The organism is Proteus mirabilis ATCC 29906 (assembly GCF_000160755.1).
Taxonomy (GTDB): Bacteria; Pseudomonadota; Gammaproteobacteria; order Enterobacterales; family Enterobacteriaceae; genus Proteus; species Proteus mirabilis.
Genome location: NZ_GG668576.1, coordinates 370,800 through 428,470 on the forward strand (window position 1 = coordinate 370,800; position 57,671 = coordinate 428,470).

General features: G+C 37.9%; 53 protein-coding genes and 2 pseudogenes (1 of these 55 only partly in view). 28 read left to right on the forward strand and 27 right to left on the reverse strand.

Annotated features, from left to right (window positions below):
- The first annotated feature begins 47 nt into the window (after nucleotides 1–47).
- The 5 genes from rsxD to HMPREF0693_RS01705 all read left to right on the forward strand — a co-directional run bounded on the left by rsxD (nucleotide 48) and on the right by HMPREF0693_RS01705 (nucleotide 5,175).
- Nucleotides 48–1,124, forward strand: coding sequence for an electron transport complex subunit RsxD (gene rsxD / locus HMPREF0693_RS01685; protein ID WP_004243022.1), 1,077 nt, complete (start codon nucleotides 48–50; stop codon nucleotides 1,122–1,124).
- An 11-nt stretch (nucleotides 1,125–1,135) separates the two neighbouring features.
- On the forward strand, nucleotides 1,136–1,762 hold the full coding sequence (gene rsxG / locus HMPREF0693_RS01690; protein WP_036932131.1) for an electron transport complex subunit RsxG: 627 nt from the start codon (nucleotides 1,136–1,138) through the stop codon (nucleotides 1,760–1,762).
- 1 nt (nucleotide 1,763) lies between these two features.
- Nucleotides 1,764–2,468 (forward strand): electron transport complex subunit E, encoded by a 705-nt coding sequence (locus HMPREF0693_RS01695; RefSeq protein WP_004243024.1) that lies wholly within the window; start codon nucleotides 1,764–1,766, stop codon nucleotides 2,466–2,468.
- Nucleotides 2,469–2,480: 12 nt separating this feature from the next.
- On the forward strand, nucleotides 2,481–3,119 hold the full coding sequence (nth, locus tag HMPREF0693_RS01700; protein ID WP_004243025.1) for an endonuclease III: 639 nt from the start codon (nucleotides 2,481–2,483) through the stop codon (nucleotides 3,117–3,119).
- A 112-nt stretch (nucleotides 3,120–3,231) separates the two neighbouring features.
- Nucleotides 3,232–5,175 carry an exoribonuclease II gene (locus HMPREF0693_RS01705; RefSeq protein WP_004243027.1) on the forward strand — a complete coding sequence of 648 codons (1,944 nt, stop codon included), beginning with the start codon at nucleotides 3,232–3,234 and terminating at the stop codon, nucleotides 5,173–5,175.
- Nucleotides 5,176–5,397: 222 nt separating this feature from the next.
- Here the strand turns inward: HMPREF0693_RS01705 and yciH are convergent, their stop codons facing one another.
- The 5 genes from yciH to pgpB form a co-directional block, all read right to left on the reverse strand.
- Entirely contained in the window at nucleotides 5,398–5,721 is a 324-nt protein-coding gene (gene yciH, locus HMPREF0693_RS01710; protein WP_004243028.1) for a stress response translation initiation inhibitor YciH, read from the reverse strand.
- Nucleotides 5,714–6,460, reverse strand: a complete 747-nt coding sequence (gene pyrF, locus HMPREF0693_RS01715; RefSeq protein WP_004251116.1) for an orotidine-5'-phosphate decarboxylase — start codon at nucleotides 6,458–6,460, stop codon at nucleotides 5,714–5,716. The genes yciH and pyrF overlap by 8 nt, the downstream gene beginning before the upstream one ends.
- A 43-nt stretch (nucleotides 6,461–6,503) precedes the next feature.
- Nucleotides 6,504–7,673, reverse strand: coding sequence for a lipopolysaccharide assembly protein LapB (gene lapB / locus HMPREF0693_RS01720; protein ID WP_004243030.1), 1,170 nt, complete (start codon nucleotides 7,671–7,673; stop codon nucleotides 6,504–6,506).
- 12 nt (nucleotides 7,674–7,685) lie between these two features.
- Nucleotides 7,686–8,003 (reverse strand): LapA family protein, encoded by a 318-nt coding sequence (locus HMPREF0693_RS01725; protein ID WP_004243031.1) that lies wholly within the window; start codon nucleotides 8,001–8,003, stop codon nucleotides 7,686–7,688.
- Nucleotides 8,004–8,161: 158 nt separating this feature from the next.
- The gene (pgpB, locus tag HMPREF0693_RS01730; protein ID WP_004248109.1) at nucleotides 8,162–8,881 is read right to left on the reverse strand and encodes a phosphatidylglycerophosphatase B; all 720 of its coding nucleotides are present in this window, start codon (nucleotides 8,879–8,881) and stop codon (nucleotides 8,162–8,164) included.
- Between the two features lie 278 nt (nucleotides 8,882–9,159).
- Between pgpB and ribA the strand changes: the two genes are divergently transcribed.
- Both ribA and HMPREF0693_RS01740 read left to right on the forward strand, forming a co-directional pair.
- The gene (ribA, locus tag HMPREF0693_RS01735; protein ID WP_004243033.1) at nucleotides 9,160–9,759 is read left to right on the forward strand and encodes a GTP cyclohydrolase II; all 600 of its coding nucleotides are present in this window, start codon (nucleotides 9,160–9,162) and stop codon (nucleotides 9,757–9,759) included.
- 228 nt (nucleotides 9,760–9,987) lie between these two features.
- Entirely contained in the window at nucleotides 9,988–10,803 is an 816-nt protein-coding gene (locus tag HMPREF0693_RS01740; protein WP_004243034.1) for a MetQ/NlpA family lipoprotein, read from the forward strand.
- A 54-nt stretch (nucleotides 10,804–10,857) separates the two neighbouring features.
- Here HMPREF0693_RS01740 and HMPREF0693_RS01745 read toward each other — a convergent pair whose 3' ends face one another.
- From HMPREF0693_RS01745 to acnA, 3 genes are all read right to left on the reverse strand, one after another.
- Nucleotides 10,858–11,856 (reverse strand): hypothetical protein, encoded by a 999-nt coding sequence (locus HMPREF0693_RS01745; protein WP_004243035.1) that lies wholly within the window; start codon nucleotides 11,854–11,856, stop codon nucleotides 10,858–10,860.
- A 9-nt stretch (nucleotides 11,857–11,865) separates the two neighbouring features.
- Nucleotides 11,866–12,318, reverse strand: coding sequence for an LbetaH domain-containing protein (locus HMPREF0693_RS19390; RefSeq protein WP_237612757.1), 453 nt, complete (start codon nucleotides 12,316–12,318; stop codon nucleotides 11,866–11,868).
- Nucleotides 12,319–12,524: 206 nt separating this feature from the next.
- Complete coding sequence (acnA, locus tag HMPREF0693_RS01750) at nucleotides 12,525–15,197, reverse strand: aconitate hydratase AcnA (protein WP_017827691.1); 2,673 nt, start codon at nucleotides 15,195–15,197, stop codon at nucleotides 12,525–12,527.
- A gap of 221 nt (nucleotides 15,198–15,418) precedes the next feature.
- On the opposite strand from acnA, the gene HMPREF0693_RS01755 reads away from it, so the two are divergent.
- Nucleotides 15,419–16,252 carry a hypothetical protein gene (locus HMPREF0693_RS01755; RefSeq protein WP_004248113.1) on the forward strand — a complete coding sequence of 278 codons (834 nt, stop codon included), beginning with the start codon at nucleotides 15,419–15,421 and terminating at the stop codon, nucleotides 16,250–16,252.
- Between the two features lie 59 nt (nucleotides 16,253–16,311).
- Here HMPREF0693_RS01755 and cysB read toward each other — a convergent pair whose 3' ends face one another.
- The 5 genes and pseudogenes from cysB to topA all read right to left on the reverse strand — a co-directional run bounded on the left by cysB (nucleotide 16,312) and on the right by topA (nucleotide 22,778).
- Nucleotides 16,312–17,286 (reverse strand): HTH-type transcriptional regulator CysB, encoded by a 975-nt coding sequence (cysB, locus tag HMPREF0693_RS01760; RefSeq protein ID WP_004243041.1) that lies wholly within the window; start codon nucleotides 17,284–17,286, stop codon nucleotides 16,312–16,314.
- 441 nt (nucleotides 17,287–17,727) lie between these two features.
- A complete protein-coding gene (locus tag HMPREF0693_RS01765; protein ID WP_036932135.1) occupies nucleotides 17,728–18,477 on the reverse strand; it encodes a hypothetical protein in 750 nt (249 codons plus the stop codon).
- Nucleotides 18,478–18,529: 52 nt separating this feature from the next.
- Nucleotides 18,530–18,604, reverse strand: a pseudogene (locus tag HMPREF0693_RS19780) (hypothetical protein); the annotation flags it as partial.
- 878 nt (nucleotides 18,605–19,482) lie between these two features.
- Nucleotides 19,483–20,007, reverse strand: coding sequence for a superoxide dismutase family protein (gene sodC / locus HMPREF0693_RS01770; protein ID WP_004243045.1), 525 nt, complete (start codon nucleotides 20,005–20,007; stop codon nucleotides 19,483–19,485).
- 173 nt (nucleotides 20,008–20,180) lie between these two features.
- A complete protein-coding gene (gene topA / locus HMPREF0693_RS01775; RefSeq protein ID WP_004243046.1) occupies nucleotides 20,181–22,778 on the reverse strand; it encodes a type I DNA topoisomerase in 2,598 nt (865 codons plus the stop codon).
- Nucleotides 22,779–23,083: 305 nt separating this feature from the next.
- Here topA and HMPREF0693_RS01780 point away from each other — a divergent pair, with 305 nt between their 5' ends.
- Complete coding sequence (locus HMPREF0693_RS01780) at nucleotides 23,084–23,332, forward strand: YciN family protein (RefSeq protein ID WP_036896103.1); 249 nt, start codon at nucleotides 23,084–23,086, stop codon at nucleotides 23,330–23,332.
- Between the two features lie 332 nt (nucleotides 23,333–23,664).
- On the opposite strand, the gene sohB is transcribed toward HMPREF0693_RS01780, so the two are convergent.
- Nucleotides 23,665–24,711, reverse strand: coding sequence for a protease SohB (sohB, locus tag HMPREF0693_RS01785; RefSeq protein ID WP_004243049.1), 1,047 nt, complete (start codon nucleotides 24,709–24,711; stop codon nucleotides 23,665–23,667).
- A gap of 213 nt (nucleotides 24,712–24,924) precedes the next feature.
- On the opposite strand from sohB, the gene HMPREF0693_RS01790 reads away from it, so the two are divergent.
- Nucleotides 24,925–25,686: a YciK family oxidoreductase gene (locus HMPREF0693_RS01790; RefSeq protein WP_026090429.1), complete on the forward strand. Its 762-nt coding sequence runs from the start codon at nucleotides 24,925–24,927 to the stop codon at nucleotides 25,684–25,686.
- Between the two features lie 23 nt (nucleotides 25,687–25,709).
- A complete protein-coding gene (gene cobO / locus HMPREF0693_RS01795; protein ID WP_004243052.1) occupies nucleotides 25,710–26,300 on the forward strand; it encodes a cob(I)yrinic acid a,c-diamide adenosyltransferase in 591 nt (196 codons plus the stop codon).
- A 52-nt stretch (nucleotides 26,301–26,352) separates the two neighbouring features.
- Here the strand turns inward: cobO and HMPREF0693_RS01800 are convergent, their stop codons facing one another.
- The 4 genes from HMPREF0693_RS01800 to rnm form a co-directional block, all read right to left on the reverse strand.
- A complete protein-coding gene (locus tag HMPREF0693_RS01800; protein ID WP_248694445.1) occupies nucleotides 26,353–27,264 on the reverse strand; it encodes a hypothetical protein in 912 nt (303 codons plus the stop codon).
- Between the two features lie 233 nt (nucleotides 27,265–27,497).
- A complete protein-coding gene (rluB, locus tag HMPREF0693_RS01805) occupies nucleotides 27,498–28,424 on the reverse strand; it encodes a 23S rRNA pseudouridine(2605) synthase RluB (RefSeq protein ID WP_004243055.1) in 927 nt (308 codons plus the stop codon).
- A 366-nt stretch (nucleotides 28,425–28,790) separates the two neighbouring features.
- Complete coding sequence (locus HMPREF0693_RS01810; protein ID WP_004243057.1) at nucleotides 28,791–29,411, reverse strand: L-threonylcarbamoyladenylate synthase; 621 nt, start codon at nucleotides 29,409–29,411, stop codon at nucleotides 28,791–28,793.
- 24 nt (nucleotides 29,412–29,435) lie between these two features.
- Nucleotides 29,436–30,296: an RNase RNM gene (gene rnm / locus HMPREF0693_RS01815; protein WP_004243058.1), complete on the reverse strand. Its 861-nt coding sequence runs from the start codon at nucleotides 30,294–30,296 to the stop codon at nucleotides 29,436–29,438.
- 318 nt (nucleotides 30,297–30,614) lie between these two features.
- On the opposite strand from rnm, the gene HMPREF0693_RS01820 reads away from it, so the two are divergent.
- From HMPREF0693_RS01820 to HMPREF0693_RS01850, 6 genes and pseudogenes are all read left to right on the forward strand, one after another.
- Nucleotides 30,615–32,192, forward strand: coding sequence for an anthranilate synthase component 1 (locus HMPREF0693_RS01820; protein WP_004243059.1), 1,578 nt, complete (start codon nucleotides 30,615–30,617; stop codon nucleotides 32,190–32,192).
- Nucleotides 32,192–33,785: pseudogene (gene trpD / locus HMPREF0693_RS19395) on the forward strand (bifunctional anthranilate synthase glutamate amidotransferase component TrpG/anthranilate phosphoribosyltransferase TrpD). The gene HMPREF0693_RS01820 and the pseudogene trpD overlap by 1 nt, the downstream one beginning before the upstream one ends.
- 5 nt (nucleotides 33,786–33,790) lie before the next feature.
- Entirely contained in the window at nucleotides 33,791–35,164 is a 1,374-nt protein-coding gene (gene trpCF / locus HMPREF0693_RS01835; RefSeq protein ID WP_004243064.1) for a bifunctional indole-3-glycerol-phosphate synthase TrpC/phosphoribosylanthranilate isomerase TrpF, read from the forward strand.
- 16 nt (nucleotides 35,165–35,180) lie between these two features.
- On the forward strand, nucleotides 35,181–36,371 hold the full coding sequence (gene trpB, locus HMPREF0693_RS01840) for a tryptophan synthase subunit beta (protein ID WP_004243066.1): 1,191 nt from the start codon (nucleotides 35,181–35,183) through the stop codon (nucleotides 36,369–36,371).
- Nucleotides 36,371–37,180 carry a tryptophan synthase subunit alpha gene (gene trpA / locus HMPREF0693_RS01845; protein WP_004243068.1) on the forward strand — a complete coding sequence of 270 codons (810 nt, stop codon included), beginning with the start codon at nucleotides 36,371–36,373 and terminating at the stop codon, nucleotides 37,178–37,180. The genes trpB and trpA overlap by 1 nt, the downstream gene beginning before the upstream one ends.
- Nucleotides 37,181–37,450: 270 nt before the next feature.
- On the forward strand, nucleotides 37,451–37,765 hold the full coding sequence (locus tag HMPREF0693_RS01850; RefSeq protein ID WP_004243069.1) for a BON domain-containing protein: 315 nt from the start codon (nucleotides 37,451–37,453) through the stop codon (nucleotides 37,763–37,765).
- A 653-nt stretch (nucleotides 37,766–38,418) separates the two neighbouring features.
- On the opposite strand, the gene ompW is transcribed toward HMPREF0693_RS01850, so the two are convergent.
- Entirely contained in the window at nucleotides 38,419–39,060 is a 642-nt protein-coding gene (ompW, locus tag HMPREF0693_RS01860; RefSeq protein ID WP_004243071.1) for an outer membrane protein OmpW, read from the reverse strand.
- A gap of 443 nt (nucleotides 39,061–39,503) precedes the next feature.
- Between ompW and HMPREF0693_RS01865 the strand changes: the two genes are divergently transcribed.
- Nucleotides 39,504–40,265 carry a YciC family protein gene (locus tag HMPREF0693_RS01865; protein ID WP_004243072.1) on the forward strand — a complete coding sequence of 254 codons (762 nt, stop codon included), beginning with the start codon at nucleotides 39,504–39,506 and terminating at the stop codon, nucleotides 40,263–40,265.
- A 132-nt stretch (nucleotides 40,266–40,397) separates the two neighbouring features.
- On the opposite strand, the gene HMPREF0693_RS01870 is transcribed toward HMPREF0693_RS01865, so the two are convergent.
- Nucleotides 40,398–42,182 (reverse strand): SulP family inorganic anion transporter, encoded by a 1,785-nt coding sequence (locus HMPREF0693_RS01870; protein ID WP_036932139.1) that lies wholly within the window; start codon nucleotides 42,180–42,182, stop codon nucleotides 40,398–40,400.
- 305 nt (nucleotides 42,183–42,487) lie between these two features.
- On the opposite strand from HMPREF0693_RS01870, the gene HMPREF0693_RS01875 reads away from it, so the two are divergent.
- A complete protein-coding gene (locus tag HMPREF0693_RS01875) occupies nucleotides 42,488–43,141 on the forward strand; it encodes a septation protein A (protein WP_004243074.1) in 654 nt (217 codons plus the stop codon).
- Between the two features lie 73 nt (nucleotides 43,142–43,214).
- On the forward strand, nucleotides 43,215–43,646 hold the full coding sequence (yciA, locus tag HMPREF0693_RS01880) for an acyl-CoA thioester hydrolase YciA (RefSeq protein ID WP_004243075.1): 432 nt from the start codon (nucleotides 43,215–43,217) through the stop codon (nucleotides 43,644–43,646).
- A gap of 97 nt (nucleotides 43,647–43,743) precedes the next feature.
- Here the strand turns inward: yciA and tonB are convergent, their stop codons facing one another.
- Complete coding sequence (tonB, locus tag HMPREF0693_RS01885) at nucleotides 43,744–44,463, reverse strand: TonB system transport protein TonB (RefSeq protein ID WP_004243076.1); 720 nt, start codon at nucleotides 44,461–44,463, stop codon at nucleotides 43,744–43,746.
- Nucleotides 44,464–44,578: 115 nt separating this feature from the next.
- Nucleotides 44,579–44,758 carry a YciY family protein gene (locus HMPREF0693_RS01890; protein ID WP_004248137.1) on the reverse strand — a complete coding sequence of 60 codons (180 nt, stop codon included), beginning with the start codon at nucleotides 44,756–44,758 and terminating at the stop codon, nucleotides 44,579–44,581.
- 307 nt (nucleotides 44,759–45,065) lie between these two features.
- Here HMPREF0693_RS01890 and cls point away from each other — a divergent pair, with 307 nt between their 5' ends.
- Entirely contained in the window at nucleotides 45,066–46,526 is a 1,461-nt protein-coding gene (gene cls, locus HMPREF0693_RS01895) for a cardiolipin synthase (protein ID WP_004248139.1), read from the forward strand.
- Between the two features lie 107 nt (nucleotides 46,527–46,633).
- Nucleotides 46,634–46,963 (forward strand): HI1450 family dsDNA-mimic protein, encoded by a 330-nt coding sequence (locus tag HMPREF0693_RS01900; protein ID WP_012367973.1) that lies wholly within the window; start codon nucleotides 46,634–46,636, stop codon nucleotides 46,961–46,963.
- A gap of 147 nt (nucleotides 46,964–47,110) precedes the next feature.
- Here HMPREF0693_RS01900 and HMPREF0693_RS01905 read toward each other — a convergent pair whose 3' ends face one another.
- Nucleotides 47,111–47,647, reverse strand: a complete 537-nt coding sequence (locus tag HMPREF0693_RS01905) for an Ail/Lom family outer membrane beta-barrel protein (RefSeq protein ID WP_004243080.1) — start codon at nucleotides 47,645–47,647, stop codon at nucleotides 47,111–47,113.
- A gap of 351 nt (nucleotides 47,648–47,998) precedes the next feature.
- On the opposite strand from HMPREF0693_RS01905, the gene gloA2 reads away from it, so the two are divergent.
- A complete protein-coding gene (gene gloA2 / locus HMPREF0693_RS01910; protein WP_004243081.1) occupies nucleotides 47,999–48,388 on the forward strand; it encodes an SMU1112c/YaeR family gloxylase I-like metalloprotein in 390 nt (129 codons plus the stop codon).
- An 88-nt stretch (nucleotides 48,389–48,476) separates the two neighbouring features.
- Here the strand turns inward: gloA2 and HMPREF0693_RS01915 are convergent, their stop codons facing one another.
- Complete coding sequence (locus tag HMPREF0693_RS01915) at nucleotides 48,477–48,779, reverse strand: putative quinol monooxygenase (RefSeq protein ID WP_004243082.1); 303 nt, start codon at nucleotides 48,777–48,779, stop codon at nucleotides 48,477–48,479.
- Nucleotides 48,780–49,219: 440 nt separating this feature from the next.
- On the opposite strand from HMPREF0693_RS01915, the gene leuE reads away from it, so the two are divergent.
- Both leuE and ttcA read left to right on the forward strand, forming a co-directional pair.
- On the forward strand, nucleotides 49,220–49,888 hold the full coding sequence (gene leuE / locus HMPREF0693_RS01920; RefSeq protein WP_004243084.1) for a leucine efflux protein LeuE: 669 nt from the start codon (nucleotides 49,220–49,222) through the stop codon (nucleotides 49,886–49,888).
- Between the two features lie 350 nt (nucleotides 49,889–50,238).
- A complete protein-coding gene (gene ttcA, locus HMPREF0693_RS01925; protein WP_004243086.1) occupies nucleotides 50,239–51,159 on the forward strand; it encodes a tRNA 2-thiocytidine(32) synthetase TtcA in 921 nt (306 codons plus the stop codon).
- A 315-nt stretch (nucleotides 51,160–51,474) separates the two neighbouring features.
- Here ttcA and zntB read toward each other — a convergent pair whose 3' ends face one another.
- On the reverse strand, nucleotides 51,475–52,458 hold the full coding sequence (gene zntB, locus HMPREF0693_RS01930; protein WP_004243087.1) for a zinc transporter ZntB: 984 nt from the start codon (nucleotides 52,456–52,458) through the stop codon (nucleotides 51,475–51,477).
- A gap of 364 nt (nucleotides 52,459–52,822) precedes the next feature.
- Between zntB and HMPREF0693_RS01935 the strand changes: the two genes are divergently transcribed.
- Complete coding sequence (locus HMPREF0693_RS01935) at nucleotides 52,823–53,149, forward strand: DUF4377 domain-containing protein (protein ID WP_004243088.1); 327 nt, start codon at nucleotides 52,823–52,825, stop codon at nucleotides 53,147–53,149.
- 292 nt (nucleotides 53,150–53,441) lie between these two features.
- Entirely contained in the window at nucleotides 53,442–54,002 is a 561-nt protein-coding gene (locus HMPREF0693_RS01940; RefSeq protein WP_004243090.1) for an outer membrane beta-barrel protein, read from the forward strand.
- Nucleotides 54,003–54,357: 355 nt separating this feature from the next.
- Here the strand turns inward: HMPREF0693_RS01940 and HMPREF0693_RS01945 are convergent, their stop codons facing one another.
- Nucleotides 54,358–55,977, reverse strand: coding sequence for a peptide ABC transporter substrate-binding protein (locus HMPREF0693_RS01945; protein WP_004243091.1), 1,620 nt, complete (start codon nucleotides 55,975–55,977; stop codon nucleotides 54,358–54,360).
- Between the two features lie 225 nt (nucleotides 55,978–56,202).
- Here HMPREF0693_RS01945 and tpx point away from each other — a divergent pair, with 225 nt between their 5' ends.
- Nucleotides 56,203–56,706: a thiol peroxidase gene (gene tpx, locus HMPREF0693_RS01950; protein WP_004243092.1), complete on the forward strand. Its 504-nt coding sequence runs from the start codon at nucleotides 56,203–56,205 to the stop codon at nucleotides 56,704–56,706.
- A gap of 99 nt (nucleotides 56,707–56,805) precedes the next feature.
- On the opposite strand, the gene tyrR is transcribed toward tpx, so the two are convergent.
- Nucleotides 56,806–57,671 carry the 3' portion of a transcriptional regulator TyrR gene (gene tyrR / locus HMPREF0693_RS01955; protein ID WP_004243093.1) on the reverse strand. 700 nt of this gene lie beyond the right edge of the window, so only the last 866 of its 1,566 coding nucleotides appear in the window; its start codon lies beyond the right edge, outside the window; it ends in the stop codon at nucleotides 56,806–56,808.

The following is a 57,671-nucleotide window of genomic DNA, read 5'->3' on the forward strand; positions in this document are numbered from 1 at the left end:
GCACAGCAACGCCATGCTAAAGAAGAAGTGACATTGGATTAATACAAATGAAATTTAGACCAATACAAAATAACAATAGCAAATTGAAAATCGCCAGCTCTCCATTTACTCATAATCAACAATCCACCAGTCAAGTGATGTTGTGGGTAATATTGGCCGCTATTCCAGGTATTCTATGCCAACTCTACTTCTTTGGTTTAGGGACGCTATATCAAATTATCTTGGCAATCATTGTCGCGCTATTGGCGGAGACTATTTGTGTCAAACTCAGAAAAGAAGATCCACTTCTATACCTAAAAGATAATTCCGCCTTACTAACAGGTATCTTACTAGCAATTAGTATTCCTCCTTTAGCGCCTTGGTGGATAATTGTTTTAGGGACATTTTTTGCGGTTGTTATTGCCAAACATATTTATGGTGGATTAGGTCAAAACCCATTTAATCCCGCGATGGTCGGTTATGTGGTGCTATTGATCTCCTTTCCTGTACAAATGACATCATGGATGCCCCCCATTGAATTACAAGCAGTGTCTTATAACTTTATAGATAGCTTAAGTATTTTCTTTACCGGACATACACCCTCAGGACTCACCCTTGAAGATTTAAGACGCTCTGTAGATGGCATTACCCAAGCCACACCACTTGATAGTTTTAAAACTGGATTATTAACCCACTCTATTGATGAAGTATTAGCAACGCCAATCTTACAAGGTGGATTTGCGGGAATGGGTTGGCAATGGGTGAATGTTGCCTATCTGGTTGGGGGCGTTATCTTGTTATATAAACGAATTATTAGCTGGCAAATTCCTGTTGCCATGTTAACGCTACTTGGTGTTTGTTCACTGATCAGTTGGGGGATCGATGCTACTCGTTACTCTCAGCCACTATTACAGCTTTTCTCAGGTGCGACGATGTTAGGGGCTTTCTTTATTGCCACCGATCCTGTTAGCGCCTCCACCACACCAAAAGGGCGATTAATCTATGGTGCAATCATTGGCCTATTAGTGTGGATTATTCGTGTCTATGGTGGTTATCCTGATGCCGTGGCCTTCTCAGTCCTATTAGCTAATATTGCTGTACCGCTTATTGATAGTTATACCCGTCCTCGGGTTTATGGACATTAATGGAGATAATGATGATCGAGATACTAAAACGTCATGGGTTAACATTAGCTATCTTTGCGGCCTGTACCACAGGGTTAACGGCTGTCGTCTATCACTTGACGGCGAATACTATCGCAGAGCAAGCGGCTTTAGAAAAACAGAAATTATTAGACCAAGTGATCCCAACCTCTCTCTACAATAACCATCTCGCGCAAGATTGTTATATTTTGACAGATAAAACATTAGGTAATGAAAAACCACATAAACTTTATGTTGCTCGTTTTAATGGTAAACCTGTCGCCGCCGCATTAGAATCAACGGCACCTGACGGTTATTCAGGGGCGATTGAATTATTGGTTGGTGCTGATTTTAGTGGCAAAGTACTCGGTGTTCGCGTGACAACACATAATGAAACACCGGGGCTAGGTGATAAAATAGAAACGCGTATTTCAGATTGGATTTACTCATTAAGTAACAAGTTTATTACCAGTGCTCATGACTCACATTGGGCGGTAAAAAAAGATGGTGGTGATTTTGACCAATTCACTGGAGCAACTATCACACCAAGAGCCGTCGTTAATGCATCAAAACGCACTGCATGGTTAATACAATCTTTACCTGAAAAATTAGATACCCTTTCAGCTTGTGAGGCGAATTAAAATGAGTATGATCAAAGAACTGTTTTCACAAGGATTATGGAAGAATAACTCTGCTTTAGTTCAATTATTAGGGCTGTGCCCATTACTGGCAGTGTCTTCTACCGCGACCAATGCTTTAGGCTTAGGTCTAGCCACAACATTAGTATTAGTTTGTACCAATGTGGCAGTGTCTAGTTTACGTCGTTGGGTTCCCTCTGAAATTCGTATTCCAATTTATGTTATGATTATCGCATCCGTTGTTAGTGCGGTACAATTGCTTATCAATGCCTATGCTTATGGTTTATACCAATCGTTAGGAATATTTATTCCTCTTATTGTCACTAACTGTATTGTGATTGGTCGTGCAGAGGCGTTTGCAGCTAAAAATGAAGTTTTCCCTTCAGCAATTGATGGCTTTGCTATGGGATTAGGTGCAACAGCGGCACTTTTTGTTTTAGGGGCAATGCGTGAAATATTAGGTAATGGCACTTTATTTGATGGTGCTGATTTATTATTAGGTGAATGGGCGCAAGTATTAAGGGTTGAGATAGTACATTTAGACTCACCTTTCTTACTGGCTATTTTACCACCCGGTGCCTTTATTGGTTTAGGTTTTATGCTGGCCATAAAATACCTGATTGATGAAAAACAGAAAAAACGCGTTCCATCCACGACCAAAACCTATGAAAAAGAACAAGGTTGTGGCAGTCATATTGTTAAAAACTAATTTGTGAGCATAATGAATCAAGCTAAACGTATAGAAATTTTAACTAGGTTGCGGGATAACAATCCGCATCCTACTACTGAGTTAAGATTTAACTCCCCGTTTGAATTATTGATCTCCGTGTTACTCTCTGCACAAGCCACCGATGTTAGTGTTAATAAGGCAACAGCAAAACTTTACCCTGTTGCCAATACACCTCAAGCAATGCTGGAATTAGGTGTTGAGGGGATCAAATCCTATATTAAGACCATTGGCCTATTTAATACAAAAGCTGAGAATGTGATTAAAACCTGCCAAATATTGGTAGATAAACATCATGGCCAAGTTCCTGAAAATAGAGAAGCTTTAGAGGCATTACCCGGTGTCGGTCGTAAAACAGCGAATGTCGTACTTAACACCGCTTTTGGTTGGCCGACCATTGCTGTTGATACACATATCTTTCGCGTGTGTAATCGCACTAAATTTGCACCGGGAAAAAATGTTAATGAAGTGGAACAAAAACTGCTAAAAGTGGTACCGGCAGAATTTAAAGTCGATTGCCACCATTGGCTTATCCTGCATGGTCGTTATACCTGTATTGCCAGAAAACCACGGTGTGGCTCTTGTATTATTGAAGATCTCTGTGAGTATACCGAAAAAACAGATCCACAATAACATTGTGCAAATTTCTCTGTTTTTCTGATGCATATTACTTGCGTCATTACACACAATCGAATAAAACTATTGCCCACTTTTATTATTAAAATTGCCGACTTTCCGGAAAAATATGTTTCAAGACAATCCGCTGCTTGCTCAGCTAAAACAGCAACTCCATGCCCAAACACCGCGCGTGGAAGGCCTTGTAAAAGGGACAGATAAAGGCTTTGGCTTCCTTGAAGTTGATGGTCAGAAAAGCTATTTTATCCCTCCTCCTCAAATGAAAAAAGTGATGCACGGTGATCGCATTATTGCTGCCGTACATACTAATAATGATAAAGAGTCCGCTGAGCCTGAAGAGCTGGTAGAACCCTTTTTGACTCGCTTTGTCGGCCGTGTTCAGAAAAAAGAAGGTGATAATCGTCTATGGATTATTCCTGATCACCCTCTACTCAAAGATGCCATTCCTTGTCGTCCTATAAAAAGCTTAACGCATCCATTTGCCGATCAAGATTGGGCAGTGGCGGAAATGCGCCGACATCCTCTTAAAGGTGATAAACATTTTCAAGCTGAATTAACTGATTTTATTACCGATAAAGATGACCATTTTGCACCTTGGTGGGTGACATTAATGCGTCATCAATTAGAGCGAAATGCACCTGAAGTAGACAGTGAAACATTAACCTTACATGATGATCTACCGCGTGAAGATTTAACCGCGCTCTCCTTTGTGACCATCGATAGTGCTTCAACCGAAGATATGGACGATGCGTTATATATTCGTAAAGAAGAAAATGGTCAACTTTCACTGTATATCGCTATTGCCGATCCAACGGCTTATATTCAGCCTAATAGTGAATTAGATACCATTGCAGCACAACGAGCGCTAACAAACTATCTACCGGGCTTTAATATCCCGATGTTACCTCGTGAGCTATCAGATAATCTCTGCTCATTGCGCCCTAATGAAAAACGCCCTGCGTTAGTCTGCCAAGTGGGTATCATGGAGGATGGTGCATTAACCGATGAGATCCACTTCTACTCAGCATGGGTAGAATCAAAAGCAAAACTGGTTTATGACAATATTTCTGATTGGCTAGAAGGTGAAGAAACACAGTGGGCACCTGAAAATGAGATTGTTCATGAACAAGTCATGCTATTAAAAGAGATGAGCGAGAAACGTCATGTATGGCGTGAACAACATGCTCTCGTCTTTAAAGAGCGTCCTGACTATCGCTTTATTCTTGATGACAGTGGCAACGTATTAGATATCGTGGCGGAAAAACGTCGTACTGCCAACCGTATCGTGGAAGAAGCGATGATCACCGCCAATATTTGTGCGGCAAAGGTACTTAGTCGCAATCTCGGTTTTGGTATTTATAACGTTCATACTGGTTTTGATCCGCTCTATATTGATCAAGTCTCACAAACCTTAAAAGAGCACGGTATTGAAACCAACGCAGATGAGTTATTAACCCTTGAAGGTTTCTGTCGCTTACGTCGTGAACTAGATAATCAGCCAAACCAATTCCTTGATAGTCGTATTCGTCGTTTCCAAAACTTCGCTGAAATAAAAACAGAGCCAGGCCCTCATTTTGGTTTAGGCCTTGAAGCTTATGCGACATGGACATCACCGATCCGTAAATACAGTGATATCTTAAATCACCGTTTATTAAAAGCGATTATCAGCAAAAGTGCGGCAGAAAAACCGCAAGATGAAGATTGTGTTCGTATTGCCGAACGTCGTCGTGCTAACCGTATGGCCGAGCGCGATGTCGGTGATTGGTTATATGCGCGCTTCTTAAAACCTTTTGCTGGCACTGAGAGTACCTTTAATGCCGAAATTATTGATATTACTCGTGGTGGTATTCGGGTACGTTTAGTTGAAAATGGGGCTATTGCCTTTATTCCTGCACCATTTTTACATGCGGTACGTGACGAAATTCAATGTAGTCAAGAAACTGGCTCTGTCATTATTAAAGGTGAAACAGCCTATAAGCTCAACGACATTATTCCGGTACGTATTGAAGATGTGAAACTAGAAACGCGTAATATTGTTGCTCGTCCGATTTAACAGCTATTTAGCGTAATAGATATTATCAAGCTGATAACCTACTCAGGTTATCAGCTTTTTTATTTATTGCATTTTGCGACTCTACAGATATATAAAGTGACACTGTCACTATTGATGCTAGTTTGCTAATAATAAAAATGCGCCGACCTTCAACAAGATAAGCGCACTATATGTAGAATACTAGGCTTCAATCGATGATTGGGGTTGTGATAAAGAACTACCTTAGCCTCCGGCCAATTTCACTTTCATCCCTTTCGCTTCTAAAAAAGATTTAATTAAATCCCGTTTATCACCTTGGATTTCAATTAATCCCTCTTTAACACTGCCACCACAACCACATTTCTTTTTTAATTCAGCCGCTAATTTAGCCAGAGCTGCATCATCCAAATCAATACCGGAGATAACACAAACACCCTTACCTTTACGGCCACTGGTTTGACGTTGGATACGCACAATACCATCACCGGCGGGGCGTGTAGGTTTCTGCTCTTCTTCTTTAATCCGACCAATATCAGTAGAATAAACCAGCCGAGAATTATTATCCATGTTGCACAACACCTTGTATAGAACGATTAATTTGCTGTAAAGTTTCCAGTGGATTTTCACTGCGTGTAATAGGTCTGCCGATCACCATATAATCCACCCCAGCCACTATCGCTTGCTCTGGCGTCATAACTCGACGCTGATCACCCACTTCGCTCCCCGCGGGTCGAATTCCGGGAGTGACCAATAAAAAGTCATCACCACACACTTGTTTAAAACGAGTGGCTTCATGGGCCGAACATACCACACCATCAAGACCACAGGCTTTAGCCAGTAATGCTAAGCGTTCGGCTTGTTCTGCTGGAGTTAGGTTAATGCCCAATTCAGTGAGATCGGATTGATCCATACTGGTCAACACAGTGACAGCGGTTAATAGCGGTGCCTCTTTGCCAAATGAGCTTAAGCTCTCCTTTGCCGCACGCATCATACGACTACCACCACTCGCATGCACATTTACCATCCATACCCCTAAATCGGCAGCTGCGGCAACTGCTCTCGCCACCGTATTGGGTATATCATGAAATTTTAAATCTAAGAAAATATCAAACCCTTGCTGTTGCAATTGCGTTACAAATTGCGGTCCAAAGCGAGTAAACATCTCTTTACCAATTTTAAGGCGACAAGATGAAGGGTCGATACGTTGTGCAAAATCGAGTGCACTTTTTTGGTCTTCATAGTCTAGTGCCACAATAACGGGCGCGCAGGTAGAGCTGGGCGATTTTTTATCACAATCAAATGACATTTTAAGGCCTTTATTTATCAAGAGACTATTAAAAGTGACATCGTCACTGACCATCTAAGCCACGTATCGGCTTAACGGTATCCCAAGAGCGACAGGATGGACAATGCCAATATAATGCATGGGAGGTAAAACCACATTTATGGCAACGGTAATCAGGTTTTGTGCGGATCTGCTCACCGACCATATAACGTAATAAGATCAGACTCTCTTTTGCGCGTCCTTCTTCTGCTTCAGCTAAATGATAGCGCATTAAACGATAGAAAAGTCGCATGGTAGGATGACGTTCTAGTTGGCGATTAATATATAACTGTGCGGCTTCAATGCCCTCTTTCTCTTCAATAATATCGGCAAGATAAAGCTCTGCAATGGCACCGCAATTACTCTCGACACATTGACGTAGATAGGCTTCCCAACGTGCAGGATCACCTTGAGATTGGAAGCATTCAAAAAGCATTGGCAAGGTTTCACTGACCATCTCTTTATCTTGCTCAATTACTTTCATTAATACATCAATGGCTTTATTTTTTTCATCGCGCGCGATATAGATACGACCATACATAATGGAAACACGGGCACAAAGTGGATCCATTTGCCCGGCTTTTTGTAGAAAACTTAGCGCATTATCAAGATTATCACTGCTCATTTCTTGCAATGCGAGTTCACAATAGAAATGAGCAATTTGCTCTTTAAGTTCATGTTGACCAAGTTTTACCAATTTCTCTGCGGTTTCTATCGCCTTACCCCAGTCACTGGTAAGTTGATAAATGGCTAGGAGGGATTGTAATGCACTTTGACGAAAATCCTGCTCATCAATCAGCTGTAAAAACATATGTTCAGCGCGATCATAAACCCCTGCTGCGACATAATCACGGCCAAGTTGCTGAATAGCGAGAAGACGTTGTTCAAAAGAGAGTGCCGCGCTCTCCATTAACGATTGGTGAATACGAATCGCACGTTCAACTTCACCACGAGAGCGAAATAGATTACCTAAAGTAAGATGTGCTTCAAAGGCTGAGCTATCCTCTTTAAGCATTTCAAGGAACAGATCAACCGCTTTGTCTTGTTGATCAGAAAGTAAAAAGTTAACCCCTGCCACATATTCACGTGACAGGCGATCGGCATTTTGCTGTTTATCCTGTTGCGCACCACGACGCCCCATATACCAGCCATAAGCCGCAGCGACCGGTAATAACAGAAACAGCAACTCAAGCATCTATTCTCGTCCTTATTTTACAGTAGAAACGGCTGTAGAACGATTTTCTTGGCTTTCTTGTTTGGTTTGCTCACTTTCAAGGCGCTTAATTTTACGCTTTGCTCTTACTAATGATAAACGTACTCGCAAGTAAAAAACGCCACTGACGATCCAGCCCAGTACAAAACCAACACCAAACAGCGTGGCTAATAAAGTAGAGATACGATATTCACCTTGAGCAATAAGATAATTGAAGGTGATCACCTGATCATTATTTGAACCTAACGTCATGGCTATTACGACAATAGCTAGCACCAGAACAACCAAAATAAAAAGTAGAACTTTCTTCACATTATTTCCTTTTTATTCTCTTTTCTTTGGATAAGGGATAAAGGTAGCATTTTCACCACTCACAAAGAAAGTCATTTCTTAGAATCATCTGATTTTCGTATATTTTTTCACATAAATAGTGAAAAATAAATTCGCTATCTCAAAAAGAAAAACGATTATCAAGGTTTTAACAACAATCGTCGTTCAATCATCCAAAATGCACACCACACCAACACAGCACTAATCAGAATACCGACAATCACATCAGATGCCCAGTGCATACCTAATATTATTCGTCCGACAGTCACATCAATACCCCATAATATCCCTAAGCTGGCTAAAAAATAATGACGTCGTAACATACACAGCACAAACACAAATAAAGCCAGTGTTGCAGAGAATAAGCTGTGTCCAGAAGGAAAGGCATAACCGGTTTCTGCTCGCCAATGGCTTAATTGCCATTGAGGGATCAGAGACGAATGAGATAATCCATTATGCAACAGTTGCTCACGCTCAGGACGAGACACTTGGTAAAAATGTTCTGGTGATATTGATAGTTGGTTACTGACCCAAACCACATAAGGTCGTGGCTCTTTAACGCTATTTTTTACAACCACTTTGATCAACTGCCCCAACATCAAAGTCGCGACCATAATAATTGCCAACTGAATAAATGCTTTTTTAGGTAGTTTAAGAATAAAAAAGAGCAAAACAAGGCAAAGTAATATAGTTAAAGCTCCCCAAGGTTTAGCCGCACTATTGGCTATCCATAAAGTGCTTTCGCCTCCCAGAGGATGTGCTGATGGTTGCCATTGCCATCCCAGAATAAGCACCACAATAGGTACAATCAAAAGCAATCCACTTCCTAAAAGCATCAATACTGATATTTGCTTATTCAATCTATTTGTCCTTATCTATTCTGTATGCACTGTTTTTATTTACTGATGATTAACTGATATAAATGATTAGTATAAACAATACCAGTTTAGCAATAAATAATTATGCAAGTAGGCTTAAAATCTGATAATTTGTTTAGGTGTGATTTATTAAGTGTGTGTGATCAAATTCCCTGCCGATTTAGACAAGGAACCATTTCAGTGTTTTATTTCTCTTTGTCCTCGTTATAAAGTGTATAATCTTGAACGAGAGTATCACCTGAAATTATGAGTCAAAAATAATGAAATTAAGACGTATCGCAGAAGCAAAACTCCCTACTCCTTTTGGTGAGTTTTTAATGGTGGGTTTTGAAGAAATTGCCACAGGAAAAGATCATGTTGCCCTCGTTTTTGGTGACATTTCTGGCACAAAACCCGTTTTATCCCGTATTCATTCTGAATGTTTAACTGGCGATGCACTATTTAGCCTGCGTTGTGATTGTGGTTTTCAGCTAGAAGCTGCCCTTTCACAAATTAGCAAAGAAGGCCGTGGTGTATTACTTTATCATCGCCAAGAAGGTCGCAATATTGGTTTACTTAATAAAATCCGCGCTTATGCATTACAAGACCAAGGATTAGATACTGTCGAAGCTAATCTAAAGTTAGGATTTAAAGCCGATGAGCGCGACTTCACCCTTTGCGCTGATATGTATAATCTATTAGGCATACATGAAGTACGATTATTAACCAATAATCCAAAGAAAATCGAAATAATGAAAGAAGCTGGGATCAACGTGGTGGAGCGTGTTCCATTAATCGTAGGACGTAATCCAAGTAATGCTCATTATCTTGATACTAAAGCGGATAAAATGGGACATATGTTATTTAAAAAAGCGCAATAACATAAATATTGGATAGATTATAAAATTATTATTCAATCCGGGTGATTTAGCCCGGATTTTATTTTCCTGCACTTATCCCATCAAGCTACTGACTATTTTTCACGATGATTTTTTTATCCTTTAATTATTAAATTATATCATGTGAAATTTTATCATATGGCAAGCTGTTGACTCTTCAACTGGCTTTAAGCTATTTATAACTAAATAATTTTTAATAGGAATAGCATAATGCCATTACATTTTTCTGGTAGGATTTTTGCGTCTCTTTTATTAGCTGGGACACTATTAACAGGTTGCGATAACAATGATAACAACCGTTATGCAATTAAAGTGGGGGTGATTAATGGTGCAGAGCAAGATGTGGCAGAAGTCGCTAAAAAAGTGGCTAAAGAAAAATATGGTTTAGAGGTTGAGCTGGTGGGTTTTAGTGGCTCATTGTTACCTAACGATCCCACTGCAAACAAAGAATTAGATGCCAATGTGTTCCAACATCGCCCTTTCCTTGAGCAAGATAATCGTTCTCGTGGTTATAACCTCGTCGCGGTAGGCAATACCTTTGTTTTTCCTATGGCGGGTTATTCAACCAAAATTAAACATCCTCAAGAATTAAAACCCGGTGATACAATAGCACTGCCCAATGATCCAACCAACTTGGGGCGCGCATTATTATTGCTACAAAAAGAGAAACTGATCACCTTAAACCCTGACAGTGGCCTATTACCCACAACACTCGATATTATTGATAATCCACTTAAATTAAATATTATGCAATTAGAAGGTGCGCAACTACCTCGAGTATTAAACGATCCCCAAGTAACAGTTGCGATAATTAGCACAACTTATATCCAACAAATTAATTTATCACCAACCAAAGACAGTATTTTTATTGAAGATAAAAGTTCACCTTATACTAATATTATTGTTACAAGAGAAGATAATAAAGAAGCAGAGAATGTACGCGATTTTATTAAAGCCTACCAGTCACCCGAAGTGGCAACAGCCGCTGAGACTATTTTTAAAGGTGGTGCTATTCAAGGGTGGTAAACACGACTTATAATTTATCAGGTCACTTATAATAAGTGACCTATTTATTAATAGTTATGACCCAAAATAAAACTTTAATTTATTATTTTCATCTGCTTTAATTGATACTTGAAGATCATTACCATATTGATCATATATAATACAATTCATTTCTTCATCTTTCCTACTGGATGTAAACGCTTTTCCATATTCTATACTATAGCTCCAGAAACATACCCCATCCTCATCATTTGCTGATGTGACCGGAATTAAAGTATCTGGTTTAAAATGGAATTCCTTAGTGTAATAATGAGGCTTTAATGGAATTTTTTTAATATATTTATCAGTCGATGTGCTAATAATCTGATAATGACCTTTTTGAAAATAATGAAAAGATTTATTTTCTTCATACTCTACACTCTTAGTTATCGTTCTATTATTACCGTTAAACCTTAGATAATATTTCGTCAAGACATCACCTGATGTTTCTACATCTTTTTCTATTCTAGGATTTACCAGCGGTTCTATGTCTACATCTGCTTCTGTAAATATTTTTTTTGGTGCAACGTCCAGAATGATAAAATTTAAATAATCACTGTAATTATTTTTAAAGGCTGTAGTATACTCTTTTCCTTTAATGTGAGTCTGTGCACAAATTCTAAAGGTATCTATCACTTTATTAACAGAAAGATAAATAACACAAGTAGATGCATCAGGGGAGTTCAATGTTGCTTCTTCACTGCTTGGAAATACAAATCCATTTTCTTTATCAGATAAAGAAATATCATTGCGGTCAATAGTAAGATTTTTTTCATTTACAATATGTGTATTTCTATAAATATCTTCTTTGGCTATTTTTATGATACGACCATTTTTATCTAAAGCCTCTATATAAATAGTAATAGGTACCTGATGTCTACCATTAACATATGCAGTCGCTGTACTGTTATATCTATTAATATAAATATAAAATGCTCTTAGTTCATCAATATCATCCCAAGAGCCAAATTGGCTCTTAATAACCTCACCTTTCGATACAATTGTATTTCCCTCAACAGTCGCATAACCAGTCACCCAACCATTTTATTCAACTATTGCATCACCACGAACAATAGCATATTCTGATACTTTAGCATTATCTTTAATAACAGCATTATCATATATTACAGCATCGTCAGATATTCTCGCATTATCTTTAATAACTGCATTATCATATATTACAACATCATCAGATATTGTCACATTATCTTCCACTAGCACATTACCATAAATCTCTGCATTGTCTTTTACTTTACTATTTCCCTTAACTATTGCATTACCGTAGATCTTCACATTATTTCTTATAATTGCATTATCTGTGACTTTAGCATTACCAAATACCATTACATTATCAAAAATAAAACAATTATCATCTCTACTTAAATTACTTTCATTTTCTATCCATCCTCCTGGACTATCTGTATACACTCTTCTAATTCTATATAAAGTAACACCATTATATTCTTTTGTTTCACTCGTTATTTTATATTTCTTCATAAACACCTCCATAATAACACCCTGTTAATATTGTTATATTAACTTGATACTCATTAAAAATACGTTTAGCATTTAATGGTTAGTTTATAGTATTAGATGAAATCATTTGTCGATATTATGAAATATAAAAATATTCTATTATAAAAAAGAAAGCGAAGAATTAATTCATCATTCTTCGCCAACTAATTAATACTTACTAAATTATTTTACAACATATTACGAATAACATAATGCAAGATCCCGCCATGTTCAAAATAAGCCAGCTCAGTTTGCGTATCAATACGACAACGAGCCATAATAGTTTCTTGGCGACCATCTGCAAAAGTAATATTGACAGCGACATCTTGACCCGGTGTTAGCGAATTAAGCCCCGTTATCTCAATTTTTTCATCACCTTTGAGCCCTAAAGTCTGGCGTGATACACCGTTAGGAAATTCTAAAGGTAATACTCCCATACCAATCAAATTAGAACGGTGAATACGTTCAAACGATCCGGCTATCACCACTCGCACACCTAATAATCGTGTACCTTTGGCGGCCCAGTCACGGCTAGAGCCTGATCCATATTCATTACCGGCAATAATGGCTAAAGGCGTATTTTCTTGCTGATAACGCATCGCCGCATCATAAATGGCTAACGTTTCTCCCGTTGGAATATGTTTTGTAAAGCCCCCTTCGATCCCCGGCACCATTTCATTACGAATACGGATATTTGCAAAAGTTCCTCGCATCATAACTTCGTGATTACCACGTCTTGAACCGTAAGAGTTAAAGTCTTTTGGTTCAACACCATGCTCTCGAAGATAACGCCCAGCAGGGCTATCGGCTTTAATATTCCCAGCAGGTGAAATATGATCGGTGGTCACCGAGTCACCTAATATGGCTAAAATACTGGCTTGGTGAATATCTTTAATCGCCTCAGGTGTTTTTGTCATACCTTCAAAAAAAGGAGGATGGCGAATATAGGTAGAATCAGGTTGCCAAGCATACACCGGGGTATCTTGTATTTTTAGTGATTGCCAAGTTTCATCACCATCAAATACCGCAGAATACTCTTTATGGAACATCTGCGTTTTTACTTTTTCCACCGCATCGGCAATGGCTTTACTGTCAGGCCAAATATCTTTCAAATAGACTGGATTGCCCTGCTTATTTTCACCTAATGGCTCTTTGGTCAAATCAATATTCATATTACCAGATAGCGCATAAGCCACGACTAAAGGAGGAGAAGCAAGCCAGTTGGTTTTCACTAAAGGATGGATACGACCTTCAAAGTTACGATTACCCGATAATACAGCGGCTATAGTTAAATCATTATCTTTAATCGCCTCTTCAATCGGGGCTAATAAAGGCCCTGAATTACCAATACATGTGGTACAACCATAACCAACCAAATTAAAACCAAGTTTATCTAAATAAGGTGTTAATCCTGCCAGTGCTAAGTAGTCTGTCACCACTTTAGAGCCGGGGGCTAGTGACGATTTGACCCATGGCTTACGCTGTAGGCCTTTTTCTACCGCATTTTTAGCCAGTAGACCTGCAGCCATTAAGACATTAGGGTTAGAGGTATTGGTACATGAGGTGATCGCTGCAATTACTACCGCACCATCCGTTAAGGTAAAAGGAGGCTGATTATCAATGGTGACCTGAGGATATTGAGCAAGAGGTTTTTTATTTGTTTCAAGCTCTACAGCAGCTTTAAATGCTTTTGGTACATTCAGCAAATTAACTCTATCTTGTGGACGTTTAGGGCCAGCAAGACTTGCTTCCACAGTACCCATATCTAACGATAAGGTTGAGGTGAAAATGGGTTCATCACCGGCATGACGCCATAAGCCTTGCTCTTTACTATAGGCTTCAACTAATGCAATTTCTTGCTCTTCACGCCCGGTAAGGCGTAAATAATCTAGTGTAATTTCGTCAATAGGAAAGAAGCCACAGGTTGCACCATATTCAGGTGACATATTGGCAATCGTCGCTCGGTCAGCAAGAGGTAAAGATGCTAGTCCATCACCATAAAACTCAACAAATTTCCCTACCACACCATGTTGACGTAACATTTGCGTTACGGTTAATACTAGGTCAGTCGCTGTGATCCCCTCACGTAGTTTACCCGTTAATTTAAAACCTACCACATCAGGGATCAGCATTGAAATCGGTTGGCCTAACATCGCAGCTTCCGCCTCAATGCCACCAACGCCCCAACCCAACACGCCCAGACCATTGATCATAGTAGTATGTGAATCGGTTCCAACCAAAGTATCAGGGTAAGCAATATGTCGGCCATTTTGTTGTTCAGACCATATCGCTTTACCTAAATATTCTAAGTTAACCTGATGGCAAATGCCCGTTCCAGGAGGTACTACACGAAAACGTTCAAACGACTGTTGCCCCCAACGTAAAAAGAGATAACGCTCATAGTTACGCTGCATTTCAATTTCAACGTTTTTCTCAAAAGCATCATCACTGGCATATTTATCAACCATCACCGAATGGTCGATAACCAAGTCAACAGGAGAAAGTGGATTAACTTTTTCTACATTTCCCCCCAAAGATTTTACGGCTTCACGCATAGCGGCTAAATCAACAACGGCAGGTACACCCGTAAAATCTTGCATTAATACTCTTGCTGGGCGATAGGCAATTTCACGGGAGGCGTGGGCATTTTTTTGCCAATCCACCAATGCCTTAATATCATCTTCAACAACCGTATCATCATCAAGATAGCGGACTAAATTTTCTAGCAGAACCTTTAACGATTTAGGGAGACGAGTGATATCCCCTAATTGACGAGCAACTTCAGAAAGACGGTAATACTCATATTGATGAGTACCTACAGAGAGCGTAGAAAGACTCTCCTTTTTCAGACGTAACGACATAGCTCCTCTCCTTCTTATTTTTATGCTGACAGCAATCACAAACTATCAAAATAGGTAAGGTTATCTATTAACCATATCATAGAAAGAGAAATTTCGCTTACGGACCACACGATTTGTTAATATGATGTTATTGAGATTATATTACTAATAAAACTTAATCTCTTTCTTTTAACTTAATTAGGATTTAATGGGGGTATTATTGCAAATAAAGGATAATGTATATGAACAATCAACAAGCCGAACAACTAAAAAAGATTATGATGGCTGATAGTTATTTTGCACAACCTATTACGCCCCCTTTTCCACAGCCTTTAGCAATAAAATCATTACAACAGACACTTAATATCAAAGATACAGAAGGACTTGTTCAATTTATTATCGCTTCACCTAAACGTTTTAACGAATCAGAAAAAATGATCATGACACAACTGAAAGATATACAAATTGCCTTAATCTCTATTATGTCGAATCATCTTTCAGTATTGAAAAAAGAAGATAGTGAAGCTTATTATCAACCAGAGCATTGGCTAGAAACCCTTAATCATTTGCCTTTGCTTAGCCGTAATAAAGTTGAAAGCAAACGACTTGATAAGCAAACATTTGATTTTTCAATTGCTCAAGCCTTTGTGCAACTGTTATTAGGTGCAGCCATTAATGCAGCTTCACCGTCATTAGCCGAGTTTATCGATTTTTTACGCAATCAGGGACAACAAATTGAACTAGGAATACGCCAATCCTTTGATAGCTATAAAACGATAACTATTGCAGGTGTGACGGAAATCCTTAATCATAATAATCAGCTTATTTTTGTACCTAAATTAAAAATAATGAGTCTACGTTTCTCACATCGAACAGCCAAAATGTTATTAGCCAGTTGTTCGGGGCGAAAATTTACGATTTCAGTAGAATACACAACAATCACCTCAATTTTTGATATTGGTGCACTTAATGATCCGCTGATTAATCGACAATTTTATGCTTTTTTAAATAAGTTTCGTCAGTTGAGTATTACTCAATCTGATTCATTTTTTAGTGGGGACTTTTTATTGCAATAGCATTAATGTTATAAGTTACATAATGGTAAAAGGCGGGATAATATACCCGCCTTTGCGTATTAAACTAAAGGTAACTCGATATCTTTAAATAACTCTTCAATTTCTTCATTGGTGCGTAAAGCTGTCGCTTGTTCCACCAAATTACGTGTTAGATGTGGGGCAAAACGCCACATAAAGTCATACATATAACCGCGTAAAAAACCACTACGTCGAAATGCAATTTTTGTGGTGCTATAACTAAATTTATCACGCATATCAATAGCGACTAAATCGCTATCAAGCATCGGATCAAATGCCATACTCGCAATCACACCAATACCTAAGTGTAGCCTGACATAAGTTTTTATTACATCCGCATCCGTTGCAGTAAAAACAATTTTAGGCTTTAAACCCACTTTACCAAAGGCTTCGTCAAGATCAGAGCGCCCAGTAAAACCATGGGTATAAGTAACGATATCGTAAGTTGCAAGCTCTTGTAAGGTAACTTCACGCTTTTGCGCCAATGGGTGATCTTTAGTTACCACCACAATACGATTCCAACGATAACAAGGTAACATCACTAAATCGTTATACAGATGTAGTGATTCTGTCGCTATAGCAAAATCACTTTTACCACGGCAAACATCTTCTGCAATTTGTGTCGGTGAACCCTGATTCATATGTAATGACACTTCGGGATAACGTTCTATAAAACCTTTAATCACTGGGGGTAAAACATAACGCGCTTGTGTATGAGTGGTGGCAATAGAAAGCGAACCGCGATCAGGATAAGTGTGTTCCCCTGCAGCCGAACGGATAGCTTCTGTTTTGGATAATATCTCACGAGATAATCTGACAATTTCTTCCCCCGCTGGCGTCACATGTGTTAAGTGCTTACCACTGCGAGAGAATATTTGTATACCCAACTCATCTTCTAGCATACGAATTTGTTTACTGATCCCCGGCTGAGAGGTATATAAACGCTCTGCTGTCGTTGAGACGTTTAAATCGTTATTCACCACTTCAACGATATAACGCAACTGTTGTAATTTCATAGAAGCACGATCCCTTTACAAAAGACTTATTATTCTGTTATTCCGCTCATATTCATATAACTAAAAAGAATAATAAATAAGCAATATATAACCACTATATCACTTATTTCATTTCGGTCTAACGTAATTAATAAGGTTATTTAGGTTTTATTATATCGAATAGTTATAAGCTATAAAAATCGGTAGAAATCTTGCTATCTCTGGATGGTCTTGATTGTATTGTGATAATAACAATTTACTGATTCGATTTGCTGTTAAAACCACTGTACTATTGCCTAGTAAGCGTTGGAAAGTACAGTAAACGGTCAGGAGCAACAGAATCATATTTAACGTAATGTACATACATAGAAGATGATCACCATCGAAGGTTAGCTCATATCAAATAAATCTATAAGATTGCATAGTTAAATTAAATAGTTGAACTAGATAGTAACCTATTGATTAATCAATATATCGAACAAAAGAAGTAAACGCTTTTTCATCACTATTCTCGATTATTTCATTAAAACTAATCATTCCAGTATAAATAGAAAAGGTTGGATCTTTAATGCTCCCATTAGGAAAAATAACTTTTTCATCTTTTGAGATAGTCGTGGTTAGTTTAGGTTCAACTTTATAATTAAAATAGATTTCTCCATCTGATTTATTGGATAACTTTCGTTCACCTTCCGTGCTTGATGGTGAATAATAGATGGATTGCTCATTCTTGCCTTCTACTATAATAGGGGCTAATGTGGTAAATAGTTCTATTTTTGAATGCTTATCATCGGTGATTGGAATAACTTCACTAATTCGCATATATCTTTTGTGAATGGTAGAAACTGGTGATAATTCTATTTTTACTAACTTCCAATTACACCATCCCCCTCCATCAATAGGCACGATATAGGTCGCGGTTTTATTATCCTCTGCTATTTTACGCTCTACCTCTACTTTTTGTGTTAAAGAGGAGTAAGAGACTTCGGTATAATCAGAATTAAAATGAGAACGTTCACACTTATTAGATGTATAAGTACCAATAACTTCCACTGCTGTTTCAGGTGAAATAGTTGAATAAACCGTGATTTTTTTGCCATCATTATTCATATTGACGGGAAATTTATTATCAAGATATATATTGATAAGCCCACTACAACCACCTAACAATAGATAAGGGATAAGAACAAATAATTTAATCATTGTCATTAGCATATTTGAACCTTTTCATCGCCGTTATGCCTTCTGGCATCAATAATGTGGGTAATATATTACTGACAGGATCTGCCGTGATGTTACCTTGTGTTTTCCCTTCAATGGAAATATAGCAAGGTGTTGGCATAACAATATCCTTTTATCAAAAATAACAAATTAAACTAAACGATTACACTAAAAACACTTCGTCCGTTATATCCGCTATCTTAGCCAGTGCGTACAATAAGACTTGAATAAAGGATAATAAAAGCTTATTAATAAACTGTAAACAGCTCCCATATTTAGTATCTCTCTAGCATAAGTCACTTTGCGTAAAATAATTGAAATATCACTATATCATGCTACATAAATAATCATAAAAAGTGTTTGTCAATATAAAATATGAGCAATAAACAAACAAATTACTCATAACCCAATAAATACTGGGTACAGTAAAATATATTTTGTTTCCAATATGGAAAGCTCAAAAAATAGTTCATAATATATTGATTTTTAAAAGTTAAAAATTAATCACATTCAATTTCATTACCTTGCCACTTTAAATAACTCAATTTTATCAATATATTTATCTACTAAGATTTGTTTGATTAAAATATAATTCTGAATAAGCCATTTATTTTATTTAGCCTATATAATATGTCTATTTTTTAATCTTCTTTTGGGCTTTTTATATTCATTTTATGAATAATGATAAAATTCGGATTGCATAAATAAGGAGAAACGAAATAAATAAAGATTCATATTATGTTAGATATATTATTTTTTATAAATAATTAATCAAATAAGTAATAGTAGAAAATGACGGGGAAAATAGAAAAAGAAAAAATGATATGGTTAACACCCAAAAAATACATAAGAAAAACCGCTTAAAGCAGTCGTTTTTTAATCAATATTAAATGTGATTTCATCACATTGCGATGGGATAAAACTATGCACTATTTTAGTGAGTATAACCATTAACCCAAAAGCCATCATCAGATAGCTTTTGGATTATAAATAAATGAATTATTTAATCACACCACATGCCATTCTAGCACCACCACCGCCAAGCGCTTCTGGGTTATCTGAGTAGTTATCTCCCCCAACGTGAACCATTAAGGCTTTATCTTTAATTTGATCAAGCTTAGTCAGTCTAGGAGCAAGAACGGCATAATCAGCGTCACCTTTACTATTGGCAACCAAACCAGGTAGATCACCTAAATGCCCTTCTTTGTTATAAGGCCCTAAGTGAACACCTTTATTTTCAGGATCAAGATGACCACCCGCTTTTAATGCTGGAACAGGTTTTCCATCTTTCATATCTGGCTCACAAGAGCCATTAGCATGGATATGAAAACCATGAACACCCGGTGTTAACCCAGTAAGTTTTGGCGTAAATAACAGCCCATAATCGGTTTCGGTAATAGTGACAACACCAATATCATCACCCGCCCCTGTAGGTAAGGCTTCTTTTAACGTAACATCTAAGCTCGCCGCACTGGCAACCGATGTAAAGAGTAGTCCAGAGAGTAACAAAGGTATCAGTTTCATAGTATCTTCCTCTTATTATTTATGCTCAGCATAAAGTCGTCGATATCAACAAATAGAGACTCACCATTAATACTGTTTCAATGTACGTTAATTAGCATATCGTCTTAATGCAAAAAAAGCGACTTATGTCAGTAAGTCGCTTTTTTATCTTAAAATATCAATAACTATCGATATTATTTACTTTTTTCAACCCATTTGCCATCAATATAAAAGGCTGACCAACCTGTTGCTTTCCCCTCTTTTTCAGAAGAGACATATTGCTGTTTAGTTTTACGACTAAAACGTACTATGGTTGGATTCCCTTCAGGATCGGTCACCGGTGCTTGTGCTAAGTAGCGCATTTTTTCCGATAATCTATCTTTAAAACGTACTAACTCAGCGACTTTCGGTGCACGGGTTTCCCTTGATTTAGGGAACGTATTGGCCGCAAGGAAAATACCCGCCGCGCCATCACGTAACACAAAGTAAGCATCCGATTTTTCACAAGGCAACTCAGGTAGTGGAACCGGATCTTCTTTTGGTGGTGCAATTTCACCACTCTTTAAGATCTTACGTGTATTTTTACACTCTTCATTGGTGCAACCCATGTACTTGCCAAAACGCCCCATTTTTAGATGCATTTCAGCGCCACATTTATCACACTCAATCACTGGGCCTTCATAACCTTTTAAGCGGAATTCACCTTCTTCAACTTCATAACCATCACATGCAGGATTATTACCACAAACATGTAATTTACGATGAGTATCAATAAGATAACTGTCCATTGCCGTACCGCATTTCGGACAACGACGACGGGCACGTAATGCATTAGTTTCCGCATCATCTCCTTCCAAGATATTAAGTAATTCATCTTCAGGAATAAGATTTATCGTTTGTTTACAACGCTCTTTTGGTGGTAAAGCATAGCCCGAGCACCCTAAGAATACCCCTGTCGTCGCTGTTCTAATTCCCATATGACGAGAACAAGTAGGACATTCAATAGAAGTAATAACCATAGGGTTAGGTCGCATTCCTCCTTCTTCTGGATCTTTTTCAGCGACTTCTAGTTGCTGACTAAAATCTGTGAAGAATGCATCTAATACCGCTTTCCAGTTTTCTTGGTTGTTGGCAACATGGTCGAGATGATCTTCCATTTGAGCCGTGAAATCGTAGTTCATCAAATCACTAAAGTTTTCTTCTAAGCGATCGGTAACAATCTCACCCATTTTTTCTGCATAGAAACGACGGTTTTCAACTTTGACATAACCTCTATCTTGAATGGTAGAGATAATTGAAGCATAAGTTGAAGGTCGACCAATACCTCGTTTTTCTAGCTCTTTAACTAATGTAGCTTCACTAAAACGCGCTGGTGGCTTAGTAAAGTGTTGCGTTGGCGATAACTCAGCTAACGCTAATTGCGCCCCGACATCAACCGCTGGTAATGTTTTATCTTCATCTTTACTGCGCATTGCTGGCATGACTTTTGTCCAACCCGCAAAACGTAATGTGCGACCTTTAGCGCGTAGTTTATAATCCCCTGATACAACCGTAAGTGTGGTTGAGTCATATTTTGCCGGTGTCATTTGACAGGCGACAAATTGATCCCAAATCAGTTGATATAAACGCTTCGCGTCGCTATCCATATCTTTTAAAGATTCAGCCGTCACATTGATATCAGAAGGACGAATAGCTTCGTGCGCTTCTTGTGAGTTCTCTTTACTTGAATAAACATTCGGCTCTTTAGGCAGATATTTTGCACCAAATTTATCGTGAATATAATCACGTGCCATTTGGATTGCATCCTGACTCAGGTTGGTAGAGTCAGTACGCATATAGGTGATATAACCTGCTTCATAAAGACGTTGAGCCAACATCATGGTCTTTTTCACCCCAAAGCTTAAGCGAGTACTTGCCGCTTGTTGCAATGTAGAGGTGATCAAAGGGGCACTTGGTTTACTGGATGTTGGTCTATCTTCACGGTTTTTAACGATGAAAGTGGCATTCTGTAACGCCTTAACCGCCACCTGAGTTTCCTCAGAGGAGACTGGTTTAAAGGCGTTATCTTGATAGTGCGTCACTTCCATACGCAAGGGTTGTTCATCGGGTGTCAGCAGTGAAGCGTGTAATTGCCAATACTCTTCTGGCACAAATGCTTTAATTTCACGTTCACGCTCGACGAGTAGGCGTACCGCAACTGACTGTACACGCCCCGCAGATAAACCACGCGCCACTTTTTTCCATAACAGCGGAGAAACCATATAGCCAACCACACGATCCATAAAACGACGTGCTTGTTGCGCGTTAACACGGTCAATATTCAGCTCACCCGGTGTTTGGAATGCTTGTGTAATGGCATTTTTCGTAATTTCATTAAATACGACACGACTAAATCTATCATCTTCACCGCCGATCACTTCGCGTAAATGCCACGCGATAGCTTCTCCTTCGCGGTCAAGGTCCGTTGCGAGATAGATATGATCTGCTTTTTCAGCCAATGCTTTTAGTTCAGCGACTACCTTCTCTTTACCCGGCAGAATTTGGTAGTTTGCATGCCAACCATTATAAGGATCGACACCCATACGGCTGACTAAGGCTGATTTCTCATCCTTTTTAACCTTTTTCACGCCTTTCGTGGCGGATGAGTTTTCGCTCTTCTGGCTGCCAGAACCACTTTTTGGCAAATCACGAATGTGACCCACGCTAGATTTTACTACGTAGTCATTGCCAAGATATTTATTGATTGTTTTGGCTTTAGCCGGGGACTCCACGATAACAAGAGCTTTACCCATAATTACCTTTACCTAATTAAACTTTGTCATGACGGTATTGTTTAATACCCTCAGCTCAGAAAACTTTTGAAATCTCTTTTTATATTGCGTTAGTTTTGCAATATATCAACCTGTTTTTATTCAAAGCTTTTGTTTAAACGCAAAACACGTTACTTTTTTTGAGGTATTTTAATCACCTCATCACTGATTCAGGTCTAAAACATAGCGATGTCTATGTATATAGAGTAGCTAAGCTTTTAAAAATGCCACACTCTACCTGATAAAAAGCGAGGCGCAACAAATTATTTTTCTAAGGAGCATAAATGATGTCGACACAAACTACACCTATTTCCGCAGAGATGCTACTTGAAAAAGCGAATAAAATCATACGTGAACATGAAGACTATTTACAAGGTATGTACGCAGATTCTGTTGAACAAAAAGGCAATGTACTGGTATTTAAAGGCGAATTTTTTTTAGATGAACAGGGTTTACCCACGGCTAAAAGTACCGCTGCATTCAATATGTTTAAACATTTAGCACATGTGTTATCTGAAAAATACCATCTAGCGTGATGATGTTTGCTGACTATTTTGGCACTTATTGCCAAGAAATCGGTTATTAACTATCAATATAAGATATAGAGAAGATTTTCAGAGCCTATCAATTCAATATGTAATATCAATTATATTTATTTTCTCTTTATCGCTATATTGAGTCTTCCTAGAAAGAGGAAATATTGCCCGATTGTTGTTAAAAATTATCAATTATTTTTATGCCAGTGTGTACCTCACTGGCTTTTTTTATTCGAAAAACGCTGAATAAATAATAAAAAAATAGCGATACTCAGCTTACATCTAACTGCTGAATATCGCTAATTTGATAGCAACACGTTATTTGATAATGCTTATAACAGTGGGTTTTTACCCCTTTGTAGCCAACGCATCATTAATTTATCCACGCTTTCCATTGCGCCACCAGTGACTCGTTCTACCATTTTTTTCTTCAGGATATATTGAACGGATAATACTTCAAAATCATTAATACGACTGATGAGCCAATCATCGCTGACCCCCACTTCATCAATCAGTCCTTTATCTACAGCATCCGTTCCATACCAATACTCACCAGTTGCAACACTATCGATATCTAATTCAGGGCGATATTTATGCACAAAAGATTTAAACAACAGATGGGTTTCATTAAGATCTTGTTTAAATTTCTCACGACCTTCATCCGTATTTTCCCCTAATAGGGTTAACGTGCGTTTATATTCACCGGCAGTATGTAACTCAACATCAATGTCATTTTTCTTTAATAAACGATGAATATTGGGTATTTGAGCGACCACACCGATAGAGCCGATAATCGCAAAAGGTGCCGCAACAATTTTATCAGCGACACAGGCCATCATATAACCCCCACTGGCGGCGACTTTATCGACCACTGCAGTTAATTTGATCCCTTTATCTTTTAAACGAGTTAACTGGGCTGCTGCTAGGCCATAACCGTGAACCATACCGCCAGGACTTTCAAGACGAAGCAGTACTTCATCACCCGCTTGTGCCACAGAGAGGATAGCGCTTATCTCTTCACGTAATGCACCAACTTCATGGGCATCCATGCTACCTTTAAAATCAATAACATATAAACAAGGTTTAACAACGCCTTTGCGCCCTTCTTTAGCATTGTTTTTACTCAGTTTTTGCTCTTTCTTTTGTTGTTTTTTAAACGCTTTATGCCACACTTTTAATTCAGCCTCATCCATTTTGGCTTGTTGCATAACACGTTGTTTATCGTGGTAAGACTCAGCAAGATCAGTCACCTTTAATGTGCCTTTTCGATGTTGCTTTTTACTACCGATAACCACAAAAAACGAAACAATAGCAATAATAGCGACAACAACTGTCGCAATCTCAGCTAAAAACAGTCCATATTGTAAAATATACTCCACAAAGGCCTCTTTTAAGGTTAATAAAACACAGTGAAATCATAGCACCTAGTTTAACGAAATTTTACGCTGATGCCAGTAACAAAGGCGCCATTCTGGCAGTTATTATCTGTATCACTAGCCGTTAATCACTTTAAAAATGAGTCGCTAAACTGGTTCTTAAGCACATAAGACGTTACACTTTATTTATTTTTCAATAAACAGGATATTAATATGTTGCAATATCAACCCGATCATACTGTATTAAGAGATAAAATAATTCTAGTAACGGGGGCTGGTGATGGCATAGGTAAAGAAGCTGCTCTCACATATGCTCGCTATGGTGCGACATTAATCTTGTTAGGACGTACCTTATCTAAGCTTGAAGATGTACAAAATGAGATTATCACTTCAGGCGGGCAACAACCGATGCTTTACCCTTTAGATCTACTCACCGCGAGCGAGAACGATTATCAGGAATTTGCTGATACTATCGTAAAACGTTTTCCTCATTTGGACGGTGTATTACAAAATGCCGGCCTACTCGGTGTCGTTGAGCCGATAATTAACCAACCAAGTACACTTTGGCATGATGTGATGCAAGTCAACGTTAATGCAACCTTTATGTTGACTAAAGCCTTAATCCCCCTAATGCTTAAGGCGCCTCATGCAAGCCTTATTTTGACAACCTCCAGTGTTGGTCGCCAAGGCCGTTATGGTTGGGGGGCTTATTCTGTCTCTAAATTTGCCACAGAAGGCTTAATGCAAGTGTTACATGAAGAATATAAAGACAGTAGCTTGCGTATTAACTGCATCAATCCGGGTGGAACACGCACCAGTATGCGAGCAAGTGCCTTCCCCGATGAAAATGCACAAAAACTTAAAACGCCAAAAGATCTAATGCCGTTATATCTCTATCTAATGAGTGATGACAGCATTGAAGTGAGTGGTCAATCTTTAGATGCACAACCCGATCGTAAAGCCGGACCTGCTGAATAACTTGAGAATATAAGGTTTATCCTATGAGTGATGCACAACACCAACAGCGCCAACAACGTTTGAAAGAAAAAGTTGATGCCCGAATTGCGCAGGCGCAACGCGAACAAGGCATTTTGATGATTTTTACTGGTAATGGTAAAGGGAAAACCACCGCCGCCATGGGAACCGCTACACGTGCGGTTGGTCATCATAAAAAAGTCGGTGTTGTGCAATTTATTAAAGGGACATGGGAAAATGGAGAACGTAATCTTTTAGAACAAGCCGGCGTTCCCTTCTATGTTATGGAAACCGGTTTTACATGGGAAACTCAAGATAAAGCTGCCGATACACAAGCCTGTTTAAATACTTGGCAATATGCACTGCAATTACTCAATTCACCTGACTATGATTTAGTTGTGTTAGATGAACTTACTTATATGATCAGTTTTCATTATCTACCACTTGAAGATGTGGTTGCGGCTATTACTTCTCGTCCTGATCATCAAAGTGTTATTATTACAGGACGAGGCTGTCATAGACAATTAATAGAATTAGCAGACACCGTTACGGAAATGCGTCCTATTAAGCATGCGTTTGACAGTGGTATCAAAGCACAAAAAGGAATTGATTGGTAAAATAAACGCGTATAATAAACTCGTATTATGTGTTCAGATTGCCGTAATATATTTATATCAATACAGGTTCACCTAATATACCTGCACCAAATATTCTTCCGGTCTCTTTTATTAATTGAAAGTAGGCTTCTTTATCATCCAGTATATCATTTTGTATTTGTTGGCTATAAATCCATGCCATAGACATGATATGCAGATGATAAATATTATAAAGCTCTTGTTTCTTATCAGGATCACGAGACGCTAAATACGAGTAAACTATTTCATAAATAGTATTAGCTTCTTGGACTAATTCTTTATTATTAAAATTTATTTCACTCAGTGTAGGATTAAAATCCTCAGTACGTGTATCTTTTTCATTTATCCAACTAAACTGTTCTTTCTTAGCTTGTTTGGTTAATAAATCGTGATTATTATCGAAATGAATACCATAAGGATATTTGGCTAAAAACGTTTGAAACTCCTCTTGAGAGAAGCATTTAGTCAATACATTGCCTACCCCAGAATTCTTCCAATCTGGTAAATAAGGAGGAATAGGCTCATTTAATGGAATGTCACAACGAAAGATATTGTTGTCGATAAACACAGCATCTGTGCTATTAATGGCACCATGTATTAATTGTCCATTGATCCAAACAGAGTGCGTATCTAAATAAAAGTGTTCTTTATTTTCTTCTGAAGTAAACACGGAAGTAAAGCTATAGTATATTTCCTGAGAGGGATTAATAATCCCCCCATTATTTCCAGGGTAAACCATAAATACTTTCTTTTCACCTGAGTTTGATTCTAATATATGCTCTCCATTGGTTAATGTTATTTTTTTTACCTCACCTTTATTAATCGAAAAATGATTAGTATCAATTTTAAATTGTAACGGCACATTGTTATTGTTACTGATATAAAAAATGCCTGTTTGTGTTGTCGATGTTGTTGCCTCATCACAGCCTAAACTAAGAAAGTTCATACACAACACTGTTGTTAAATAAATATAACGATGCATATTATCGCGTATACCTTATCGTAATAAATACAAATAAAATATTAATATGATAGAAACAGCTTATCATCGTATTAATATAAGCATCATAGTTTTATTTATTATAAAAATAAAGCTATCAAAAAAAGAAGTCTGCTAAAAATTAGCAGACTTCTGTATCTAACTGAAAATTTAATTTGAATTTATCAATAATTATTCGTTTATTTGCTTTTACTTCCCGCTGATTGGCGGCGGCTTGAGGCACGCTTAGCCGGTGAAGTTGAAGTACGCGCAGAAATTTTGGTATGGCGTTTCACCGCCCGACGAATTTGATTTGCTTTAATTCGACGCTGATCTTTTTCGACAGCCACTTTGGTTACTGTCTCATCGTTTAGTTCCACCAGCTGGCGTAAATAGTTAATTTGATTTAAGCCTAGCTCAACCCATCCGCCACGTGGAAGTCCTTTAGGCAAATCAATATCACCATAACGAACACGAATAAGGCGACTAACCTGCACACCTACCGCTTCCCACATACGACGGACTTCTCGATTGCGTCCTTCCGTTAGCGATACATTGTACCATTGGTTAATGCCTTCACCGCCGCGATAAGAAACTGAACGGAATGATGCCGGCCCATCTTCTAATTGTACCCCACGAGTCAATTGACGAATTTTTGCATCATCAATTTCACCAAAAACACGTACCGCATATTCACGCTCAACTTCACGACTTGGGTGCATTAAGCGATTGGCTAACTCACCATCAGTGGTAAAGAGTAATAAACCACTGGTGTTAACATCAAGACGACCAACGGCTATCCAACGCGCACTATTTAAACGCGGAAGACGTTGGAATACGGTCGGTCTGCCCTGTGGATCACTACGTGTACATAGCTCACCTTCTGGCTTGTAATAAGCTAACACTCGACAAACATCTTTTTGTGCTTCGCGAATACTTAATATACGACCATCTAAACGGATTTTGGCTGTAGAATTGGCATCAATACGATCGCCTAATTTTGCCTTCACGCCATCAATACTGATACGGCCTTCTTGAAGATAGCCTTCAATCTCACGTCGAGAACCATGACCAGAACGAGCAAGAATTTTTTGTAATTTTTCAGTACGTTGCGATTTATCGCTCATGAAACAACCTCATGTGTCGCCTTCACAGGCGTCATAAAATAAATTAGTTTTAAAATCAATCAGGTAAAAAATAACCCATGTTTATTAAACTGTTTAACAAACACAGGTCTATTGATTCAGGGATAAGCCATGCCAAAGTGACAATAAAATGAGCATGACAAATAAAATCGTGTTGATAAAATAACGCCTTAGGCTTCCATCGTTACTATGCCGTTTACTTCAAAAACAGCTTTCTTGATGTCACTAACCACAAGATGCACCCAATGGCTTTATCGCAGTGCGTAAATTTAACACAAGCAATAAATCTCTTCACCTTTTATCTCACTATAATAAGTCCCCTATGATGCATTTACCAAATTTAAAAGGTTATTGAAAAGGCGTAATATCGCCCATTCCTTCACGGACAATAACGGGGCTATCTTCTGTTAAATCAATCACCGTGGTTGGCTTTTGCCCCAAGTAACCGCCGTGGATCACTAAATCAACCTGTTTACCCAATAAGTCATTAATCTCTTCCGGATCTGACTCTGCAAAATCATTACCCGGTAATATTAAGCTGGTAGACATTAATGGCTCACCGATATTTTCTAATAATGCCAGCGCAATAGGATTAGAAGGTACACGTAAACCAATTGTTTTACGTTTATCATTCATTAAACGCTTAGGTACATCTTTGGTGGCTTTTAAAATAAAGGTGTAGTTACCAGGCGTATTATTTTTAATTAAACGGAAAACAACATTATCAACATAGGCATAAGTGGCAATTTCTGATAAATCTCGACACATTAGAGTGAAATTATGATGTTTATCGAGTTGGCGAATTCGACAAATACGCGTCATCGCATCTTTATTATCCAAACAACAACCTATCGCATAGCCTGAATCTGTTGGATAAATTACCACTCCGCCTTTGCGTAAAACATCCGCACTTTGTTCAATTAAACGAGCCTGCGGATTATCAGGGTGAATGTAAAAAAGTTGGCTCATATATCCCTCAACGACTTTTTGATGTTATCCCTGCCATAATGTCCATACAGGTTCAACATTAGCGGGTAACCATAAATTACGTCCTAGCTCTATCCACGAGCAAGGGCGATGAAAATCAGAACCTAACGAAGCTTTAAGATCATAAGCTTGTGCTAAAGCTGCGTGTTGTTCTCGCTCTTGTGGTGGTTGTTGGCATTGTGCCACTTCTATAGCATCACCACCTTGTTGTTTAAAATAAAGCACTAATCGCTTTAACCATTTAGAGGATAGACCATAGCGACCAGGATGTGCCAATACCGCAACTCCGCCTGCTTGATGAATAGCCGTGACAGCGTCACCAATTGAGCACCATTGTGGCGGTACATAACCTGTTTTTCCTTTTGCTAAATAGCGTTTAAATACTTTATTGACCGATGCCACATGCCCTTCATTAACCAAAAAACGCGCAAAGTGTCCTCGTGTCACTTGCCCGCCTTTCGCTAGGGCACTTGCCCCTTCCCATGCCCCAGCAATACCCGCTTTAGCTAAACGTTCGCCGATCATTTTAGCGCGAGTTTCACGGCATTGACTCTGTTTTGCTAGGCATGTCGTCATAGCTTGGTGTTCGATATCAATCTGTAATCCAACAATATGGATTTCTATATTCTCCCACAAAGTCGATATCTCGACACCTGATATCAAAGTTAAAGGTAAACTTTTTTCTGCAATATAATTTTTGGCAGGTTGGATAGCAGCAGTAGTATCGTGATCGGTTATCGCTAATACCGTAATTTGTTTTTCAATGGCTCTATCGATTAATTCATCAGGTGAGAGCTCGCCATCTGATGCAGTAGTATGGCTATGCAGATCATAAATCACGCGTAAATCAGATAGCAATTCAGTCATTCCTTCTCCCTGTTTATCCTCAGTGATACAACGAATTTTTAAGAGTATGCCATAAAGTACTTGACGAACCTAATATAATCCAGTTTACTAGTACACAACATGAGCTAGTCTATTAAATATAAACTTATCATCCGCTGTAAGGAGATCTTATGAATATCAATCAACGTCTTATTGCTCTGTGGTGGCGCAAAACTCTTTTATGGGCGGTTTGATCTCCTGCTTAGCATCAGTGATATCTAAAACCCGCCTACCGCGGGTTTTTTTATATGCCAATTTTGTGCTTATCAGCACCAGAAAAAAGAAAATAGAGCGATAATAATGAACACTTCACTTGCATTCCCATTAACAACTAAGGTAACGGCATTGCCTTATCACAGCGAGCCGGCGTTACTTTTCAATACGTTGTGTGAACATCGTCATCACACCTTATTGTTAGAATCCGCACAAATTGATACCAAAGCCAATTTAAAAAGTTTGTTAATCGTTGATAGTGCATTACGTATTAGTGCAAACAAAAATCAAGTGACTGTCGATGCGTTAAGTCTCAACGGCCAACATATCTTAGCGTTATTAAAAAACGCACTAAAAGAAAAAAGCACACTCTCCGTAGAGCAAGCGGAACAATGTGTATTTACTTTTGCATCATCATCTTTCCCTCAAGATGAAGAGAGCAAGTTAAAAGCGGCTAGCGTATTTGATGTTTTACGTTTTTTCCTAGCAAATAGCGCTGCAAAAGAAGCCAATGCTATTTTTGTGGGAGGGTTATTTGCCTATGATTTAGTGAACGGATTTGAATCCTTACCTGATTTAGAAGCGGTTTTTTCTTGCCCTGACTACTGTTTTTATTTAGCTGAACAGTTAATTGTGATCGACCATCAACATCATCATAGCCAATTAATTTCCGTTGCCTTTACGGATAATCCACAAGAGTGTCAGCGTCTTGATAACCGTCAGGCACAATTAGTTGCACTCGCACAGCAACCTTTAAAACAACCACAACGTCAACCATTAACACCTCAGCAAGCGGTTGTAAGTAGCAATATGAATGACGAAGAGTATGGTGCTATTGTTGAAGCGATGAAAACCTATATTCGTCGTGGCGATATTTTCCAAGTTGTTCCATCACGTCGTTTTCAAATTAACTGCCCTTCACCACTGGCTGCCTATCAAGTTTTGAAACAAAAAAACCCCAGTCCCTATTTGTTTTATATGCAAGATGCGTTATTTACCGTTTTTGGTGCGTCACCTGAAAGTGCGTTGAAATATCAAGCAAGTGATCGCCAAATTGAAATTTATCCTATCGCAGGTACACGCCCAAGAGGTCGCAATGCCGACGGCTCAATCAATGCTGATTTAGATAGCCGCATTGAGCTTGAAATGCGCACAGATACCAAAGAGTTATCAGAACACCTTATGTTGGTTGATTTAGCACGCAACGATTTAGCGCGTATCTGCCAAGCTGGAAGCCGTTATGTCGCCGAATTAACCAAAGTAGATCGCTACGCTTTTGTTATGCACTTAGTATCAAGAGTGGTAGGAACATTACGTCATGACTTAGATATTTTTCATGCCTATCAAGCCTGTATGAATATGGGGACACTCTCAGGAGCACCGAAGGTCAGTGCTATGCAACTGATTGCACAATATGAAAAAACCAAACGAGGCAGTTATGGCGGTGCAATTGGCTACTTTACTGGTAACGGTGATTTTGATACTTGCATAGTTATTCGTTCTGCTTATGTAGAAAAAGATATTGCAACTATTCAAGTGGGCGCTGGTATTGTGCTCGATTCTGATCCCAAAATGGAGGCAGAAGAAACTCGCAATAAATCACAAGCGGTTATCAATGCCATTTTACAGGCGCATGCTGAAACGCATATGCAGGAGGCTTACTAATGGCGACGCTCTTACTACTCGATAATATCGACTCTTTTACTTATAACTTAGTCGACCTTTTACGCAGTCAACATCATCAAGTGATCATCTATCGTAATGATGTCAGCGCTTCTTTTATCGAAAAACAATTAAACCTGTTAGATAACCCTATTCTTATGTTGTCTCCCGGCCCTGGTACACCATCACAAGCGGGTTGTATGCCTGAGCTACTTAATCGCATGTTAGGTAAATTGCCTATTATTGGTATCTGTTTAGGGCATCAAGCCATTATTGAAGCTTATGGCGGTAAAGTCTCTTCTTGTGGGGAAATTTTACACGGTAAAGCTACGCTCGCCACCCATGATGGGCAGGCGATGTTTGAACATCTGCCAAATCCTCTGCCCGTCGCTCGTTATCATTCACTCTCTGGCGAAGTTGTGCCTGAGCAACTTATCGTCAATGCGTGGTGTGATAACACCGTGATGGCCGTGCGCCATCGCCAACATCGAACTTGTGGTTTTCAGTTTCATCCAGAATCAATTTTAACCACTAAAGGCGCACAACTTTTACAACAAACCATTGCATGGGCACAAGCACCAAGAGGAGACGCATAATATGGATACTATCTTCAATAAATTATTTGCAGGACAACAATTAAGCTTAGAAGAGAGCCAAACACTGTTTAGTGCGATTATTCGTGGTGAATTAACAGAATCACAGTTAGCAGCCGTATTGATTAGTATGAAAATGCGTGGTGAGCACCCTCAAGAGATTGCCGGAGCGGCTCGTGCCCTATTGGATAATGCCTCTCCTTTTCCACGCCCAGATTATCTGTTTTGCGATATTGTGGGTACTGGCGGCGATGGAGCCAATAGCATCAATATTTCAACAGCCAGTGCGTTTGTCGCGGCAGAAATTGGTCTAAAAGTGGCTAAACATGGTAATCGTAGCGTGTCTAGTCGCTCAGGATCATCAGATTTATTAGCGGCATTTGGTATTCCGCTAGATAAAAGTGCCAACGATGCCCGCCAATTGTTAGATGAAATTGGACTATGCTTTTTATTTGCGCCGCTTTATCACAGTGGTTTTCGCTTTGCCGCCCCTGTGCGCCAACAGCTAAGAACACGCACGCTCTTTAATGTGTTAGGCCCATTAATTAATCCAGCGCGTCCGCCTTTAGCATTAATTGGTGTTTATAGTCCTGAATTATTAATGCCTATTGCAGATACCTTAAATGTCTTGGGCTACAAACGTGCGGCAGTGGTCCATAGTGGTGGAATGGATGAAGTGTCATTACATGCTCCCACACAAGTGGCTGAATTACACAATGGGGAAATCACTCGTTATCAATTAACCCCAAGTGATTTTGGTCTACGTCCTTGTGCGATAAGTGATCTTGAAGGCGGTACACCTGAGGTTAATCGCCAATTATTGGCTAATTTACTGCAAGGACAAGGTAAACGCGCACACACTGAATCCGTCGCTGCCAATGTCGCCTTATTAATGCGTTTACACGGACAAGAAGATTTGAAAGCTAATACCGAAGTTGCTATGCACGCAATCTATAGCGGTAAAACCATTAATCGCGTTAATGCGCTAGCCGCAAGAGGATAAAAATAATGACTGTATTAAATGCCATTGTTAAAGATAAAGCCGAATATTTAGTTGCACGTAAAGCACAGCAACCTTTATCAACCTTTATAGATAAGATTGCGCCATCGACACGCTCATTTTATCAAGCATTAACGCGATCACACCCAGTGTTTATTTTAGAGTGTAAAAAAGCATCGCCCTCAAAAGGGATTATTCGCTCTGATTTTGATCCCGTTGCCATTGCGAAAATTTATCAACCCTATGCAGCCGCTATTTCGGTACTGACTGATGAAAAATATTTTCAAGGCAGTTTTGATTATTTACGTCAAGTTAGTGATGCCGTTCATCAACCTGTTTTATGTAAAGATTTTATTATCGATGAATACCAAATTTATTTAGCTCGTTTTTACCAAGCTGATGCCATTTTATTAATGCTTTCTGTTCTTAATGATGAACAGTATCGTGCGCTTAGTGCCGTTGCTCACCAATTAAACATGGGAGTATTAACAGAAGTGAGCACCGAAGAAGAGCGTCAGCGAGCCATTGAGCTTAAAGCAAAAGTGATCGGGATTAATAATCGTAATTTACGTGATCTCTCTATTGATTTATCCCGTACCGAACAACTTAGCCAAGGTTTACCGCAAGAGGCTATTGTTATCAGCGAATCTGGAATTCATACCCATCAACAAGTTAAAACACTAAGTCAATATGCTAATGGCTTTTTAGTGGGTAGTGCCTTGATGTCACAAGAGAATATTGCCCAAGCGGTAAGAGCACTTATTTTGGGAAAGCATAAAGTGTGCGGCTTAACCCGCACACAAGATGTAAAAGCGGCCTATCAAGTGGGTGCCTATTATGGAGGATTAATTTTTGCTGAGAAATCACCACGAAGAGTGACACTGTCACAAGCGCAATTATTGATAACACAAGCGCCATTAGCTTTTGTGGGCGTTTTTCAAAACCAATCTATTGAGCTGATTTGTGACTATGCTAAACAACTTAATTTATCTGCGGTTCAGTTACATGGCGCTGAAGATGCACAATTTATTGCCCAACTAAGGGAAAAAATCGCTCCACAATGCGAAATTTGGCAAGCGCTTAATATGGCTTATCACCATGATATTCAGCACATTGCACAAGTTAACAAATATGTATTAGATAATGGTACGGGTGGTACAGGTAGAACCTTTGATTGGCAAACTATTCCGCCTACTTTACGCCATAAAGCATTACTTGCAGGTGGCCTAAACAGTGATAACTGTTTAGACGCTCTAAACACCGGTTGCTTAGGACTTGATTTTAATTCAGGGGTGGAATCTTCAGCAGGTATCAAAGATCCACAACGTCTATCGCAAGTCTTTACACAATTACAACAAAGCAAATTTTCACAAAATTTCTGACAAGGACAACATCACAATGAGAAAACTTAATCCCTACTTTGGTGAGTTTGGTGGTCAATATGTACCAGAAATATTGATCCCTGCATTAGATCAACTTGAACAAGCCTTTATTGACGCACAAAACGATCCGTCATTTCAGCAAGAGTTTCAAGATCTACTCAAAAATTATGCAGGTAGACCAACGGCACTGACACTCTGTCGCAATTTGACCCAAGGTACTCGTACCCGTTTATATCTAAAACGTGAAGATTTATTGCATGGCGGTGCTCATAAAACAAACCAAGTATTAGGCCAAGCACTGCTAGCAAAACGGATGGGAAAAACAGAAATTATTGCAGAAACGGGCGCTGGGCAACATGGTGTTGCCACTGCGTTAGCTTGTGCTCTGTTAAATATGAAGTGCCGTATTTATATGGGGGCAAAAGATGTTGAACGTCAATCACCCAATGTATTTCGTATGCGTTTAATGGGTGCCGAAGTTATTCCGGTGCATAGTGGTTCATCAACATTAAAAGATGCGTGTAATGAAGCGTTACGTGACTGGTCTGGTTGCTACGAGCGTGCTCACTACTTATTAGGCACTGCGGCAGGCCCGCATCCTTATCCCACTATTGTTCGCGAATTCCAGCGCATGATTGGGGATGAAGCTAAAGCGCAAATTTTAGCCCGTGAAGGTCGTCTCCCTGATGCCGTTATCGCCTGTATTGGCGGTGGCTCTAACGCCATTGGCTTATTCGCCTCATTTATACCAGAAACCTCAGTACAATTAATTGGTGTTGAGCCGGCAGGAAAAGGGATCGAAACAGGAGAGCACGGAGCACCATTAAAACATGGCAAGTTAGGCATTTATTTCGGTATGAAATCACCGATTATGCAAACCGAAGAAGGCCAAATTGAAGAGTCCTATTCTATTTCTGCAGGATTAGATTTCCCATCCGTAGGCCCGCAACATGCGCATTTAAACAGCATTGGCCGTGCAGATTATGTTTCTGTAACAGATGATGAAGCCATTGAGGCTTTTAAAACGCTATCACGCCGTGAAGGGATCATCCCCGCATTAGAATCGTCACATGCTCTGGCCTATGCGTTGAAACTGATTGCCCAAAATCCAGATAAAGAACAACTCTTAATTGTCAATTTATCCGGACGAGGTGACAAAGATATTTTTACTGTTAACGATATTTTAGCTGCACGAGGAGAAATTTAATGAGCCGTTATCAATTATGCTTTGAAGCATTAGCACAAAAACAACAAGGCGCGTTTGTTCCCTTTGTCACTTTAGGTGATCCCGATGCTGAACTGTCGTTAAAAATTATTGACGCATTAATTGAAGGGGGTGCAGATGCGTTAGAGATAGGCATTCCATTTTCTGATCCACTGGCTGATGGCCCTACTATTCAAGGGGCAAACTTACGGGCATTAAATGCTAATGTCACCCCAACCCTCTGTTTTGAGTTATTAAGCCAGATCCGCCAAAAACACCCCACTATTCCGATTGGACTATTGGTGTATGCAAATCTTGTTTTTAGCAATGGCGTTGATAATTTTTACCATAAATGCCAACAAGCGGGTGTTGATTCAGTACTGATTGGTGATGTTCCCTTGCGTGAAGCAAAACAATTTCGAGAAGCGGCATTAAGCGCGAATATTGCCCCGATTTTTATTTGCCCGCCTAATGCAGATGATGAGTTATTACAAGAGTTAGCCACCAGCGCAGAGGGATATACTTATCTATTATCAAGAGCCGGTGTTACGGGGACAGATAAACGAGCAGAACAGTCACTCACTCATTTAACCAGTAAACTTAAAGCTTATAATGCACCACCTGCATTACAAGGTTTTGGTATTTCTGAGCCACAACAAGTTTCACAGGCCATTAGTAATGGTGCATTTGGCGCTATCTCAGGCTCAGCCGTTGTACAAATTATTGAAAATAACCTACATCAACCTGATGTGATGTTAAAAATGTTGACGCAGTTTGTGCAACAAATGAAAGCCGCAACAATAAGCGTTTAAGTCTAAAATTATTATCGCCGTCTGCTTAGAGAAAACTTTTTCCTAAGCAGATTTTTCCTAATTTAATCATTAACAATCGACCATCACTTCCCCATCAGCCTCTATTCATAGCGCGAGTAATGCTTGATTCGCCTGAACAAGCATAAAACTATTTTTGCTCAGTCAGTTGGCAATCTGTCATTTCTTGCACATACTTTATATAGGGTATACAGCTTTAGGTTTTCTATTCAGTAGTACTCAATCAATAATGTCATTATAAGGAGTTTGATAATGAAACTATGGGCAAAAATTTCTACCGTATTAGCGGCATTACTTATGGCCATGACTTTATCTGCATGCTCTCCAACGGCAACATCAGAAGGCACTGGGGGATATTTTGATGACTCGGTGATCACCACTAAAGTAAAAACAGCTTTAATTGGTGAGAAAAACCTAAACTCAACACAAATTAGCGTTGAGACATTTAAAGGTAAAGTTCAGTTAAGTGGTTTTGTCTCTTCACAGGCTGATGCAAATCGCGCCATAGAAACCGCACGTAAAGTCACTGGCGTTAAAGGTGTCATTAACTCAATGGTTATCCGTTAAGCTATTTTTTATAAGTCAGTAAGAAAAAAGCCACTTCGGTGGTTTTTTTCTTGTCTCGCCTAAAGCATTCCATACTCTTTGGTATGAAGATCAATTTTTGACAAATTCTCTGTTTTACTAAAATAAGACGTTTCTTTTTTACGGGTAAAATACCCCAAAAAAAACCGTTAAAACTAAAGTTATACTTATCTTTTTTCGATGTTATTTTCACCACACTGGTGACTTTCACTTAAATTTGATGCAGCCATCATTTTCTTAATAGTACTATTCAATATCAGTAATAATATTTTTGGCCGCTTTAGGCGCTATTTTTTTAATTATTATTAGGCAATATCATGGGCAGATAAAACATGCAAATAAAATACATCTATAAATTCCCATTTATGCGAGCCAATTAAATGCTCATCGAGAATAGTGATTATTTTTTTAACTAATAAAAAATATAAAGATGCATTTTTAATACACCATTAAAATATACCTCTATTATTTTAGTTATAATCAGCTAAGCCTTAATACACATAATAGAGGTAATAAAATTTTTTAATCTAAACACGATCACTGTAGATAAGCAATTATGATTAACACAGATAAAAAAAAAGCGGAGCCACTGCCCCGCTGATACTTAATAGCATATTCTGTTATTGCAAGAATAATTAGAAACGATAACCAACACCGAACATAAACACAAATGGGTCTAAGCGAGTATCCACTTTATAGTGGTTTCCATCGCCATCTTTAAATTTGACATCGGTTTCGATATTCATCCACCAAACAGAAGCATTCAGCATCCAGTTTTTATCTAGGTTATAGTCTAAACCTGCTTGTGCTGCAAAGCCCCAAGAGTTTTTAAGATCAAGATCATTTAATCCAAGTTGGCCTACCGCTGGATTATTATTGAATTTTTCATCAAAGAAAGTCGTAAAGTTTAGACCAGCACCTAAATAAGGGCGTAATTTATCTTCAGCACCACCAAAGTAATACTGTGCCATTAATGTTGGCGGTAAATGTTTAACTTTAGCAATTTCGCCCACACCAGTTAAAGAAACTTTATGCTCAAAAGGTGTTGCTGCTAATAACTCAACCCCAATATTATCAGTTACCATATAACCAAAGGTTAAACCTAATTGAGTGTTGTTATTAGCATCAAAATGCCCACCTAATATAGTATCTGAACCTGTATTAGGACGAACTGTTGCAGTACCCGCACGGAATAAAAAATCACCCGCTTGATGAGCAAAAGAAATAGACGGTGCAAGTGTTGCAGCCGCTAGAATAAGCGCAGAAAGTTTTTTCATTATTTAACCCATTCCTGTAATAAGTAAAATCTCCGCTAAAATATACCCATTAATAAGTAATTATGATCTAATGCCGATCACAACTTTGGAATTATTTTTGCAGAAAGTGTTATTCCTCTCTTTATTATTTATGATGCTGATTATTTATAATTGATCCACATCAAATTTAGCATTAATACAATATTTTCTTATAATTAAATTTATTGTTTTTAAGAATCATTAAATAAAAGAACCTCATTAAAAGATGATATTTGACAATATCGTTATTTAATTGTTAATTTAATGTTTCATCTAATTTGATTATTTAATTTTCATTCGCCAAACGAATGAAAAAAACCTTTCAATAACAATAGCTATAGAAATAACAGAAATGATCCCTTTTTGTTGTCTTAAAAGGTACAATATGTCCCATTGACTTAGTCTATTTGTATAGGAGCAGTTTCATGCCTACCCCGGCACGCACAATCTACCGTGATAGTCTTAACTTTTATAAAAATGAACAACGTAGCATTATCACGCTATCTGCAGTTTTGGCCCTCATTTTAGCTGTCATATATCTATTGGTTGGCCCTAATGCACAAGAATCACAAATAATTAATGACTTTATTATTAATTTTCAAAAAACCAGATTCGCTGATGTCTCACCCGCTGAATTAGAAGCGATGAATAACAGTGTTATTGGGGTATTTCAAAAGGTCTTACTGGTCTATGTTTTTGAGCTTTTTCAGCAAAGTATTCTGGTTTTAGTGATTTTAATGTTGGCAATGGCACTTTCTGCCGGTCATAACGTGACATTGAACCAAACGTTTAATGCCAGCTTACCCCGTTTACCGAAGATGTTTCTGCTAATTTTGCTCTGCTCTATTTTAATTAGTGCAGGCTTTATGTTGATTATCCCTGGTATCATTTTATTAGTGGGATTTGCACTAGCGCCAGTCGTACTGGTACGCCAACAATCTATTGGTAGCGCAATACGTCTAGGCTGGAAAATGGGCTTTGGTGAATCAGGGGCGCTGATCCCTGCCTTAGGAATTTGGATTTTATTACAATTTGGGATTGGCTTCTTAAGCAATATTACGGGTGAATTGCCTAACATGATCCACAAATTTTTATATTATTTTTTAAAGAATATTACGTCTGCATGGATGATTATTTATCTATTCCGTCTGTTTATGCTGACTGAAAATAAATATATCACCAAGTAACCCCCTCGCAGCAAACAATGCCGTGCTAATGTGATTAATAGATTAGCACGGCATTTTTATTAACATAATCATTTAAAAACAATCAATTAGCCTTACACACCTATCCAGCCACTAAACCCCATGTTATACATTCTATCCACCCGTTTCCGTATCCCTGATGAAAGTAGCTTGGTTATCTTCAGCAAACGGCACTTGTTGTTGCTGTTTGTGTTTTTCTTTTATTTGTTGTCGACTTTGATATAAACGAATAACAAAATAGAGATCGGGGGCAATAATTAAATCATCATCATTGATAGTGATCTTGTTACGTGCAATCCAACGATTTAATTCTGTTCTGCGCCCAGCCAATACCAATTTAACGCCTTTGATCCTAAGCTCTCTAATTAGCTCATCAATAACAGCAAAAACACTCACATCGTCATAAGTAAAACTTACGGTAGCATCAACCGCTAACCATGCAGGACGTTGTGGCGCGCTGTCCACTAGCTGTAGTACCCGCTTTTTAAAATAGCCAACATTGAAATAGGTTAAGGGGGAATTAAAACGATACATCATCAATCCTGATATCGATTCAATGCCGTTACCTTGGTTGATTGAGTGGATCATTCCTTGTTCATCAACACCTAATAACTGATCACTTGGGCGGAATACAATACGTAAAAATTGCAATAACCCAAGTAACACAGCAAAACCAATGCCGTTAATCAATCCCGCTAACAACACCGCTAATAAAGTAAACGTTGCTAAGGTAAAAGCTTGTCGATTTCGTTTACGATAAGACCAAATATGACGAATACTTAGCAATGACCAAGAGGAAACAATCAGCACAACGCCTAAAGAAGATAACGGAATGTAGGCAATAAAGTCGGTCATAAAAAGCAACACAACTAAAATGACTAACGCCGCCACAATAGAGACCAATTGTGTTTTACCGCCAACAGAATCATTCACCGCAGTACGGCTACTGGCGGCACTTACTGCAAATCCTTGCGAAAGTGCCGATGCGATATTAGCAATGCCTAATGCCTTTAATTCTTGGTCGGCATCAACATCATAACCATTTTTGCTAGCAAAACTTCTTGCCGTCATCATAAAGCTAACAAAACTAATCACCGCAAGGTTAATGGAAGGAACAATTAATTCACGAAGTGACCCAAGATGAAAGCCACTCATTGAAACGATGGGTAAAAAGAGATCACCGTTGTCTGCTTCTTTATCAACAATAGCAATCCCATAATTGACTAAATCAAATTGCCAACTTAAATAGGTCATCACCACCATAGCAATTAACGGAGCGGGCCAACGTTGTCTAAAATGACGAATACCTAATAGTAATGCTAAGGTTAGCGCCGACATCAACAGTGTTGGCCAATGTGCTTCTTTTAATCGAAAAGGTACTTCAAGTAATTTTTCAATTAAATATTCTGGGGAGGTGGTAAAACCAAATACTTTACTCAATTGCCCCACCATGATAGTGATGGCAACGCCATTTAATAGACCTTGTAATATAGGTCTAGAGAGAAAGTCCGTAAATGCGCCAAAGCGAAAATGACTCGCAAGAATGCACCAAAAACCGGTCATTGCAGTCATTATAATGGCCAGTTGCCAACGGGTATTTTCATCCCCCGCAGAAAGAGGGATGACAACTGCGGCTATCACGGCACAAGTTGCAGCATCAGGGCCAGTAATTAATTGGCGTGAAGTGCCAAATAAAGCATACATGATCATGGGTAAGATACAGGCGTATAATCCCACAATGGCATTGATACCGAGTAATTCGGTATAAGCGATAGCAACAGGCAATGCAACCGCAGCAACAGAAAGCCCTGCTTTAATATCATATCCAAGATGTTCACGCTGATAATTAAACAATAAGCCTAATCCAGGCATCCATTTTATTATTCTTTTTCCGTTCATTGATTTCCTCTTATCTGAATTACTTTTTCGCGCATTCATCAAAAAGTCGCGTGAAGAGATAATGGCTCAATGAATCATATACTAGAGTGATGTTTTAATCTCCTACCATAATCAATACTTTATCTTTAAATGACACAAGATTAAATTAAACCTTATATTCAATGAGTTAATCTAATATAAAACCGCCATATTGTGATAAATAAGCCTGATCTTATTAAAGATATGCAATTGTTTACCCTTTTCATGTCGCTTTGCATTAGAATAACCTAGTTTATAAATTTAACGACAATAGGTTTCTATCGGTTATGAAAAACGGCTGGCTTAAGCAATTACTTGATTTCGCTCCACTATTAGTGTTTTTTATCTTTTATAAATGGCAAGATATTTTCTATGCTTCTGGCGCATTAATTGTAGCAACATGGATCTCAGTCGGTTTAACATGGCTTATCTTCCATAAAGTCGAAAAAGCACCACTGATCACCGCAATCGTTGTAACGATATTTGGTACATTGACTATCGCTTTCCATTCAGATGTCTTTATTAAATGGAAAGTCACCGCAATCTACGCCATTTTTGCGCTAGTGCTTATTGCGATGCAACTCTTTACGCCGAAAACATTAATGGAAAGAATGCTAGGTAAAGAATTAGCGATGCCAGCGACTAATTGGAAAAAACTCAATATCGCTTGGGTACTGTTCTTTTTAGCTTGTGCGCTGGGTAATCTTTATGTCGCATTTTCTTTATCTCAAGAAACTTGGGTAAACTTTAAAGTCTTTGGGTTAACAATATTAACCTTAATCTTTACTGTGATTAGTGTTGTGTATATCTGGAACAACCGGTTACCCGAAGAAGAGACGAAAGAGGAATCAACAGAAAGTCATACATCTGAAACATCAGATAACGGAACAACATCAACATCTAAAGTATTACATAAAGATGTGACATCTAAATCTGAATAATGACCTCTATTTTATCGGGAGACTGCCTCAAGGGAGTCTCCTTAGTTTTAACATTGATAGATAGTATTTCCCCATGACTGAACAACAATCTTTGCCTAATGGTGAGCTAGTATTACGTACGCTTGCCATGCCAGCTGATACTAACGCCAATGGTGATATTTTCGGTGGCTGGATAATGTCTCAAATGGACATTGGTGGTGCCATTTTAGCGAAAGAAATTGCCTTAGGTCGCGTTGTTACTGTAAGTGTAACAGGCATTACCTTTCTAAAACCTGTTGCCGTTGGCGACGTCGTTTGCTGTTATGCTCGTTGTTTAAAAACCGGTAACTCTTCAATTACTGTTAATATTGAAGTGTGGGTTAAAAAAGTAGCAACCGAGCCGGTAGGTCAACGGTATCGTGCCACTGAAGCCGTGTTTACTTATGTGGCAGTCGATGAGAATAATAGTGCTCGTCGCCTACCTGAAGGTAAAACCAATTTTACCTTAGCAAGTACCATGGAATAACCTTTTAAACTCAATAAAACCAACAAAAAAGGCACTTATCAAAAGTGCCTTTTTTATCATTGAGTGATGTGACGCTTTATCAATCAATGGTTTCTTATTAACTTGCAGAAACACCATCTATATTAAAATCAATGATAATCACTTTACCTTTATAAGGGATTTTCTCATAACGCCATTGACGCATTGCTTTTCTCACTTCGCGTTCAAAGACATTTTTGGGGTTAGCAGAGAGAATTTCTACATTATCTACCCGTCCATCGGCATCGATATCAAAGCGTACTTTTATTGAACCCTCAATACCCACGGCCTTGGCACGAGGAGGATAGATAGGTAACCCTTGGCGAAGCACATTAGGTACTTTTCCTTCCCCTTGGCTAGTTGTCGCAACAGGCTTTTCCTCACCTTTATTACTCGGTGTAGCATTGGGGTTAAGATTCTTCATCTCATTTCCCTTGTTCAGCGCCAATGGTTGTTGCTGTGGTCGTTCGACGGGTGGCTTTGGTTTTTCCACCGGTTTTGGCTTAGGTTTGGGTTCTGGCTTCTTCTCTATCGGTTTTTCAATCACCGGTTTTACATCTGGGATCGGTTCTGGTTCTGGCTCAGGTTCTGGCTCGACAACAGGCTCAGGCTCCGGTGGCGTCACCTCTTCAACTACAGGCTCAGGCTCTCCTACTGGCTCATCTGCAGCAAAGGCTAGCATCTGTATAGAGATAGGTTCTGGTGCAATTGGCTTATCTTCTACAACATACAGTATGGCAGCCGCAACAAGCGAGGCATGCAAACACAGTGATATAAATACCCAAAGCTTAAAGCGCATAACTGATCTTATTTCACCTAAACAAAAAATAATGTCCCTAGTTTAAATGCAAATAGCAATCATATTCAATAACGTTTATCAAAATGATTGCTATAACAACTAAAAAAGCTAAAGATCAATTTAGTTCGGTGTATTGCACGAACAACAGCGCTCTATGTTTTCTAGAAGTATCAAGCTTACGCATTTGGTAAATACGTAAGTTACGGCGTGATTGACCCTCTAACCAACGGCGACGGCGACGTAACGCTTGTCTCATCATTCGCCAACGTGCCACTTCATTCCTGCTATGTCTCATTGCAATCAATACCTATTTTTTCAAATAAGTGGTGTATTATAGGACGTTCATTTTATGATCCAAGGGGGGATTGATAATTTGCCTTATTTTTTATTTATGCTTTATACCTTTCTCTCAAAAATAAAATGTATCAAAATAAGTATATAGCGACTTATTTGATGTTTATCTCTTACCAGAGAGATTTGACAGAGAAAATAATCCTGATTTAATAACAACATTTGGCAAATAATAGAAATAATGAACTATTGTTAGTAAATTGCCTCCGACCTATTCATGCGATTCTTTTTCAACGGAAAATAGCTTTACTATGACAACATTTTATACTGTATTAAGTTGGCTAACTTTTTTCTTCTATTGGCTATTGATCGCAGGGGTCACATTTCGTGTCCTAATGCATCGACGACCTGTCACCTCAACGATGACATGGCTACTGATTATTTATATCCTCCCTTTAGTCGGTGTTATCGCCTATTTTGCCTTTGGTGAACTTCATCTTGGTAAACGCCGTGTTGAACATGCTAGGCAGATGTGGCCTTCCGTAGTTGCATGGCTTGAAGAATTAAAAAAGTGTAAACATATTTTCGCTAAACACTATAGTGATGTTGCGGAGCCCATCTTTCAGTTAACCGCTAAACGCCAAGGTATTAATGGTGTAAAAGGTAATAAGATCCAGCTACTAACAACTTGCGAAGACTCATTAAATGCCATCACGCGTGATATTAATAATGCGCGCGATAATATTGAAATGGTGTTTTATATCTGGCAATCCGGAGGATTGGTAGAGGAAGTCACTGAAGCCCTTATTCAAGCGGCTAAACGTGGTGTAAAATGTCGCATTATGGTGGATTCTGCAGGAAGCCGTAGTTTCTTTCGCACCAATGGTCCTGCAAGAATGCGAGCCGCCGGCATTGAATTTGTCGAGTCATTGCAAGTCAATCTGTTCCGTTTCTTCTTGCGTCGTATGGACTTACGTCAACATCGTAAAATAGTATTAATTGATAACTACATTTCCTATACCGGCAGTATGAATATGGTCGATCCACGCTATTTTAAACAAGATGCGGGTGTCGGTCAGTGGATTGATATTATGGTCAGAATGGAAGGCCCTGTTTCTACGACATTGGGTATTATTTATGCTTTCGACTGGGAAATGGAAACCGGTGAACGCCACTTACCACCGCCACCAGATAACAATATTATGCCATTTGAACAAGCAAATGGACATACTACACAGGTAATTGCCTCAGGCCCCGGCTTTCCTGAAGAACTCATTCAACAATCATTAATTACGGCCATCTATTCAGCCAGAAAAGAATTAGTCATGACAACCCCCTACTTCGTGCCAAGTGACGATCTGGCTCATGCCATTTCAACCGCCGCTATGCGTGGTGTTGATGTCAGTATTATTGTGCCACGAAGTAATGACTCTTTCCTGGTACGTTGGGCAAGCCGAGCCTTTTTTACTGAAATACTTGAGGCGGGTGTAAAAGTTTTTCAATTTGAAGATGGCCTATTACATACAAAAAGTGTAATGGTTGATGGTCAACTGAGTATGGTTGGCTCGGTTAACCTTGATATGCGTAGTTTATGGCTTAATTTTGAAATAACTGTTGTGATTGATGATGAATGTTTTGCTAGTGATCTTAGCATCGTACAATATGATTATATTGCACGTTCAACACAACTTACTCTTGATGAATGGGAAAAACGTCCATTTATGAATCGGGTGTTAGAACGCCTTTGTTATTTCTTTAGCCCACTTCTCTAGAAAGAGTGATACAATCAGCTCAGTAATTATATCAACAATAAAATAGTTAGCGAAAACAGCTAACTATCGATATAAATAGCGCGACAATATTGACATAATTTATAGGCATGACCATGAACCAACCAACCTTAATCAGTGAAGAAGAAGCTTTAGAACAAGCCTATGATCTCTTTTTAGCGCAAGCCGCTGATAATCTTGATGTAGCCGATCAGCTGCTTTTTAATTTACAATTTGAAGAACGAGGTGCAGCTGAAGTTGTTACATTAGGGAATGATTGGCAATTTATTGTCGGTTTACCTGTTTCATCAGCCCGATTTAGTGAAGTGATTATCGGTCTTGCACCGGATGAAAACGCCGATATTGATGATATTTTTGGTCGTGTATTAATTAGTCGTGATCCCCTGCAACCCATGTACCATATTATTTGGAAATCTTAACTTCTTAATAACCACACAATTTGTCTGTTTAACTACACTGGCGAACTTATCAATTTTAATTTGTTTAAAAGTGGCTTATATAAAGACTAAAAAGGTCGCAAAAGCGACCTTAGAAAATATATTGACTATCGTGTGTGACACCTTTGATTAAAAACGATAACCGATACCCACTACCCAAGTAGTAAAATCAATATCATATAGTTTGGAGTACTCATAAGAAACATCAATAGCTAAGTTAGTGATTGGGTTTACTTGTACGCCTAATCCATAAGCCATTGATATCTTATTTTCTTTTTCTCTTTCATCATAGTAGTGAAAGTCTTCATGAAAATAGCCAAAACCTATTAGTCCATATGCACTGACATAATTGTTAAGGCGGTAACTTGGACCTGCCGTTAACGAATAGTAGCTAATCTTTGAAGTACCTGCATATCCCCAATGATCATAACCATCATTTTTATTTTTTGCATATGAAAACGAACTGATAACGCCCCAATCATTAGCTACTTCATGATTATATTTTAAGTTAATACCTTTAAGGTTATCATTTATTAAATCTTCATCGACTTTCAATTTAGATTTAGCATACCCTATCGACACTGTATTTTCTAATGTTGCATAAGCATTAAAAGAAAGAGTAGAAACAACGAGTATTGAAGTTGAAAGCAAAAAATTAAATTTCATTTTTATTCTCTATATAAAATAACAAAAAAACTAAAAAAATTATATTTTTTATGAAGTTAAGCATCTTTAAACAATAAAAACGATACAATAAAAAACATTTATTATAAAGAAATTCTTATTAATAAAATGAAAATAAAATCTCTCTATTTAATTAGAGTAAACTTATATTATTTTTATCCACCATTAAGTAAATATTAAGAATAGTTATTGTTTTTGATTATTCTAAATTAACCAAAATATAAAAATAAAAAATTATACGCTTATATAAAATAAATATTATTAAATCTATTATTTTATGCTATCTTTATAACATAATTTATCTTATGTTATTTTTTATTAGTTGAGTTATCAATGTTAAAATTAAATAAAATTCATCATGTGGCGATTATTTGTTCTGATTATAAGATCAGCAAACATTTTTATTGTCAAATACTGGGGCTTACCCTATTAAATGAAAAATACCGTGAAGAAATACAATCTTGGAAAGCTGAGCTTGCGTTAGGTACAGTCTACCAAATTGAATTATTTAGCTTCCCAGATGCGCCAGCACGTTTAAGTTACCCAGAAGCACGTGGTCTACGCCATGTGGCATTTGCAGTGGACGATCTTGATGCTTCAGTTGCTTATTTACAACAAAACAATATTCAATGCGAGCCAATACGTATAGATCCTAGTAGCCAAAAACGTTTTACCTTTTTTCAAGATCCCGATGGCTTACCTTTAGAGCTTTATTCAATATAGTTCACAACATATAACAAGGCCGCAATAAATAATGCGGCCCCAATTAATATATTATTTATTAATACGTTAAAATATAGACATAAAATGATTAATCTATATTTTTATCAAATACACTATTGACTAAAGTGATTTTTGACTCTGCTTTTGTATATTGTTTAATCATCGGAATGATGCGACGAAAATGTTCACTATTACAATGAATATCTAGTGCTTCTTTATTTGGCCATGATTCAATAAAAATAAAGTGACCGGGATCTTTCTCATCAACAAATAAATCATAGCTAATACAAAGCGCTTCTTGTTGGCTAGCTTTCACCAATTCTTGGTAAAGTGGTAAGACCGTTTCTATTGATGCTGATTTAATAAAATCTTCTGCAATAACCTTTATCATAAATATCCCTTACTATTAATATAGAATGGTGATGAGGTACTATTTACTATTATAGAGGTTATATTATGATTAAAAATAATAGAAAAATTCAAACATAATACCACCCAAACCAATAGGGTTTAATGGCCCAAAAAGACCAATAGGTAGAAAAGTGGTTGCCATGATCTATTTCCTTAGTTTTATATGCAAGTGTATACGTTGCTATTATTTTTGATAAAAATAGATAAATCAATAAGATAAACTCTACTTTTTAAGATAATATTTACCCTATTCACTTTTGTTCTGTATCACGATGATCTTCCCCCCTATTTTCTACTAAAAAACAACTTACTTTCTGTATAAAAATCATTATTTACGAATAATTATGCTAAAAGTGTATAAAAATAGGCGTTTAAATTTTTCTGTTTCTCTTTATATAATAACAGGTCAACGTTTATATCATGTACAGTAAAAGTATGGGGGTTACTGTGTGGCTTGAACAATTTGGAGTGCTCAATATTTGGACATATCTTGCGGGTATGTTCTTTATTATTATCGTCCCCGGCCCTAATTCCCTTTATGTGCTTAAAACCAGTGCATCAAGAGGAGTTGGTGCAGGTTATCGAGCCGCATTAGGGGTTTTTATTGGCGATGCTATCTTAATTTTCTTAGCATTTATCGGTGTGGCATCAGTTATTAAAGCCTCTCCTGTGCTTTTTACTATTGTCCGTTTCTTAGGTGCTTTTTATCTACTCTATCTCGGTATCAAAATTATTCATGCTAACTTCTTTGCCAAAAAGCAAAGCCATACTGAGACAAACTGTATTCAAGAGCATGTATTTCGTAAGGCATTAACATTAAGCTTAACCAACCCCAAAGCGATTTTGTTTTATATCTCCTTTTTTGTGCAATTTATCGACTTTAACTATGCACATACTGGTTTATCCTACTTGATCTTAGCTTCTATGCTTGAAGCATTTAGCTTTGTTTATCTCTCTTTTCTTATTTTTGGTGGTGTAGCATTGGCGCGTTTCTTCGGTTCACGTAAAAATATCGCTAAACTGGGAAATGGTATTGTTGGGCTATTTTTTATGGGGTTTGCCACCAAACTTGCCACACTCTCCTCTTAAATAGACGTCCTTTCGTGACTTAAATAAGAGGCTGTTGTTATCAATAGCGATTATCTTTGTAGTAATCGCTATTTTTCCCCCATTACTATCTTGATCAGTAAGTCAGCCCTACAGGGTGGCGATTATTTTACTTAGCAGTTTCGAAATGCGCGATGCTTCTGTTATCATTGTCGGCTTATCATTTCCTTGCAATAAGTGGTGATTAAATTTTGCTTTTTAGCTTTATTCGTTTAAACGCATAGATATTATGTTATTCCGATAAAGCACGTCATGTAACAAATTGAAAATAAAGCAGAAAACCCCTTTAAAGTAAGTTAAAAAACCTTAGCAACGATATAGAACCGTAAAAAATGAGCATCCCAAAAGAGCAATATAATTTTAACAAATTACAAAAACGCTTACGCCGTAACGTTGGGCAAGCTATCGCTGATTTTAATATGATTGAAGATGGCGATAAAATCATGGTGTGCCTTTCTGGCGGGAAAGATAGCTATACTCTCCTATCTATCTTAATGAATTTGCAAAAAAGCGCGCCAATACAATTTTCCTTAATTGCCGTTAATTTAGATCAAAAACAGCCGGGCTTCCCTGAGCATATTTTACCTGAATATCTTGAGCAACTTGGCGTAGAGTATAAAATTGTTGAAGAGAATACTTACGGTATTGTAAAAGAGATCATTCCAGAAGGTAAAACCACCTGTTCACTTTGCTCTCGCTTACGTCGTGGTATTTTATACCGTACAGCCACCGAAGTTGGGGCAACAAAAATTGCTTTAGGTCACCATCGTGATGATATTTTAGAAACGCTGTTTCTGAACATGTTTTATGGTGGAAAGCTAAAGGGCATGCCACCTAAATTAATGAGTGATGACGGAAAACATATCGTTATTCGTCCATTGGCTTATGCCCGAGAAAAAGACATTGAGCGTTTTGCTCAAGCAAAAAATTTCCCTATTATTCCCTGTAATCTTTGTGGCTCTCAACCTAACTTACAGCGCCAAGTGATCAAAGAGATGCTAAGAGATTGGGATAAACGTTACCCTGGGCGCATTGAAACCATGTTTAGGGCAACCCAAAATATTGTTCCGTCGCATCTATGTGATACCCAATTATTTGACTTTGCTAATATCAAACAGGGTGATGAGATTATTAACGGCGGTGATCTAGCATTTGATAAGGATGATATTCCAACAAGCCCTATTCTTTCCGATGATGAAGATGAGCGTCCTGATTTTAGCCAAGCTAGATTGGATGTTGTTGAGGTAAAATAAGCATAGCCAGTATTATCCCTAGCAAACCATCGTCGTTACGCTGGGGTTTAATATGCTTTGCTTATGACAAGAATAATAAGCAAAAAAAAAACCGATGTTTATTTAACATCGGTGTAATAATGGTCAATTATTCTGTATTAAGAACTCAATATGAGAAAAACTACAATTATGGAGCACAACGTTCATCGCTCAACGTTGTATTCACCTGCGAGAGTTATAATGCCAGATGTTGGCATTTAAAAAATTGATATATCTCAAACAGAGTTAGAGAATTCTTTTTTAAATCCATTTAGTTACGATTAATTTGCTGAAATTTCACAACCACCTACTACGCTTTAACCACCAAGCAACAATCACAATCAAGAAAAACAGTGAAAAGCAAAATATAGCAAAGCCATAAGGAAATTCATTGCCGGGGATCCCCCCTAAATTAACCCCAAATAGTCCTGTCAAAAAGGTCGTGGGCAAAAATAGCATCGCCATTAATGACATGGTATATGTGCGCCTGTTCATCGCATCTGCCATCATTGAAGTAATTTCATCAGCAATAACGGCTGTACGAGAAATACTACTATCTAAATCTTCTAATCGACGCGAGAGACGTTCTGATATTTCAACCAAACTAATGCGATCACTGTCGCTCATCCAAGGTAATTTTTCGATAGAGAGTCGGGAGAATACATCACGTTGTGGCGCCATATAACGGCGTAACACAATCAGTTGCTTACGTAGCAATGCCAATTCACCTCGAGCCGGAATTTGCTGATCGAGGATCATATCTTCCAACTCAATTAATTGGTCATGAAGTGTTTCAACAAAATCACCTATTTCATCTGTCACTGCATCGGCCATAGTGATCAACCAACTACCACTATTTTCTGGACCATCACCCACTTCTAAAGAGTGGATCACCGAATCAACGGAATTAACGCGACGATGTCGGCTCGAAATAATCATTTGACCATTAATATAAATACGATACGCAATCAGTTCATCCGGCCGATCATCGGGGTTGTTATTAATCGTTTGCAAATTAATAATAACTCCTTCCCCGATACGCTGTGCCTTAGGTCGAACATTTTCAGCTAAAAGCACATCTTTTGCGATAGGAGGAAGTAACTCAGTCTGATTAATCCACTGATCACTTTTGGGTTTACGATAATCGAGATGAACCCAAAAAGGCCTTTCATTACTTGCTATGCTATTAGCCGTGATCGGCATAATTCCGCCATGCCCATTAAGCTGAGCCGTATAGATAGCATCAGAATCTTCGATTATAGCGTTATTGACACTTTTCATTATTCGTCCTCCTTGATACCATCATTTAAAATATAATTTTATGCATTTTTCTAAAATCATGTAAACAATCAATAATATTGCCTTTATTTGATTATGTTGCAAGAGGTTAAATCAAGCCACTATTTAGCCTAGATTAACGCCATCACATCCGCCCATCCACAACAATATTATTGAGTAAAATATTTTTTACTTTAAGATTTTTACACTAAAATAAGCATTAATTATTAGGTTATGATAGATTTTTCAATATATGCCTATATTTAGGTTATCGATTGGCACTAGATATTAGTCATAAAAATGAAATTTGCTTAAAATAAACGCAAATATTTAATTAATTTGTCGCCCCTGAAATAAGGCTACTAATATGAAAAAGTTTCTCACCATTCCTTTATTTTTACTTTTAGCAGGATGCAATACAGCGACAGGAACCAACACCCAAGTTATGAACGATTCGACAAAAACACTGCTTATTGACTCTCAGCTTTATGATTGTGTTGGTGTTGCGCCAATGAAATGCATGAAAGTAAAAGAATTACCTGCTGGTGAATGGTCTCTCTTCTATCAAAATATCGAAGGATTTGATTACCAAGCGGGAACGCAGTACAAAGTCAAAGTTACAGATATTCCTAATCCTCCTGCGGATGCACCAAGCATCAAATATACACTGGTTGAGATCTTAGATAAAAAGTAAGTAACTCACTAGCTAAACAATGGATTTTCGGATCCATTGTTTATTTCGCTATTATTACGCTTTCCTTTAGCTATAAATTATAAATAAGATCCAATAATAATAACGATTATTTATAAAATATCTTATATTATCTAAGATTATAGTAATTACCCTTCTATTAATACCAAAATAATTTCTTTTAACTCAATAAGAATGCTAGTTTTTTTTAAGAATCATTCCAAAGAAATTAACTTGAAATATGTTATTAACTCACTAAAAATATCGCCATCTCCAACAAATTAGATACGCGATAATGAAAAAAAATCTTATTTTATTTATAAGCTTTATTTTACCTTTCTCTCCATCACTACATGCTTTTGAGAATAATCAGGCAATTTATGGCGGTTACATATATGGAAAAATAAAAAACCACAAAGCAAATGGCGCAATAATAAGTTATCACTATGGATCCGATATTCACTGGGGAATGTTACTTTCATTACTGCATATCAAGTCAACACATCAAAGCCATTTTATAGACGCTAGCTCACTTAAACTAGGCACAAAAGATGAACATGCAAAGGTTTCTGCATTGTTAATAGGCCCAACGTATCGAATTACACCTTCTTTGGCTATCTACGCCCAAATGGGGCCTAAAAAATTAAAATATCGAGTTGATAAAAGTTATTCAGGCGTTGCGGTAACCGATACCATTATCGTCGACACCACCAATGTGATGTTTCAAGCGGGTATTGATTATAGCCTTAGAAAAAATGTAGGCATTAATCTTGGCTATTTACATTCAGATACTGAGTCAAACAAACATAATATTAGACTAAATAGTATCCAATTATCCCTAGGCTATCGTTTTTAATGTTTTATAAATAAACGATAACATAAGTTAAAAATAATCTTATCAATTTTATTTGTTGTTAAAATACGTTTACTGACCACTGAAATTATAATTATAAGGCTATATTAAGTAGTTATACCTATAAATAAAAAGTATAAATTTATACTTTGCATCAACTGCACGATTAGTCAAAACATTCATGCAAAATTATATTAACATAATTTTGCAATGTTTATTCCTTTTGAGTCTCCTTCTGTTGCATAACAGAGGGATTTTTTTTCTCTATCTCTCTTCCCCTAAAAAAAAGTACGCAATAATCATTACGTACTCTTTGCTAATATTTTGGCTTTCTTATCTTATTGCCTGTAACACTTATTTAATGCTTTATAACATACAGCATATGGCTATAAGCGACATCTTCAGGATTCTCAATGGGATAACCTTTTAGCCAAGGTTTGATTAGACGACCATTAGTATACTGATAGATAGGGGCAATAGGCGCCTCTTCCGCAATAACCTGTTCTGCACGATTATAGAGACGATTTCTTTCCTCTTCATCTGTCGTCATATTGGCTTGGACTAAAATCTCATCATATTGCTGGCTCTGATATTTTGGGATATTTCCAGCATGCTTAGAGCCTAATAAAGATAAGAATGTGGAGGGTTCATTGTAATCGCCTATCCATGACGCTCTTATCACATCAAAATCACCTGAATTACGACTATCAATATAAGTTTTCCATTCTTGATTGCGTAAGTTTACCTTTACGCCTAACTTTTTCTTCCACATAGAAGCGACAGCAATGGCGATCTTTTGATGATTTTCTGAATTATTATAAAGCAGAGAGAGAGTTAAAGGATTATGAGGACCATAGCCGGCTGCTGATAACAATATTTTTGCTTGGCTATCTAATTCATCCTGACTGTATTCATCATATAGCGTTGGCTCAGGTGTAAAATTAGCCGTCACATCAGGAGTAAAGCGATTCGCTGATTTTTCTCCAGTACCAAGGACTTTGTCTGTAATAATTTTTCTATCAATCGCCATAGCTAACGCTTTGCGAACCCGAATATCTTTGGTAGGCCCTGCTTGTGTATTAAATGCATAATAATAAGTACCTAACTGCTCAGGGATATACACTTGATCAGGAATATCTTTCATCAATTTGTGATATAAGTGTTTAGGAAAAGACTCTGTAATATCAATATCCCCAGCTAAATAACGTTTAGTCGCTTGTGATTCATGATTAATAGGCACGAAAGTGACTTTGGTTAACACCGTATTGTGGTGATCCCAATAGTAAGGGTTTGGCGTTAACACAATTTTCTCATTCACAACGCGATCTTTTAGTATAAAAGCCCCATTGCCGACTAAATTACCTACTTTGATCCATTCTGAACCGTATTTTTCGATTGTGTGTTTAGGTACAGGATAAAGTGAAAAATTGGTCGCTAAACTAGGGAAATAAGGAACAGGTCGTTCTAAGGTAACTTTTAACGTTTTTTCATCAATGGCTTCCACACCTAACGCGGTTGGTTTTAATTTACCATCAATAATTTTTTGGGCATTCTCAATAGAAGCTAGGGCTGCATACCAAGCAAAAGGAGAAAGATTTTTTGGATCAACTAATCTTTGCCAACTATAAACAAAGTCAGAAGCGGTCACCTTTTCGCCATTTGACCATTTAGCATTATCACGTAATGTAAAAATCCAAACCCGGTTGTCTTCTGTTCGCCATGATTGTGCCACTCCAGGAATGGGACGCCCTCGCTCATCTTCTATCACTAATCCTTCAAATAAGTCTCGTTGAACTTGAGCCTCCGTTAAACCTACGGCATTAATGGGATCAAGTGATGCGGGTTCATCTTTTAAATGTCGCACTACTTCCTGTTTTTTGTCGAGTATCGTTCCTGATGGCACCACTGCCGCATTAGCCTGTGATATGAGCAATCCTTGAACGACAAGTGCACATGATATAACGAATATTTTGCGCATGTCTGTTTCGTCCTGTAGTCTATAAGCGAGTTAACTTAATAATTATAAAAGCCTGATAAAAAGGCACAATCACTGATTGCAAAAATTTTATCAATTTTACCGTTTTCACTCTTTTATTTTAGAGATGTAGACAAATTTTAATCATGGTTACGCATTAACGAATATTATCGTTAATAATTTAGTATTAATAATGGTTAGTTCAATAAGTAACAAAGGAGAACAACAATGGCACATCAAGTGACTTTACAAGGTAATGCGGTGACTTTAGCTGGAAATTTCCCCACTGTAGGCCAAAAAGCAGCCGATTTTTCTTTAGTAGGTAAAGATCTAAATGATGTTTCTTTAGCGCAATTTGCCGGCAAACGTAAAGTATTAAATATTTTCCCAAGTGTAGATACTGGTGTTTGTGCAGCGAGTGTTCGCCAATTTAATAAAGTAGCCAACGAATTAAATAATACCGTTGTACTGTGTATTTCAGCAGATTTACCTTTTGCACAAGCACGTTTTTGCGGTGCTGAAGGTTTAGATAATGTTGTCACATTATCAACAATGCGTGGTGCGGAATTTAAAGAAAACTACGGTGTCGCGATTACATCAGGTCCTTTAGCGGGATTAACTAGCCGTGCTGTGATTGTACTTGATGAAAGTAACAACGTTATCTACACCCAATTAGTTGATGAAATCACCACTGAACCTAATTATGACGCAGCATTAGCTGTACTAAAATAATTGATAATAACGTTATTCATACCGAGTAATGTAAAAAACAAACGGGCTAATATAGCCCGTTTATTTAAATAAAAACCATTAACACATTGTAATATAATATTATTTCTCTGTTTTATCCGCTTTTTTACTTGTTAAATCATATTCACGTAATTTATTTGCGATCGCGGTATGAGAAATACCTAAACGTTTAGCCAGTTTACGTGTACTTGGATAATCACGATATAGACGCCTTAAAATAGAAGCTTCAAATCGCTTAGTCATTTCATCTAACGAGCCTTCAAGCAAATCTTCATCAAATAAAGTATCCGCAGTATGCTCAGGCAAGGCGATATCTTGAGGTCGCAATGTATTGCCTACTAACTGAGCCATGGCTTGATAAATTGTGTTTCTTAATTGACGAACATTACCAGGCCAGCCATATTGTACTAAATAAGCAGATAAATCAGGGGAAATAACAGGTTTTGATGCTTTCTGCTCTAAACAATATTGATTAATAAAATGCAGTGCTAACGGCATGATATCCGCTTTTCTTTCCCGCAACGGTGGTAGAGTTAATGTCAATACATTAAGTCGATAATAGAGATCTTCCCTAAATAGTCCTTTTTGTACTAATTCCCATAAGTTTTTTTGTGTTGCACAAATTATTCGAACATCAACTTTAACTTCGTGCTCTTCCCCAACACGACGGAAAGTACCATCATTTAAAAAACGCAGGAGTTTAATTTGCATTTGTGGCGACATTTCGCCAATTTCATCTAGCAAAACAGTGCCTCGATTGGCTTGTTCAAAAAAACCTTTTTTACCTTCGATAGCATTAGGATATGCACCTGCCGCATAACCAAATAACTCACTTTCAACCACATCATCAGGCATAGAGGCACAGTTAAGGCCTAAAAATGGCTCTCTGGCTCGAGGACTTAATAAGTGGCAAGCCTTAGCAAATAGATCTTTGCCCGTCCCCGTAT

What these genes read in the sequence shown, in the direction of transcription:
- rnm (WP_004243058.1), bottom strand. Translation starts at nt 30,296, where the DNA reads ATGACTGAATTGCTATCTGATTTACGCGTGATTTATGATCTGCATAGC.
- ompW (WP_004243071.1), bottom strand. Translation starts at nt 39,060, where the DNA reads ATGAAAAAACTTTCTGCGCTTATTCTAGCGGCTGCAACACTTGCACCG.
- HMPREF0693_RS01810 (WP_004243057.1), bottom strand. Translation starts at nt 29,411, where the DNA reads ATGAGCCAACTTTTTTACATTCACCCTGATAATCCGCAGGCTCGTTTA.
- HMPREF0693_RS01900 (WP_012367973.1), top strand. Translation starts at nt 46,634, where the DNA reads ATGACCATGAACCAACCAACCTTAATCAGTGAAGAAGAAGCTTTAGAA.
- rsxD (WP_004243022.1), top strand. Translation starts at nt 48, where the DNA reads ATGAAATTTAGACCAATACAAAATAACAATAGCAAATTGAAAATCGCC.
- HMPREF0693_RS01875 (WP_004243074.1), top strand. Translation starts at nt 42,488, where the DNA reads ATGAAAAACGGCTGGCTTAAGCAATTACTTGATTTCGCTCCACTATTA.
- HMPREF0693_RS01765 (WP_036932135.1), bottom strand. Translation starts at nt 18,477, where the DNA reads ATGCTAATGACAATGATTAAATTATTTGTTCTTATCCCTTATCTATTG.
- cobO (WP_004243052.1), top strand. Translation starts at nt 25,710, where the DNA reads ATGAGTGATGCACAACACCAACAGCGCCAACAACGTTTGAAAGAAAAA.
- sodC (WP_004243045.1), bottom strand. Translation starts at nt 20,007, where the DNA reads ATGAAACTGATACCTTTGTTACTCTCTGGACTACTCTTTACATCGGTT.
- HMPREF0693_RS01905 (WP_004243080.1), bottom strand. Translation starts at nt 47,647, where the DNA reads ATGAAATTTAATTTTTTGCTTTCAACTTCAATACTCGTTGTTTCTACT.
- HMPREF0693_RS01940 (WP_004243090.1), top strand. Translation starts at nt 53,442, where the DNA reads ATGAAAAAAAATCTTATTTTATTTATAAGCTTTATTTTACCTTTCTCT.
- HMPREF0693_RS19390 (WP_237612757.1), bottom strand. Translation starts at nt 12,318, where the DNA reads ATGAAGAAATATAAAATAACGAGTGAAACAAAAGAATATAATGGTGTT.
- yciA (WP_004243075.1), top strand. Translation starts at nt 43,215, where the DNA reads ATGACTGAACAACAATCTTTGCCTAATGGTGAGCTAGTATTACGTACG.
- HMPREF0693_RS01780 (WP_036896103.1), top strand. Translation starts at nt 23,084, where the DNA reads ATGTCGACACAAACTACACCTATTTCCGCAGAGATGCTACTTGAAAAA.
- HMPREF0693_RS01890 (WP_004248137.1), bottom strand. Translation starts at nt 44,758, where the DNA reads ATGAGACATAGCAGGAATGAAGTGGCACGTTGGCGAATGATGAGACAA.
- pyrF (WP_004251116.1), bottom strand. Translation starts at nt 6,460, where the DNA reads ATGTCATTTGATTGTGATAAAAAATCGCCCAGCTCTACCTGCGCGCCC.
- ribA (WP_004243033.1), top strand. Translation starts at nt 9,160, where the DNA reads ATGAAATTAAGACGTATCGCAGAAGCAAAACTCCCTACTCCTTTTGGT.
- HMPREF0693_RS01755 (WP_004248113.1), top strand. Translation starts at nt 15,419, where the DNA reads ATGAACAATCAACAAGCCGAACAACTAAAAAAGATTATGATGGCTGAT.
- gloA2 (WP_004243081.1), top strand. Translation starts at nt 47,999, where the DNA reads ATGTTAAAATTAAATAAAATTCATCATGTGGCGATTATTTGTTCTGAT.
- HMPREF0693_RS01935 (WP_004243088.1), top strand. Translation starts at nt 52,823, where the DNA reads ATGAAAAAGTTTCTCACCATTCCTTTATTTTTACTTTTAGCAGGATGC.
- nth (WP_004243025.1), top strand. Translation starts at nt 2,481, where the DNA reads ATGAATCAAGCTAAACGTATAGAAATTTTAACTAGGTTGCGGGATAAC.
- HMPREF0693_RS01705 (WP_004243027.1), top strand. Translation starts at nt 3,232, where the DNA reads ATGTTTCAAGACAATCCGCTGCTTGCTCAGCTAAAACAGCAACTCCAT.
- ttcA (WP_004243086.1), top strand. Translation starts at nt 50,239, where the DNA reads ATGAGCATCCCAAAAGAGCAATATAATTTTAACAAATTACAAAAACGC.
- HMPREF0693_RS01820 (WP_004243059.1), top strand. Translation starts at nt 30,615, where the DNA reads ATGAACACTTCACTTGCATTCCCATTAACAACTAAGGTAACGGCATTG.
- HMPREF0693_RS01695 (WP_004243024.1), top strand. Translation starts at nt 1,764, where the DNA reads ATGAGTATGATCAAAGAACTGTTTTCACAAGGATTATGGAAGAATAAC.
- rsxG (WP_036932131.1), top strand. Translation starts at nt 1,136, where the DNA reads ATGATCGAGATACTAAAACGTCATGGGTTAACATTAGCTATCTTTGCG.
- acnA (WP_017827691.1), bottom strand. Translation starts at nt 15,197, where the DNA reads ATGTCGTTACGTCTGAAAAAGGAGAGTCTTTCTACGCTCTCTGTAGGT.
- lapB (WP_004243030.1), bottom strand. Translation starts at nt 7,673, where the DNA reads ATGCTTGAGTTGCTGTTTCTGTTATTACCGGTCGCTGCGGCTTATGGC.
- zntB (WP_004243087.1), bottom strand. Translation starts at nt 52,458, where the DNA reads ATGAAAAGTGTCAATAACGCTATAATCGAAGATTCTGATGCTATCTAT.
- topA (WP_004243046.1), bottom strand. Translation starts at nt 22,778, where the DNA reads ATGGGTAAAGCTCTTGTTATCGTGGAGTCCCCGGCTAAAGCCAAAACA.
- HMPREF0693_RS01740 (WP_004243034.1), top strand. Translation starts at nt 9,988, where the DNA reads ATGCCATTACATTTTTCTGGTAGGATTTTTGCGTCTCTTTTATTAGCT.
- tonB (WP_004243076.1), bottom strand. Translation starts at nt 44,463, where the DNA reads ATGCGCTTTAAGCTTTGGGTATTTATATCACTGTGTTTGCATGCCTCG.
- HMPREF0693_RS01865 (WP_004243072.1), top strand. Translation starts at nt 39,504, where the DNA reads ATGCCTACCCCGGCACGCACAATCTACCGTGATAGTCTTAACTTTTAT.
- trpCF (WP_004243064.1), top strand. Translation starts at nt 33,791, where the DNA reads ATGACTGTATTAAATGCCATTGTTAAAGATAAAGCCGAATATTTAGTT.
- HMPREF0693_RS01915 (WP_004243082.1), bottom strand. Translation starts at nt 48,779, where the DNA reads ATGATAAAGGTTATTGCAGAAGATTTTATTAAATCAGCATCAATAGAA.
- trpA (WP_004243068.1), top strand. Translation starts at nt 36,371, where the DNA reads ATGAGCCGTTATCAATTATGCTTTGAAGCATTAGCACAAAAACAACAA.
- HMPREF0693_RS01850 (WP_004243069.1), top strand. Translation starts at nt 37,451, where the DNA reads ATGAAACTATGGGCAAAAATTTCTACCGTATTAGCGGCATTACTTATG.
- HMPREF0693_RS01870 (WP_036932139.1), bottom strand. Translation starts at nt 42,182, where the DNA reads ATGAACGGAAAAAGAATAATAAAATGGATGCCTGGATTAGGCTTATTG.
- tpx (WP_004243092.1), top strand. Translation starts at nt 56,203, where the DNA reads ATGGCACATCAAGTGACTTTACAAGGTAATGCGGTGACTTTAGCTGGA.
- rluB (WP_004243055.1), bottom strand. Translation starts at nt 28,424, where the DNA reads ATGAGCGATAAATCGCAACGTACTGAAAAATTACAAAAAATTCTTGCT.
- cysB (WP_004243041.1), bottom strand. Translation starts at nt 17,286, where the DNA reads ATGAAATTACAACAGTTGCGTTATATCGTTGAAGTGGTGAATAACGAT.
- cls (WP_004248139.1), top strand. Translation starts at nt 45,066, where the DNA reads ATGACAACATTTTATACTGTATTAAGTTGGCTAACTTTTTTCTTCTAT.
- HMPREF0693_RS01945 (WP_004243091.1), bottom strand. Translation starts at nt 55,977, where the DNA reads ATGCGCAAAATATTCGTTATATCATGTGCACTTGTCGTTCAAGGATTG.
- HMPREF0693_RS01800 (WP_248694445.1), bottom strand. Translation starts at nt 27,264, where the DNA reads ATGAACTTTCTTAGTTTAGGCTGTGATGAGGCAACAACATCGACAACA.
- trpB (WP_004243066.1), top strand. Translation starts at nt 35,181, where the DNA reads ATGAGAAAACTTAATCCCTACTTTGGTGAGTTTGGTGGTCAATATGTA.
- leuE (WP_004243084.1), top strand. Translation starts at nt 49,220, where the DNA reads ATGTACAGTAAAAGTATGGGGGTTACTGTGTGGCTTGAACAATTTGGA.
- yciH (WP_004243028.1), bottom strand. Translation starts at nt 5,721, where the DNA reads ATGGATAATAATTCTCGGCTGGTTTATTCTACTGATATTGGTCGGATT.